A 57,671-nucleotide genomic window follows, 5' to 3' on the forward strand; every position below is an offset into this window, starting at 1 on the left:
AGCATTGGTTGTATTGGTATCAATATCCGCTAATGCAATCGCCACCGTACTTCCATCGGAATCAGTGATAATTAAATTCGTTCCATCTTCAGTTAAGGAAGCATTAGTCGTATTGGTATCGATATCCGCTAATGCAATCGCCACCGTACTTCCATCAGAGTCTGTTAAGATTAAGTTGGTTCCGTCTTCAGTAAGACTTGCATTGGTTGTATTGGTATCTGTTTCTGCTGCGATATCTGCCAGTGCAATCGCCACCGTACTACCATCGGAATCAGTGATGATCAAGTTGGTTCCATCTTCAGTAAGACTTGCATTGGTTGTATTAGTATCTGTTTCTGCTGCGATATCTGCCAGTGCAATGGCTACAGTACTACCATCGGAATCGGTGATGATAAGGTTAGTTCCATCTTCAGTTAAGGAAGCATTGGTTGTGTTGGTGTCAATATCCGCTAGTGCAATCGCCACCGTACTACCATCAGAATCAGTGATAATTAAATTGGTTCCGTCTTCAGTTAAAGAAGCATTGGTCGTATTCGTATCAATATCTGCCAGTGCAATCGCCACCGTACTTCCATCGGAATCAGTAATGATCAAATTCGTTCCATCTTCAGTTAAAGAAGCATTCGTAGTATTCGTATCGATATCTGCCAGTGCGATCGCTACAGTACTTCCATCAGAATCAGTAATGATCAAATTCGTTCCATCTTCAGTAAAAGAAGCATTGGTTGTATTGGTATCAATATCCGCTAATGCAATCGCCACCGTACTTCCATCAGAATCAGTGATGATCAAATTGGTTCCGTCTTCAGTTAAAGAAGCATTCGTAGTATTCGTATCAATATCTGCCAGTGCAATCGCCACCGTACTACCATCGGAATCAGTAATGATCAGGTTGGTTCCGTCTTCAGTTAAAGAAGCATTGGTTGTATTGGTATCAATATCCGCTAATGCAATCGTCACCGTACTTCCATCAGAATCAGTGATAATTAAATTCGTTCCATCTTCAGTTAAGGAAGCATTGGTCGTATTCGTATCGATATCTGCCAGTGCAATCGCCACCGTACTACCATCAGAGTCTGTTAAGATTAAGTTGGTTCCATCTTCAGTAAGACTTGCATTGGTTGTATTGGTATCAATATCCGCCAGTGCAATCGCCACCGTACTACCATCAGAGTCTGTTAAGATTAAGTTGGTTCCATCTTCAGTAAGACTTGCATTGGTTGTATTGGTATCAATATCCGCTAGTGCAATCGCCACCGTACTACCATCGGAATCAGTGATGATCAAATTCGTTCCGTCTTCAGTTAAGGAAGCATTGGTTGTATTGGTATCAATATCCGCTAATGCAATCGCCACCGTACTTCCATCAGAATCAGTGATGATCAAATTCGTTCCATCTTCGGTAAAGGAAGCATTGGTTGTATTGGTATCAATATCTGCCAGTGCAATCGCCACCGTACTACCATCGGAATCGGTAATGATCAAATTCGTTCCGTCTTCGGTAAAGGAAGCATTGGTAGTATTAGTATCAATATCTGCTAATGCGATAGCCACCGTGCTACCATCGGAATCGGTAATGATCAGGTTCGTTCCATCTTCGGTTAAGGAAGCATTGGTCGTGTTGGTATCGATATCCGCTAATGCGATGGCTACGGTACTTCCATCAGAATCAGTGATGATCAAATTCGTTCCGTCTTCGGTAAAAGAAGCATTGGTTGTGTTGGTATCAATATCCGCTAGTGCAATGGCTACAGTACTACCATCGGAATCAGTGATGATCAAATTCGTTCCGTCTTCAGTTAAAGAAGCATTGGTTGTATTGGTATCAATATCCGCTAATGCAATCGCCACCGTACTTCCATCGGAATCAGTAATGATCAGGTTGGTTCCGTCTTCGGTAAAGGAAGCATTGGTTGTATTGGTATCAATATCCGCTAATGCAATCGCTACCGTGCTACCATCGGAATCAGTAATGATCAGGTTCGTTCCATCTTCGGTAAAAGAAGCATTCGTAGTATTAGTATCAATATCTGCTAATGCAATCGCCACCGTACTTCCATCAGAATCAGTGATGATCAAATTGGTTCCGTCTTCGGTAAAGGAAGCGTTGGTTGTATTGGTATCAATATCCGCCAGTGCAATCGCCACCGTACTTCCATCGGAATCAGTGATGATCAAATTCGTTCCATCTTCAGTTAAGGAAGCATTGGTCGTATTCGTATCGATATCTGCCAGTGCAATCGCCACCGTACTTCCATCGGAATCAGTGATAATTAAATTCGTTCCATCTTCAGTTAAGGAAGCATTGGTTGTATTCGTATCGATATCTGCTAATGCAATCGCCACCGTACTTCCATCAGAATCAGTGATGATCAAATTCGTTCCATCTTCAGTTAAAGAAGCATTGGTCGTATTGGTATCAATATCCGCTAATGCAATCGCCACCGTACTTCCATCGGAATCAGTGATAATTAAATTCGTTCCATCTTCGGTAAAAGAAGCATTGGTTGTATTGGTATCGATATCCGCTAGTGCAATCGCCACCGTACTACCATCGGAATCAGTGATAATTAAATTTGTTCCGTCTTCAGTTAAAGAAGCATTGGTTGTATTGGTATCAATATCCGCTAATGCGATGGCTACGGTACTTCCATCGGAATCAGTAATGATCAAATTCGTTCCATCTTCAGTTAAGGAAGCATTCGTAGTATTGGTATCAATATCTGCCAGTGCAATCGCCACCGTACTACCATCAGAATCGGTGATAATCAAATTCGTTCCGTCTTCGGTAAAGCTTACATTATTAGTACCTGGCCTTGTAGCTAAAGCTTCGAGAGCTTCTTGTACAGTATTTTCGTTTACGGAATCTCCATTTAAGTCAAAAGATGGATTTAAAGTTACCTCACTTGCATTTTGATCATCGGTACCAACAAAGTTAATCGGTGTCCCATTACCGTTATCAAAAGTGAAAGTACCATTACCAAGATCGGTTAATTGGGCTTTATTAATGGTTACTGGAGTTCCTTCTTCATTAGTATAGGTAAAAGTACCATCATTATTATCTACAATAAAAGTAATCGTTTCCGTAAAACTTACAGAACATAAGGACTGCCATACGGAACCATCGTATTGAAATACACAACCTTGGTCAGTATTATAAACCATAGCTCCTGAGAGAGGAGTTATAAGATTCATTTGACTATTAGTCACTCTTGTTAAAACAAAAACCTTATCAGCACTTTCTAATTCAAGTAAAGATGAAGGGTCGATTGTATTTGGGGCGTCTCCTACTTTTACTTGTGAAAGTAACGTACTGGTATGCAATAAAAGTAGTAGAATTAGGGTAATTCTTACGTTCATAGTATTGGGTATTTCTTTACGATAAATAGGCTTTTAAATTATAATAATGACGATGACATTTATATATTTTAAAGTAGTTCTTTAAAATCGTTTTGCTAACAATATTAGTTATAACTACTTAAATAATTAAAAATTTATTAACAAAAATACATTTTTTTTCGGACTAACAGCAATTTTTATCGATAAAATACGTTTTAGCCTTTATATATATTACGGTAAAACCGTAAAATTAACAACTTGCTCGTTACTTTTTATATTTTTAATTTAAAATTTTATTTTTCTGATTAAATCTTATACATTTACCCCATAAAAGCGGGAGTAGCTCAGTTGGTAGAGCGTCAGCCTTCCAAGCTGAATGTCGCCGGTTCGAACCCGGTCTCCCGCTCTAAACCCTGTCATAAAATAACAAGGTTTTTGATTTCCTACTTTATATTCACGAATTTAGATTTATTGTTATGAGCATTATTGTATGATGTTAACTATTATACTTACGTAAAAGAATTTGATACGGTTTCCTATTTTTTTTGTAAATATATCCCAGGTAGAGAATAATTGGGATTAAACAGTGATAATGCATTTGGAACTAAGAGAGTTTGTGATATGTTCTTATATAAAGATTCGCTTATCTTAATTTATTATATTCACAACAAAATAGATGTTTTTGTTGGCTAAATATTTTGGTATTAATCATAAAGAAATTTTACAAAAAACAAATCCCCAAAAGATATTATTTTCTATTATACTGATTAGTATTAGTATAATTGTTTTTAGTCGGATTTTTATGGGTTCAGAGTTTTTAACCTAAAATGATAATTGGTATATATACAAAAATAAAAATGTAATTAATTTTTCGTGGGATTCAATTAAAAATGTGTATTTATCTCCCTTAGCTGGGCAATATTTTCCTTAAGGTGAAGTCTATAATTATTTATTATTTTACATATTTGGTAATCACGCCACAACATTCTGGATAGTAGCATTATTAGTTCATCTTCTCAATATTTTTTACTGTTCAATATTTTGAAAAGTATTTTCAAAGATAAATTATAGGTCAGTATGGTAACCTTTTTTTTGCTATTCACCCGATGCAAGTTAAAACAATTGGTTGGCTGTCATTTATATTTCGAAATGCAGTTTTTTATTTGCTATTTTTTCTTTTAATATAGTATCGATGTCACATAAGTATTTGATTGAATGTAGTTAAAGTAAACCCTCAGTATTTTATTGCGATTTAGAAATTACTGATGGAAAAAACAGATAGATCTTGTTGAATATTTTTTCTTAAAAGCAATCAAGTTAACTCCTGATGATGGTAAGAATTTCTATCTACGTTCCTTAACCAAAGTATAAATCAATCGATAGATTGTTGCAGTAATAGACATTGTTAAAGTAAAAGAAAAAGGATATAAAGTAAATACTAATTATTACAATGCACTGATTAGAGATGTTAGAAAAAGAAATAGATAATAACTTTTTATGAATAAGTTCCTTCATTTTCATTCAAACAGGACCTAATTTCTAAAGAGTTCTGATTAAAGACAATTCTTTTCTGGCACTAATATTTTATTATATTTACTGAAAAAACTACCACCTATGCACTTGAAAAATTTTTTGGTTAACTATGAAGAAGTTGTGCAAAACATTAGTTCACAAAAGATTATATTAAGTATTATAGTCGTTACCTTAATTGTTTTCAGTTCAGTTTTTACGGGTTCAGAATTTTTGTCGTATGATGACAATTGGTATATCTATGAAAATGAAAATGTGATCAATTTATCATGGCAATCAATAAAAAACATATTTACTACACTACAAGGGGGGCAATACTCTCCTTTAGGGGAGGTTTACCATGCTGTTATTTATTATTTCTTTGGTGAAAACGCAACGGCTTTCAAGATTTGTGCTTTATTAGTGCATCTTTTGAATATATTTCTGTTATTCAAAGTTTTTGGCAAACTTTTTCAAGATAAGTTATTTCTTGTAATTGTTGTCTTATTTTTTGCTATACACCCTATGCAGGTGGAAACTATTGGTTGGATATCCGTTATTTTTAGAAATGCGGTATTGTTAATGTTTTTAGGATATTTCTTCTATTTAAAATATTTAGAAAGTAATTTTGAAAAACATCGATTAATCCCAGTTTTTGTATGCTATATTCTGGCTTTGTTGACAAAGGAACAAGCTATTTTATTTCCTATTGGATTGTTTCTAATAAATTTAATAAAGTTTGATTCGATTTGGAACAAGAGATTTATAGTAGAAATGACTCTTTGCATTGTCATAATACTTATTTTCGGATTGATAACAGTAGAAATTACCAAAACAGGAGGTCCAAGTATCATTGATAGAAATGTTTCATTTTATCAAAAGATAGCACTTTTGTCAAAAACTTTTTTATTGTATTGCTATAACTTTTTATTTCCATTCGAATTATCATACTCTTACCCTTATCCAGATAATCAATCGAATATTTCTATTTTCAATGTGTTGTTAGCTTTTGGGCTTATACTTTTAGGATGTTTTATTTCTTTTAAAGATAAAATATTTAGGTTCGGGTTTTTGTGGAGCTTGGGATTTTTAAGTCTAGCCTTAGCTTTTGCATTTTTTCATTTAAGGGATTCACATATGGCAGATCGATACGCTTATGTTGCTATAATCGGTTTTTCTGTTATATTTTATCAATCCCTTTCTTATTTAAAGGAAAAGATAAGGATTGTGAATAAGTCTTGGTTTATTATTTTGTCTTTGTTTTTTATAGTTTCATTTTCGATAGTGTCATTTAACAGAGTTAATGTTTTTAGAAACAATAAAAACTTATGGAGTCAAGCTTTGGAAGTAAATCCTATGAATCCTTTTGCGTATAATAGTCTGGGTTATTACTATAGAAATCAAGGTAAGTTGGATACGGCAAAAATTCTGTACAAAAAATCTATAAAACTAAGCCCAAATTATTTTTTGGCCCATAATAATATTACGAAGTTGTATTATGAACAAAAACAATACGATAGTGCTTTCTATCACGTTTCTAGAGCAATTTCATTACACCCGGGTTACGAACATGCTTATGAAAATCGAGCTTACTTGTATTTTGTAACCAATCAGAAAGAGAAATATTTGAAAGATTTAAATAAGCTTTTAGAATTTTCTCCTGATAATGAGAGGTATTTGATTTCACGAGCCAAGTTTTATTTTAAAGAAAACAAATATCAAAAAGCATTAGAAGATGCTCTTAAAACTATAAATTCTAATCAAACTAATGATAGTTATATTTTTTATATAGTTGGGCACAGTTATTTAACGTTGAAAAATTATAGAGAGGCTGAAAAATACCTTTCCAAAGCTATTAGTATTGATGATAAAAAATCTAAATATTATTTTTCCAGATCTGTTGCAAGAGTAAGTATCAATAATTGGAAACTTGCTTTAAAAGATGCCTTGCAAGCTAAAAAACTTGGATATAAAGTAAATCAGGGATATCTAGCCATGTTGGCCAGAGAAGTCAAAAAAAGAAATAACTAAGATTCATTTTAATGAGTATTTCAAAACTGTCCATAGTAGTACCTTGTTTTAATGAAGAAAGTAACATTCAAGAGCTTTTTAAGGAGTTGATTGATGTAATTAATGTGTTAACTTTCTCTAGTGAAGTTATTTTTGTAGATGATGGTAGTAAGGATAATACATTTAGTGAAATAGAAAAAATATCGCTTGAAAATAAGTTTGTATCAGGAATATCGCTTTCTCGAAATTTCGGACATCAAATTGCACTGCTTGCAGGTTTAGAAAAATCAACTGGCGATGTGGTAATTACAATGGATGGAGACCTGCAGCATCCTCCAAATATAATTCCAGAGTTAATTAAAAAATACGAGGATGGATATGATATTGTAAATACCAGAAGAATTGATCCTGAGTCTATCTCATTTTTCAAAAAGAAAACATCAACATTATTTTATACAATTATCAATAAACTATCTGATATTAAAGTAGAACCATTTAGCGCTGATTTTAGATTGATGAGTAGAGAAACTGTAAACGCTTTTCTAAGTATAAAAGAGCATGATCGTTTTACCAGAGGACTTGTGAGTTGGATTGGATTTAATCAGGGCGTTGTTGAATATAAAGCGAATTCCAGATTTTCAGGAAAATCTTCGTATACCTTTAAAAAAATGATCAAACTGGCGATAAATGGGATCACAACCATGTCTTCGAAACCTTTAAGAATATCATTGTATTTAGGTTTGATTTTTTTTATTACCGGCATTATCTATGCAGCATTTATACTTTATAATTATTTCACCGGAGTTAACGTTGAAGGATGGACTTCTATACTTATAACAATTCTGGTCTTGGGGGGTATACAGTTATTGATTTTATCAATAATAGGCGAATATGTATCCCGAATATTTAATGAAACCAAATCAAGGCCTTTGTATTTAATAAAGAAAAAAACGGGTACCAATAATTAACCTTTCGTAAACATACTTAACGTAGCAAACGATAATTTTTTACCAATATAATTTCTAAAAAATAACGAATCTATTTTAAACACTAATTTGACTAAGCCTTTTCCTCCAATATTTAAAAATGGAAAAGCATCTGGGTTATAAAATAAAATGTATGAAAGTAATCCAGGATACATTTGATCTGCTAATGTGTATCCATTATTAAGAAATAAATCATTCAACTCTTTTAATCGAAAAGCTTTTTCAGTTTCTTCATCAAATAGTGTATTCTTATTATAGATACGCTCTCTAATTTTTCTGAAAATGATATTATTGTGTGTAGGCTCTAATACTATAAAAACTCCATTTGAAGCCAGATTGTTTTTTAAACGTTGTACTACTGTTTCACACATAGAAGGTACGTGATGCAGACCACCGATGATGATGATGATATCAAATTTTTTATCACTTTCGAAAGTTGAAATGTCTTGAACGTATACATTTAGGTCTTTATTCGCTGCCTTGACTTTTTCAATTAAGACTGAGCTATAATCAAATCCTTCATAAGATCCTAGAACACCTATGTTGCTTTCAAGAATTGATTTTCCTTCAGAATAGCCACACATGGGTTCTAATACAGAAAGATCCTTATTTTTTAATTGATCTTTATTTTTAAAGAAGAAACTCCACATTAATTCTTTCAGATACAAATGATTTGTAGATTTTCTTGCATTGTAATATTTTTCGGAGATATTTTCAAAATGTTCTCGCTGTTGTTCTATAAGATTACTCATGCAATTAATTTTATTAATAAAAAACCTTCAATTTCGGTTGTTAGTTTTGCAAGTTATTGAAAATAATGATTTAATCAGTTTTCTTATTGCGCAAGATATTTTTTAATATTTAGAAAATCGAAAACCCAGTAAGCGTAGTCAACCGCTCCAAAGCATACATTCCTAATTCAGAATTGCCTTTAGGGTTTAACGGGGGACTCCAAACCGTTACGGCATATTGCTCGGGGTGTATCGCTGCAATACCGCCGCCAACACCACTTTTTCCAGGTAAGCCTACTCTAAAGCTAAACTCGCCTGCTTCATCATAAAAACCACAAGTTTGCATCACGGCATTAATGCGTTTTGTTTTTTGAGAAGAAATAATTTGTTGTCCGTTAGATAGTTTTTTACCACCATTGGCATATATCATAAATGCCGTTGCTAGTTCTTTACATGACATTTCTATCGCACATTGGTAGATATAAAAATCTAAGACTTCTTCAATCTCATTTTTGATGTTACCAAACGATTTCATAAGATTTAACAAAGCTGCATTTCGAAAACTACATTCTTTTTCAGAATTAAAAACTTCTTGATTAATAGCTATACTAGTATTTCCGGTAATATCATGAATGAACTCCAAAAAACTCTTTTTGGGATTTTTTAGAGTCGAAATTAAAACATCCGAAATAACCAAAGCTCCCGCATTAATAAAAGGATTTCTGGGGATGCCATTTTCATATTCTAACTGTATTAAAGAATTGAAAGCGTTTCCTGAAGGTTCAACATCTACACGTTTAAAAAGCTCATCATTTAATAAAGACATTGCGAGTGTTAAACCAAATACCTTTGAGATACTTTGAATAGAAAATCGTTCATCATTATCCCCAAAGCTATAATGTCCAGAATTGATGCAATATAAATGCATTCCCAATTTTTTAGGAGATATTTTTGCCAATTCAGGAATATATGTAGCTACTTTACCCGCATAAGGTGTAGTGGCCAGGTCTGATTGAATTGTATTTAGTATCTGTTGATATTTCAAAATGAGATTTTAATGTAAGTTGGATAATGAGTTTCCCGAGTTCATTTCGTAGGGAGTCTTGTTTTGCTCAAAAATTCTAGCCGATAAACCGCCTTCTAAAACAATGTCTTCATTTATAATTCTTAACCAACTGCCTTCCCTTAGCCCGACCACTGGTTGGGGGTTCAGGTTATGGAATTCTTTGATTCTGGTTTCTCTGGTTTCACCTTTATGCTTAGAATTGGGATCTGGATCAAGGTAATGTGCATTGATGTTAAAAGGAAATACTCCCAATGTTCTAAAATTTGGTGGATAAACAATTGGCATATCATTGGTAGTTTGCATCGTGAGACCACAAATATTACTCCCGGCACTGGTTCCCAAATAAGGCGTTCCAGAAAGTATTTTTTCTTTTAATGGTTCTATAACTCCTTTACGATATAACTGATCTACCAGTAGAAATGTATTGCCACCTCCGGTATATATACCTTTAGCATTTTTCACGGCTTCAAGGGGATCTTCAAACATATGAATACCCATTATTCTTTTGTTTATCTTTTTAAAGATATTATTGACACCAATAGTATATTCATCATGTGAAATTCCGCCAGGACGGGCATAAGGAATAAAAAGAATTTCATTAATCCCTTCAAACAACTCATTTAGAGCTTCTTGTAAATATTCCAAAGGACCACTTCCATGAAGGGTCGAAGTACTGGCTATAATACAGTTTCTCATTAATTTTTTTTATAAAGGTAGTTTAACGTTTTCTTATATCTCAAATCTTTACGGAAAATAAAAAAATATGGTATCTTCAAAAAATAAATTAATAATATTTGATATGAAAATATGGCTTTCTACCCTTTTAATCTGCTGTACCCTTACTATTTCTAATGCACAAATTACGTCTAGAGTTATGATTGATGGAAAAGTGAGTGCACCCATTGGAGATGATGTCGAAGGAGTTGTCGTTTATAATCGAAGTACGGACAAAGGAACAATTACCAACAAGGATGGGATGTTTAGATTGAGCGTTGGAATTAATGACAGGATTGAAGTCGTGGCTATGCAATACCAACATTTTATCATTTTGGTAGACAAAGGAATAGTAGATAGCAAAAAACTAAATATCTTTCTCAACGAATCTGTTAATCAACTTGAAGAAGTAGTAGTGACACCCTATGACCTAAATGGTAATGTTACTGTTGATGTAAAAAAAATTGGCTATAGTGAGAGTGGTATAGGAGAAGTTTCTAAGCAGACTTCAGTTCGGGTTAATGATACAGATTATGATTTTAGACCAGATGAGTTATCTACAGTAGAGAATACGGTGTTCCTAGAGGATAGAATGATCAATGGATTAAATTTTGTCAATCTCTTTAAATTAGTTTTTAAAGATAAAGAGGAAGCCAAAAAGAAAAATCATGCGTCCGATATCGATGTAAGAATGCGTAAAATGTATAATGATGATTTTTTTAAAAATTATTTAGCTTTAGAAATTCATCAAATAAACGACTTCATTTTTTTTGCAGAGGATAATGGATTGAACAATAAATATTTCGAATCAGGAAAAGAGTTAGACCTTCTTCAGTTTTTGGTCCTTCAAAGTAAACTATATAAGCAACAACAGTAGTTTGTAAAGCATATAATTGTAATATCATATAGGTTGTATCGTCTTTCTAAAAAGATCTTTAGACTATGTCGTCGTAGATGATCGTAGAAGAACCTTTATGAATAAACTACTATCTTTAGTTTTTTTAATTATTTCTATCCCTGCTCTTGGTCAATCTCAAATGTTAAGAGGAAGAATTCTAGGTGATTCGTTACAAGGTTATGCCATAAATATCGTAAATTATACTAAAGAGATAGGTACGACAAATGACGAAAAAGGTGTTTTTAAAATTCCAGCAGCTATAGGTGACTCCATTGTATTTTCGTCTGTTCAATACGAAACATCCTCGGTTGTTATTGATCAAAGTCATCTTGAAAATAAAAATGTTACGATTATTTTGAAGCCAATAGTTCAACAATTAGAAAAAGTAAGGATTAGCAACGTCGAACTTTCGGGATATTTGAATAAAGATACACACGCCATAGAAATACAACCTTTTGTAGATAATCAAATATTAGGACTTCCTTTTAGTGATAAGCCACAACCTACTTTGGCAGAAAGAAGATTATACACAGCAAAATCAGGTATTATTGAGAGACCAATTAATTATCTGAACGGAAAAATAAAGAAATTAAAGCGTATCAAAGAAATTGAAGACTTTAAAAGTATAGTGAACAAAGGAGAAATTATACTAAATACTTCTTTCTTTATCGACTCTATAGGAGTACCAGAAAATTTAATATCAGATTTTATGTACTACTGTGCAGAAGATGATTCTTTTGAAAGTTTGCTACATGAACAGCAAAGACTTCTTTTGCTTGAATTTTTTCAAATAAAATCGAAGTTATACAAACAACACAAAGAGTTGGATTAATAGCATCATAAATTCGAGATACCTTAACATTTAAGTTTGGCATAATTTTTTAATTCAAAAGTTTAAAATTAATTACATTTAGCGTTTTACCAATTTCAATAATGAAGAAAGTCATATTTTTTTTACTGATAACCTTTACTTTAAGTTCTTTTACGGCACATAAGTTTTATGTGAGCGTCACTCAAATAGAGTATAATAAAGAACAAGAATCCTTGCAAATTATTACCAGAGTTTTTATTGATGATATAGAGAATGTACTGAAAGAAAGGTATAATGATGCTATACTATTGGATGTTAAAGGAGATGATCTAAAAATAAACGAATATTTTAAAAAGTATTTCACTCAAAAATTGAAAATCAAGGTAAATGATAAGGAAGTATCTTTTACGTTTTTAGGTAAAGAATATGAAGATGACCTTGTGGTGTGTTATTTAGAAATTGAGAACATCCCATCTCTAGAAACCATAGAAATCACTAATGAGATCCTAATGGATCTTTTCGAAGAACAACAAAATATTGTTCACGTAAAAAAAGAAAATCAACGGAAAAGTCTTATTCTGGAAAAGGGGAAGAGCGAAGGGCTGTTAAATTTTAGTAAATAAATCATTAAAATTTTAAAAAACAGTTATTTTGCACTTTCATATATATAACACATATCTCAAAATGAAAAAATTATTGTTCGTTCTTACAATGGGTTCTTTATTGGCTAGTTCAATAACGTATGCACAGAGTCAAGAAAAAACCAGGGAATTAGGTCATACCAATCAAAATAAATTTAAGCAGATGTACGAGGAGTTCGCTACTCCAAATATGTACAGAACTGCCTCGGGAGCTCCAGGTTCTGCATATTATCAGCAACAAGCAGATTATGTAATGGATATCGAACTTGATGATAAAAATAAAAAGCTTTCAGGTAAAGAAACCATTACTTATACCAACAATTCTCCCGATAATTTGGAGTTTCTTTGGGTACAATTAGATCAGAATATGCGTGCCAAGGATTCCAAAACTCCACTTATTCAAGGTGGCGGGATTGACCTTGCAAGTTCTCCAAAAGGTTTTCTAACAAAATATCTCGCCGAACCATTTGATGGTGGATTTAATATTACATCGGTTAAAGATGTTAACGGAAAATCATTAGAATATACAATTAACAGAACAATGATGAGAATCGAGATGCCAAAGGATTTAGAGCCTGGAGGTAAATTTGTATTTTCAATTGATTGGTGGTATAATATTAATGATCATGTAAACGGTAGAGGTCGATCTGGATATGAAGAGTTTGAAGATGGAAATAGAGCCTACGTGATTGCACAATTTTATCCACGTATGGCGGTATATAATGATGTAGAAGGCTGGCAAAATCATCAATTTTGGGGACGTGGAGAGTTTGCATTGCCCTTTGGTAATTTTGAAGTAAATATTACCGTTCCTGCAGATCATATTTTGGATGGAACAGGTGTATTGGTAAATAGAAAAGAAGTGTTTACCAAAGAAATGATGAGCCGCTATGAACAGGCGAAAAAATCATATGATGAACCTGTAGTTATTGTTACTCAGGATGAAGCAGTAGCCAAAGAGAATTCATTTTCAAAAAAGAAAAAGACCTGGAAATTAAAAGCAGAAAATGTGCGTGACTTTGGGTTTGCCACTTCTAGAAGATTTATTTGGGATATGATGGCTGTTAAGATAGGTGGAAAAGACATTATGGCGGTGTCGATGTATCCCAAAGAAGGAAATCCTTTATGGGAAGATTGGTCTACAAAAGTAGTAGCAAGTACCTTAAAGTCGTATAGTCGTATGACTTTTGATTATCCGTATCACAAGGCAATTTCTGTACATGCGAAGAATCAAGGAATGGAATACCCTATGATTTGCTGGAATTATGGAAGACCAAATCCTGATGGAACTTATAGTGACCGCGTAAAATACGGAATGATGAGTGTAATTATCCATGAGGTAGGACATAACTTCTTCCCAATGATCGTAAATAGTGATGAACGCCAGTGGACATGGATGGATGAAGGTTTAAACACTTTTGTGCAGTACGTGGCTGAACAAGATTTCGGGGAATGGTATCCAGCGGCACTAGGTAAAGATAAAGCATATCCGTCTAGACGAGGACCTGCAAAAAAGATTGTTCCTTACATGAGCGGAAACCAAGATCGTCTTTCGCCAATTATGACGCAGTCAAATAATATACATCAGTTTGGCCCAAATGCCTATGCTAAACCGGCTACAGGGTTAAATATTCTTAGAGAAACCGTAATGGGTAGAGATCTTTTTGATTATTCATTTAGAACCTATTCGCAACGTTGGATGTTTAAGCATCCAACTCCCGAAGATTTTTTTAGAACAATGGAAGATGCTTCTGCCGTAGATCTGGATTGGTTTTGGAGAGGTTGGTTCTATACAACCGATTATACAGATATAGGAGTAAGTGAAGTAAAGAAATTTGTGGTTTCTAAAATTCCTACCTTAGAATCACAAAAATTTGCGGCTAACGACAGAAGACTAAGATTTGCAAATCCGTCAGATCTTGTTGTTATGGTAGAAGAAGGAAGTGATGATTACAACAGGATTAAAGCCAATGATGGATTAATAGAAGAGGCGAGTAATCTAAAAGAATATTTGATGGATAATTTTTCTGAAGAAGAACGCGAAAGGATTAAGAATCCTAAATTCTTTTACGAAATTACTTTTGAAAAACCTGGAGGATTAGTCATGCCTTTAATCGTTGAGTATACATATGAAGATGGGAGTTCAGAAACAATAACGTATCCTGCAGAGGTTTGGCGTAAGAATGATGATAAGGTAAAAAAAGCTTTGGCATCAGAGAAAGCAATAACCAAAATTGTTGTAGATCCTAATGAAGAAACTGCAGATATCGATACATCAAACAACAGCTGGCCAAAGAGAAAGAAGTTAGGAAAGTTCGAACAATTTAAAAATAAAGTTAAAGGTCAGTAAAGTAACCAAATAGAAATAAAATTTTCATAAATATGCCATCCTGATACACAGGGATGGCTTTTCTTTTTAAGATATTCTATATATTTGTAGAGTTATGAGTATACTGCCTTTATTTATTAGCGGAACAGAAATAGCTTTTATCGTTTTTATACTGGTAATGGTTTTTGGTGCAGATAAAATTCCCGAGATAGCAAGAGGTCTGGGTAAGGGTATGCGCATAGTAAAGGATGCTACCAACGATATAAAAACCGAGATTACCAAGAGTGCAGAAAAGCACGGCTTGGATACTGATGTTACTTCTTCAATTACGTCAGACATTAAAAAGGAAATAGACCAGGTCAAAGATGATATCGATGATGTTACCGGGCCAATAAAACGTAAATTCTAGATCTTTGTTTTATTCTTATTAGGATTTTTGATATTTCTGCTTTTGTTTTTTAGATATTTCTTAAAAAATCACCATTTTTTTATAATTTTTTTAAGCGAGTTTGTTTTCCGAACAAACTTCAATGTTTATAAGGGTTTTGGGGAAATTTCAACCTTTAATCTAGTGCTATGCGAGCATAACATCTGGCTTTTTATTATCATTCTTTCAATAAATATTTGAAATATTTAAGATATATTTAATATATTAGCTATGAAACTAACTAAATGATAATTATTCTTATCTTTTAAAGAATTCGTCATTTGGAATTTTTACACACAAACTCATAAATCTTATTCTTAAAATGAAAAAAATTATTCTCTTCGTTTTTGGGTTACTTTTCGTACTTTCTTGTGAACAAGAAAACCCCAATGAAATCAATGATCAGACTCCAGAATCTTTTAATTCCCAGAAATTACTTTCTGTGGAAGAAGTCAATGCTTATATAGCAAAACAGCTCAAAACAAATGGTGATATAGCATGGTTAGATGCTCCGGCCGTAGTTTTATGGAGCGCTGCAATACATGGTGGTAAAATTTTAAGTGTTGGCTACGGAAACAAAGGAGAAAGCTTTTCTACAGCTCAGCGATCTCCAAGATTGACAAAAGCTAAAAATATGATATTTGATATAGTTCAAAAAGAAGAGCAAGCGAATAAGTCAAATATAGTAGTGAGTGATGACGATATTCTTAATGTTGTAGATATTCAGATCACTAAACTTGAAACGGTTATTGAATTACAGGCAGCCGATCAGATCAGATATATAGATCCAATTGGATACAACCTTTACTTAGAGGAAGCTAATATTCAGGAAAAGTCTGGCCTGGGATGTGATGAAAGTGGCGAAAATGTAAATAGTAATGATTATCGAGTGATTTCTCCCAATTCCTGGTTACCGTGGAATTTTGATATTCATAAAATACCTCAGGCATGGGGTTATAGTACTGGTTCAGGTATCACAGTGGGTCTTATTGATAGTGGTATATCAGCTAGTCAAAATCTATTAGGAAGTGGTTTTAATGATGGTGACTCGAATCAGCGAACTGTTGAGCGATATGGAACCTATATAGATTCACCCTGGTGGTGGTCTAATAATACAGATGGTCCTAATGATAAATGTGGTCATGGTACTTCTATGGCATCAGCAATAGCATCTCCTCGTAATAATGACTTTATGCCTGTAGGAGTTGCTTATAATTGTAATCTGGTGGCGTATCGTGGTACATCTGACGTAGTATTGAATGATTATCATGAACGTAAAGGAGTGAGCAATGCATTAAAAGCTTTAGGTAATAGAAATGACGTAAAGATTATTTCTATGTCTATAGGATATCCGTGGTCAATTGGTAATGTAAAAGATGCCGTAAAATATGCATACGGGAAAGGAAAATTGATTGTTGCTGCCGGAGGAACATCGACTACTTTTACCAATTGGTATGGAGTTATTTTTCCTGCTAGTATGAGTGAAACTGTAGCAGTGACCGGAATCAAGGATAATGGTTATAATCGTTGTAATATTTGCCATGATGGTAATAAAATCGATTTTACGATTGTAATGCAGCGGGCTGGAGATTCTAGTAGAAATGTTCCTGTTATTGGTTTTAATACAGGGGTTAGGGATTATGTTAGTGGATCGTCTGTAGCTACTGCAATGACTGCAGGAATCGCAGCTCTGGTGTGGGGGAGTAATCCTAATATGTCAAGAGATCAGGTGTTGGACAAGTTAAGAAGATCAGGACAGTTTTATCCTAATCGTAACAGTAAGTTCGGCTATGGCAATATTGATGCGCTCAAAGCAGTTCAATAAGTCAATATTTTGTAATTGAAATACAAAAAGGGAGCTTCTAAAGTTCCCTTTTTTAGGTTTATCTAACTCTGCTAATTGTCAATCCATCTCGTATGGGGAGCAATACCGTTTCAATTCTTGCATCTTCAACCAAAAGTTTGTTATATTCTAAAAGTGCTCTTGTAGAAGTATCCTCTTCATCAATTTTTTCGATCACTTTTCCACTCCACAGTACATTATCAGATAAAATAACACCACCTGCATTCATTTTGTTGATAATTAGTTCAAAATAGGTAGGGTAATTGGGTTTGTCGGCATCTATAAAGACCAAATCAAACCTCATATCAAGGTCAGGGATAATTTTTGTTGCATCACCAGTATATTGATAGATTTGTTTTCCATAGGGAGAAAGATCAAAATACTTTCGCTGAAAATCAACTAATTCTTCATTAATATCGATGGTACATAACTTACCATCTTTTTGCATACCTTCTGCAAGACATAATGCAGAATACCCGGTATACGTGCCAATTTCTAAGATATTCTTTGGATGAATAAGTTTGGATAACATGCTTAGAACTCTCCCTTGATAAGGGCCACTCAGCATTCGGGGCTGTAAGATTTTTTGATAAGTTTCTCGAGTTAGTTTTTGTAATAACTCTGGTTCTTTTTGAGTGTGATCTATTACATAATTATCTAAATTTTCAGGCAGGAATTGCATTTCTTTTTAAACACAAAGTTAAAGTTTTTCTTTTATTTGATGCTTCTTAAGAAAAAGGTCATCTCATTTGATGACCTTTAACATTGGAAAGTATTCTGCTATACAGGATCGTTCGGACCTAAACAAAAACAACCTTTACATGTTGTTCCTGGAGGACAATCACTATCTTTATGACATTCAATAACAGGAGGTCCACCTGCATTAATCGATTGTTGCTGATCTTTTTTTAGAATTCTTACTCCATTGAGTTCTGAAATTTTGTGTAACATATTTAATAATATTTAAATTATTTTTACCTGAACATTTTTAGACACTCAGGTTTTGTGTCTTAAATTTTTGGCAGGTTTTAATTATACATAAGTTAGTATATCTAAGTTTTATTTATTGAAACGTTACGTTAAAAAATCGTAATGAATTTTTTACAATATAAAAGTATCAAGTAGCTGGGTTTATTTTTTCTACCCAATTCTAATACGTATTTTTGAATCAAAACATTGAGAATGCAATTTGAAAATACCATAGAATTTGCTCAAAGACTGGATCAAGAAGATCAGTTAAGAAGGTATCGTGATCAATTTCTTTTTCCAAAAGTAAATGGAAAGCAAGTCATCTATTTTACCGGAAACTCTTTAGGGCTTCAGCCTAAAAACGCAAAGCAATATGTTGACGAAGTAATGCGGGACTGGTCTGAGCTAGCTGTCGAAGGGCATTTCTATGCAGAGAAACCCTGGTGGGATTATCATGAACGTTTGGCACAACCTCTTAGTAAAATTGTAGGAGCAAAACCTGAAGAAATTACTGTAATGAATACATTAACAGTAAATCTTCATTTATTGATGGTTTCTTTTTATCGACCAACCGGGAATCGATATAAAATCATTTGCGAAGAGAAAGCTTTTCCCAGTGATCAATATATGCTTCAAAGTCAAGTAAAATTCCACGGATATAACCCTAAGGATGTTATAGTGGAAATTAAAAAACGTGAAGGAGAACACAATTTCAGAATCGAAGATATTCTTAACACGATTCAGGAGATAGGAGATGAATGTGCGTTAGTATTAATTGGAGGGGTGAATTACTATACCGGTCAGGTATTCGACATGAAGACTATTACCAAAGCTGGCCATGATATTGGTGCTTTTGTAGGGTGGGATCTTGCACATGCTGCGGGTAACATAAAGCTAGATTTACATGATTGGAATGTGGATTTTGCAGCCTGGTGTAGTTATAAATATATGAATAGCGGTCCTGGGAATGCTTCAGGATGTTTCATTCATGAACGGTTTCATAACAAACAAGATATTCCCAGATTTGAAGGATGGTGGGGTACCAGTAAAGAAACTCGCTTTCTTATGAAACCCGAATTCGAACCTATGCCCAATGCGGATGCATGGCAGTTAAGTAATGCCCCAATATTAGCCATGGCGCCATATCTAGCTTCTTTACAGTTATTTGAAGAAGTAGGTATGGATGCATTAGTACAGAAAAGAGATCTAATTGTTTCCTATCTCGAATTTGTTTTAAAAGAAATCGACAAAGAAGTAGAAAGTAGCTTTGAAATTATTACCCCCTCAAATCCCAAAGAAAGAGGTACCCAACTTTCTGTATTTTTACACGGCGAAGGGAAAAAACTTTTTGAGTACTTGATGAAAAATGGGGTAATTACAGATTGGAGAGAACCTAATGTGATTCGTTTGGCTCCAGCTCCGTTCTACTGCTCTTTTGAAGACATGTACAATTTTGGTCAAATTCTAAAAGAAGGAATTCTCAAAAAAACCAGTCAATTGTCTAATTAGTCGTTGATAATTGATTATATGTTGAAGGGGATACCCCAGCATACTTTTTAAATTGTCTTGAAAAATAGGAGGGATCGTTGAAACCACTTAGATACATCACTTCTGTAATAGAGATTTCGTTATTGTCGAAACATTCCTGGGCTTTTTTTATTCTAAATTCATTTAGAAAATCAATAAAATTTCTATTCGTTGCAGTTTTGAACACTCTACAAAAAGAATTTGGGGTTAATCCAAGTATTTTTGCCAAGTTCTCAGAACGTACTTCTTTAGCATAATGATCATTCACATATTGGTATACTTTTGAAATTCTTTCAAATGAATGTTTATTAATATCCAAAGATAATGGAGCTTTACGTATAGTTCTTTGATTTTTAGAGAAAGAAAGCTGATGTAAGATGTCTATAAAGTTTAATAATTTCTCTGTATCGTTTTGTTTATTAAATTTCAAAAACTGAGACCGAAGTTTTTTATGACTTTCAGAAGAAAATATAATTGCGTTGCATGACCTTTTTATAAACGCTGTTAGGGTATCAAATTCTGGAAAATGAGCCAACTTTTCCGTAACAAAACTTTCAGGAAATTGAATGACCACTTCTACGTTATTTTTAAATTCTTTATTTCCAAACGGCATATGTGGTATGTTGGGACCTAAAAAAACTAATAAACCATTGTCGTAATTTTCATGATGAGAATCTATTTGAATACTTCCCGAACCACTCTTTATAAAAACTAGTTCATATTCGGGATGAAGATGCCAGCTTACAATATTGCAATGAGATTTGTTGGTATAACTCTCAATCTTTAAAGATTTAGACTGTTCTAGATAGATTTGTTCGTATGAAATCTGCATATAACAAAATTACCATTTAATTTTTTATTTATCATTTTTAATGAATAATTTGCCTTAAAATTTGAATATTTTGTTCTAATAACCAGAAGATTATGTTTTTACTTTTGAGGTTTATATTAAATGTTATAATTCATTAGAATGAATTCCTTACAATTGATCCTAACAAGACTTCGTTATTTTGGACCGGCTTGGGTGTTTGCTTCATTAAATATCATAGTAGGGACATGGGTACTTTATATTCCAGGAGTAAAAGAAAGGTTAGCTATCGACGATGCCCAGTTAGGGGTTGCTTTATTTTGTTTTGCATTGGGTACTTTAGTGATGATTCCGTTATCCTCGATTCTTATCAAAAAAATTGGAGTAGGAAGGGTTACCCTTTTTTCGATTATTACTTTTTCTATTTTATTTTTTGCACCGATAATTGCACCTAGCTATGAATTACTATGTATGTCTCTATTTATTGCCGGATTATTGGGGTGTTCGACCGATATTGCCATGAACGCACTAGTATCAGATATTGAACAGGAAGATGAAGTACATTTTATGTCTGCATCTCATGGTTTCTTTAGCCTTGGTGGAGTTATTGGTGCTGGTATTGGAAGTTTTCTTATTGTTTATATCGAGGTTCCGGTATTTCATATGGTGTATGTATCGATTTTTGTGATTATTACAAATTTACTATTTGCCAAAGCTTATTTTTCTGTTAAAGGAAAACGAGAGGAAGAAAAAGGGGAAAAGAAACTAAATTTTATAAAGTTATTAAGACCACTGTTTGGTCTTACCGTTATCGCTTTTTTAATTATGGGAAGCGAAGGTGCTATCGAGCATTGGAGTAAATTATATCTTCAGGATATAGTGGCTGTGACATCAGAAAAGGTTTCTGGGTTTGGTTTTGTAGCCTTTTCTGCCACGATGACGATAGGAAGGTTTCTGGGAGATGAAATTAGCAAGCGATTCGGATCACTCCCTATTATCATTGGTGGTTGCATGATTAGTAGTATAGGTTTTTTAGCAGTGTTGGTATCCCAAATAGCAATAACTATTACAGGCTTTGGATTAGTAGGCTTAGGTTTTTCGGTAATCATCCCAGAACTTTTCAGATTAGCGGGCAAAGCCAAAGGAATTTCTTCAGCCGAGGGAATTTCATTTGTGGCTGGTTTTGGGTATTTAGGTTTTTTGTTAAGTCCACCTGTTTTAGGATTTCTATCCAAGATAGAGAGCTTACGGCTAAGTTTTATTCTTTTATTATTAGGAACAATTTTAGCCATGACTATTACTTTTTTTCTCAAAAAGCGAAGAGAATAGGTAATCAGTCCATTATCCTTTTCGGAAACAATAATTTCCTAAAGATCATCTAACCCGTTATGCATTTTGGAGTGCACATCAAAAAAGCGTCAATTCGAGTGGTTTTTCATAGAAATCGAACTGACGAATTTTAACCTAAAAAAATAAAATCCACAACGGGTTAATCTAGGATATTCATTTCGTGATGACTTGTATGTTAGTAAAATGAAGTGTCCAATCTCCCTCGTTACGTTTATGAGTTTTGGCTATCTTGATTCCATTAAAATTTTCGTAATCTTCCCATGATGTAGTTAAAGATGGTTCTTCTGCATTTTTCTGCCGATACACCCATTCTATGATGATAAAATCTCCTTCAAAATAGAAATCATAAGCATCACCTGGAGTATAGCCTCCTTCATTATTATAAATAATAGTTAATTTTTGCATCTCCTTTCCGCTTATTGGTGCAACAGATTTTACATAGTGTTTAGAAGCGAAACTTTTTATGTCCCAAACCAGGTTGAAAGGGGCTAATAACCAATATTTATCATTTACAAAACCCTGATCAACTCTTAGAGAAAGACTATCAAGTTTAGTTCTGTCATAAGTGATAGTATCTTTCTCGTTAATCATAGTGACTATATTTTCTTTAGGTTTCCAATTCCAGGAACGCTCGAAGTGAGTAGTATCTTTATCTACATTAAATGTAAACTTTATTTCCTTTACCTTATCCCAGTTTTTTATCCCATTTGCATAGGCTATAGCTTCTGCTGTAGTGGTTATTTTTTCCCTGGTTTTAGAAATGTTTTTAGGATCTCTTACTTCTACTTCATCTTCGTATTGATTTTGTTTTTTGGTTTCTTTTTTGCAAGCAAAGCACACCAAAGAGATAGCTGCAACAAGGATTAAATTTTTCATTTTAGGTTAGTTTTTAGCTAAAGTATAAAAAGAAGGATTTTACTAATATAGATTAACATGGTTTTAGGTTTTAGTTGTCATTATTTCTGAAATTTTGTCGGTTTCTTTGTAACATTAATTAGATGGTATTGATTTTGAAATAACCATTTACACTATTAATTTTAAAATAATTATGTTATGAATGAACCAGTTAAGTTAAGATTAGTAGAGGTGAAGAATGGGAAATATAAATTAGAGTATCCTAACCTTTCAGTTCCTATTGAAATCAACGAACACCTTTTTCAAAAGTTTTTGTCAAGTAGTGAATTCATGATCGTAGGAGATAGTCATAAGTTTCCTGTCCTTCGATCTTCATTTAATTCGGTTGCGAAACACCATATGAGTGCATAAAAAAAGCTTCCATAAGTGGAAGCTTTTTAAGTACATATAAGGAATAAGGATTATTCTACAATAAGTGTATACTGCGGTGTTTTATTCAAAGGGCAAAAGTACGTATACGTTCCTTTTTGCAAGGTTACTGTATTAGAGCTTTCTGTTTTTCCTTCTGCAACTATTTTAGTTACGTAAGCCGCTTTAATGTGATTTTTGGCATCAGCAGCATCTTTTCCTTCAGGAACTAATACAAAACCTACATCTACACCGGCATTGTTGTTGGTAATATTAAAGATGTAGCTACCTTCAGATAATTTTACTTCTTTTTGGGTAAACTCGCCTTTAGTTTGTTCTAAAGAGACAGTTTTTACCTCTTGAGCCTGAGCACTAAAAGTGATTGCTAAAATAAAAGTGAATAATGTGATTAACTTTTTCATGATATTGATATTTATATAATAGTTTAATTTTTTTAGAAAGATTACAGAAAATGGAAAGACGTCTTTACTTCGTCCATGGTTACTTATAAAAGGGTATTCATCTTTTTTGGTAACACTTATGCCGATACGGTTTCTAGTGATGGTGCAACTGGAAAGTCAATAGGGATTTTTGTAACGTTATTTATGTAGTTTGAAATCGTTTTATCTCCTATCAATGCGATCGTATCAATTAAATTACCTTTGGTATATCCTACAGTAAAGAAATTTTTGACCACGTTTTGATCTGCTTTACCTCTGTTTTCTGTTACGTTTTTTGCTAATTTTGCCAGGGCATCTAATTTGGTATTAAATGAAGCATTTCCTGATCTTAATTCTAAAATTTGTTCCTCTGTAAATCCATTCATTTTACCTATAGCTGTATGAGCAGATAAACAATAAAGACAGTCATTAACTTGACTAACGGCTAAATTCACAACTTCTTTCTCTTTTACAGAAAGTGATGTTTTTGCATTTGCAAAGTTTAAGTAGTTTTCTAATGCTGTATCACTATGTGCATAGCTTGCATATAAATTGGGTACAAATCCTAGGGCTTTATTTAAATTGTCAAAAATGGCTTGATTGTTTGCGCTTACTTCTTCTCTTGTTGGTACATTAAATGTGCTCATAATTTTAATTTCTTATTGTCCTGCATTTATGTGAGAACATGTTAATACTGGTTTTGATCTTATTGAATTATTTATTTTAAATTTCCTGGTGTAAAGATCCGACAGAAACTAAGGTGGTAAAATGATTATTTTTCCCGAATACTTGTCAAAATTTCCCGATCCTTTATTTTACCTCTTTATCAGAGGTTTTTGGCATCACAATAAAAATCATGAATACTTTTTTGTTCACAATGTTTTTTGGGATTCATCGAGTTTACAATTCGTCTTTTTCCATGACTAAAAATTTCGATTAAATTGAAAATTGATTTGTTCTGTATTGTCATCTTATAATTGTTTTAAATCTTGTCTTGAATTCGTTTAAAGACCTATTCGTAATAGTTATAATTGTACAGTACAAAGATGCAGCAGAAATCAAGGTGAAGAAATGACGGTTTTTCCCGAGGACTTGTCAAAATTTCCCGAATAAAGGAGACTGTTTAAAAGAATTAGAACGTAGTTACTCCTAATTCTAATTTCTAAGTAATTTGCTTGTCAGTATTTAAATTTAAAAGATACCTTAGCTTTACAAGAAATAGGAGACCTTTTAATCCTTTTAGATTAAAGTTAAGGTATGGTTAGAGAGTGGATGTATATGCGGTTAGAAGAATTTGATTTCTTTACGTTCCATCCAAAGAATAATTGCACTAAATACAAAAGTAGAAACTGCAGTAATGAAGAGCACGCCGCTATCATTATTAATTTCGATACCTAATTTGGTCAAATGCATCATTATGGCTCCACCGATAATTCCTAAGGCAAGCATGGCTCCTATCCAGCTAGTTTTTGGTATCAAGAGCAAAATTCCTGCAATAAGCTCTGTGATTCCAGTGGCAATTCTCCCATAGGGTTCTAGGCCAACTTTGGTAAAGATGTACACGCTATCAGGATGTGCAGTAAACTTAAATCGAAGGGTTTGGATTAATATGATTGCGACGAGAATACGAAGTAATAGGGGTAATTTTTTTTTCATATTGACATTTGCTTGTGTTTGCGTTTATTAGTTTCTAAAAATCAATAGAGAGCACACTGGGTAATGAATCTATTTTTCCGTTAAATGTATTTTTTCGTGAAGTAATATATAACTCTTCGAGATTATTATCTTTCCTGAACTGATTAATTAATTCTGGAAGTTTTTCATTTAAATAATTTTCAAAAGCTTTTACACTAGTGCTCCGATTTGCGCCTTTACGTATGGTTTTTAAATATCCTGCTTTGGGTACCTCGAGGTTACTTATTTCAGAAAGAAATAGTAAGTAACTGTTATTTTCTTTAGCTTTTCTAATCTCTATTCTAAAATTAATACCATCTGCAGAAATCAAACTGTCATTAAAACTACTAAAATTATTAGTGTAAACGACTTCTTCGCCTTTGTGGTTAAGATATACGGTTTCTAATTGATCCTCGTAAATGATCTGTGCAGTACCTATTGAAACTGTAAAAAATATAATAATTAATATAATCAATTTAATTTTGTTGATCCTAACTTTCATACCCATATAATTTCTTTTGATCCCATAGTTGTAGGGATATGATTTAATGATTCGGTTCATTTTATAACACAAAATTGAGGCAGAAATAAATACAAAAACATAACGTATATTTCCTTACTGTTGTCAATATTTCACTTCGAGTTCTGGTTTCAACCGTTTCTTGAACTCTGATGGAGAAAGAGACGTATGTTTTTTAAATAATCTGCTAAGATGCGATGCATCATCAAAACCTATCTCGTAGGCAATCTCTTTAGCAGTCTTATTTGTATATATAAGTAGGCGTTTGGCTTCCAAAATTATCCTATCATGAATAATCTTTAATGGACTTTTATCAAATTTAGCAAAATTATTTGACAGCGTCTTTGGTGACTTAAACAATTTTTCAGCATAAAATCCAACAGAGTGTTCTTTTCTAAAATTGAACTCAACCAAAGCATTAAATTCTCTAAATATATCTACTTGATCTTCAATCTTATCAAAGTTATCTTGTTGTATAATAAGACGAGTAGTGGTAATAATAAATCTCGCCATCAGCATACGAAGCATTTCGGCTTGTATAGTGTCTACAGTATCCAATTCCTCTAAGAATATCTGATGAAACAGATCTAGTTTGTTTCTGTTTTTTTCATCCAGTTCTATAATTGGGATCATACTGTTGCCATAAAAAAGTACGCCCATGCAACTTACTTGTTTATCGTGATCTTTTATACAATAAAATTCTCGATTAAATTGATAAACAATAAGATGGTTGCCACCTATAAACTTGAAATACTGATTAGGGGTAAGGACTATAATTTTATTCTTTTGTGCAGTTACAAGAATACCATCTACTTCTATATTGACTTCAGATTCTTTCACCCAAATAAATGTATACAATCCTATTACTTGCGAGGTCGTATATGATTGTAATAGCTCTTGATCGCCAATTTTTAGTAATGCAGCTGTAGAAAATTCTTTAAATTCCTTAATCATAATGCATTAGTCGTTCCTGTAAGCGCTTTATTACAATAGTAGCTTAGGATCTCTCTTTTTTCTTCCAGTTCTTTTTATGTATACTGTAAATATTGAATACACCATCTAAATTTTTTTTCAAATCATTTCTGGCACTATTCAACGGCAGTACCTTTAGTATCCATTTCTGAGAACTCGTCAACATTTTCTTCTTTAAACAGATCCATCCAAACATTAAAATCATTAGACTCTAACAACCAAAATTTCAATCTTTGAGTCTCTTGGTTGGTGATCAGATATTTCATGAAAACACTTTAATGTATAATAACTTATAAAATAAATTTATGAACAGCATCATAAATATAAATAATAGATAATCCAAGTTAGTATGATTTTTGATCCATTTTTTTGAAAAACTAACTTAAAATATTGAAAATCATGACCAGCACAGAAAGACACATTAAACTTATTGAAGGTAATTTTTCTCCGTTCGAGGCCGCGGATGTTCTATTTTCATTGATAGCCAACAAAATAAAATTTCATAATCTTCAAATGTTACAAACAAAAAAAGGAGTTGACCCCGATAATTTACATTCTGCAAAACGAATCTCAGAACTAAAACATGAAAAAAATGTAATACGGGATATGATCCTAAAAGCTCGGGATGAGGGATACGAATTAGAGATTTACGGGTCGGTAGAGATCAAAATGAAAAAAACACGGTAGACTACATGTAAAATAGGGCTAGAATATCATCGTTCCGGAAGCAGACAGCAATTTTTTAAACTCAAGTGACCATAAACCAAATTAAAATAGGCAACGGGAGAGTATACTATAGTTGAATAGAAATTTACTTTTTTTTGGATTGATGTTTCGTTTTTTTTAAATAAACTAGAAAAGACAAAATCAATAGCGAGGAAGCTAATCCAAATCCCACCACGCCAATATTAAGTCCAAATATGGTTTTTTCACTTCCGTCAAGATATTTCATAGAGCCCCCGTAAAGATCCTGTAAAGAAAAGGCAATCAAAAAACTTCCGGTAATAATTAGACTTAGAATTGTGCTTAATAGTACATTTTTTTTCTTCCAAATCAACCACAAACACAAAACCCCAATAGTGGTATTAGTGAGCAATTGCCACACCTCGTGAATTTTTACATGTGGTGTCCAATCAGGATTAAAAACATGCGTGTCATTAATCTCTAGAAAAGGCACTACTATGGCATAAAGGACTACACTAAAAGTAACCGCTGTTTTTTGCAGTACAAATTTATGTTTCATAATGATTTAGTATCCTTTTTCCTTCATTTTTTGTTCGAATTGTTGTCCGATTTTTTGCCCCCATGCCTGACCAACCTGCATGGATTCTTGCATGATTAAGGGTGTATTTTTGGCAAATTTTTGTCCTACTGGTGTTTCATAAAAACTAATAAGCTTTTCTAGATCATCTTTGGTCATATATTTTTTATAAATAGGGGCTAACATGATCACTAGATCATCTAATGAAGTTTGTAAAAAATCCTGTTCGAATTCGTCCCAAACAGACGCATCAACATTGGTATATTGTTTCTTATACATGTCAAACATTCCTTTTATGGCAGTGCTATAAGATTCTTCAGTACCTGATACCTCGAACATTGTTTTTAATACACTATCATATTCGGCATCTTCTTGTGCAAAAGATGTAGAGATGAATATTAAAAAGGCAAAAAGGAGTAAAAATGTTTTTTTCATCATGTTGTGTTCGTTTATATTTTAGTGATATACAAAACTACAGTTTTTATATTCAATGAGTTTTGATGACAAAGAAGCTCATGAAAAATTAACAAAATCTGTTAGGATAGCATGACAAATATCATTGTTATTCTCCTGTTTTTTAACGTTTTTCATATAAAAATCAATTCATGTGGTTTGTAGTATTCTTTATCTTATTTCTGGTGCTGATTCTTTATCTATTGTTGATTCCGATTATTGTAAATATTAATACTAATCAAAATCAATATGAAATACGGTTACATAATATAGTAAAGGCAACTATTGAAGAACACGAAGAAGAACTATTAAGAATAAAATTTAAAATTTTCTTTTTTTCTTTTTACTTCTATCCGCTTAAAAAAATACGAAACGATAAAAAGAGCAAAAGCGCAAAGGAATCTACTACCAAAAGCAGAAGAAAATTTAGCATCAGCAAAATGATGTCGATGTTAAAATCTTTCAAAGTAAGAAAAGTATTGATCGATATGGATACAGGAGACAATGTTCTCAATGCAAAACTGTATCCATTTTTCGGATTTCTAAATTATTATTTGGGAACATTCAATATCAATTTTGAAGGAAGAAATCAATTGGTACTGCAGATACAGAATAGGCCAATTCATATTATTAAATCATTTATAAACAAGTAAAACGCACAATCATGGAATTACATTTTGAAGAATTATTAGGACAAATCACTGATTTTATAAAAAGTGAAGCAAAAACAGAGACCGTTGTTGGAGAACAATTCGACTTGGGAGAATTTAAATGTGTACCGGTTATTAGAGTGGGTATGGGATTTGGTTCTGGAGGAGGAGAAGGTTCAGAATCAAAAGCTCGAAAAGGACAAGGTGGTGGAGCCGGTGCCGGTGTTGGAATTGAACCTATAGGGTTTTTGGTGGCCAAAGGAGATGAGATATCATTTCTCGCCGCCGGAAAAACACGTGGATTAGCTGCTCTATTTGAAAAAGTACCAGATATGATCGAAACTTTTGCCAAAACCCGAGCTAAAGAAGAAGAGACTGTTTAAAATATGTCCTGCAAAGCTAATTAAAGGCTTTGCAGGACATATTTCTATGTATTCTGGTTTGGATATAGCATTGTACATTCATTAGCGAATCGACTAAGATTTTCAATAGTGAGTTTTTATTGTATTGTTTCTATATGTTTCATTTCATGATCTATGAGCCACTGTTTTCTTTCGATACCACCACCATAACCTTTTAGATTTCCATTTTTACCAATAACACGATGGCAGGGTATAACAATTGCAATTCTGTTAAAGCCATTAGCTTTGGCCACTGCTCTAATCGCTTTCGGGTTATGAATGTTATTGGCCTGTTGTTGATAGGTAGAAGTTTTTCCATACGGGATTTTCAATAAACTCTGCCAAACCAAATTTTGAAAATCTGTACCAGGAGTATGCAATGAGACCTCAAAGATTTGTCGTTTACCGTTAAAGTATTCAGTAACTTCTTTTTTAATCTGCCTGATATGCTCATTTTCGCCAGTAATGATTTTGGCGTTTAACAATTTTTGAAGGTCTTTAAACTCGGTCTCTAACATTCTTCTATCTACAAATTCTAGAAGGCAAATACCTTGATTGGTTGCACATGCAAACATAGGGCCAAGAGGAGTGGTGAAGCGGTTGATTAAAATAATCGTCTTCTCAATACTTTTTAGCGGAGATTTACCCATAAGTTTCTTGTACGTATACCCAAATCCACTTAAGGATTCGTATCCCGTATCAAATGCCGCAACGGTTGCGTTCTTACCCTGTTTTAGTTCTTGAAAAGCATTATTTATACGATACATTCTTTGGTATGCATGAAAAGTTATTTCATAGTTCTTTTTAAACCATCTTCGTACTATTTCGGGACTAATTTTATTTTCCCGAAGGCGATAGTCTGAAATCTTCTCTTTTGGATTTGCTTTTACCATGTTGATTGCGGCTTCAACTTGTTTGGGTGCCTCATTGGCATTTTCAGTGGGTTTACATATTTTACACGGCCTATATCCGTTGTCTAACGCTTCCTTGAAAGTCGTATAAAATTCTACATTTTCTTTTTTGGGTTTTCTTGCACGACATGTTGCAATGCAAAAAACCGAGGTTGTTTTTACACCAACATAAAAGATACCGACAAAGCTTTTTTCTCTGCTCAGGAGCGCTTGGTAATACGTATCTATTTTTTTCTTTTCGGTAATCAACATATCAAAAAATAGGAGTAAAAGATTTTTGTTTCAAGATAGTGTTTATTGTCATTTCAACACCATTGTATATATAATCAAATAAAAAATTTCCCATACTAATACGTTTTACGCCTAAGCTAGTCAAAACCTCAAAATCTGGTAGATCCGGCATGCACATCACATTAATAGGTAAATGAGTGTCTTGCACTACATTTTTTATATCATTTTCTTGTGTAATACCAGGAATAAAAATACCATCTGCTCCAGCATTTTCATAGCATTTACTTCTTTTTTTTGTTTCTGAAAGGGGACTGGCCTGATTTAATAAAAATGAGTCAGTTCTGACATTTAGAAATATATTGATGTTCTCTTTTGTGCATTGATTTTTTATTTCGGAAATTATTTTTGAAAACTGCCCTGCAGGAAGTAATGTTCGTTTTTTGCCAATGATACTGTCTTCAAGATTTATTCCTACTACTCCCAAGCTTATCAATCTTTTGATATTACTCATAATTTCTGAAGGATTATCGCCGTATCCTGATTCTAAGTCCACCGATAAAGGAATAGAGGTGTTATTTTTAATGCGTTTCACTATATATTCTAGTTCAGAAAAATCCATTTCTTCTCCATCTCGATATCCAAGCATAGCGGCAATAGCAGCACTTGATGTACCAATGGCTTTGAAGTTTAGTTGTTCTGCAATTTTTGCACTAGTTACATCCCAAACATTGCAGATAAGCAATGGACTGACCTGTTGATGTAGATTTTTAAAGTTCATCATTTGTAGTTTTTACGCAAAGTACAGGAGATGAAATTTGGGATGCAACCGAAAAATAGACAAGTATTTTTTATTTGTCCAATAGATGATTTTTTAAAAGTTTTTTAAGTAATTCTGTCCATCCATTTTCGAAGTTTTTGATATCAAAGTCAGTGTTATCTTGTGGGAATGTTGCGATTCCACTGTGGGTTAGCTTTACACGTGTTTTGTTTCCTTCTTTATAAAGATCAAACGTGACCAGAGAATAACCCTCAAGATTTTCATATTCCCAACTATATTGTAATCTTTTATGAGGAACCACTTCGGTGATTTTGCATAGATGTAAATAATCATCCCCTTTTACTCCCTGCCCTGTAAATTGAAATTCAAATCCTACTTCGGCTCTAAACTCAGAGAGATCGAAGTACCATTTTTTCATTTCGTCCTTATCAGTTAATGCTTTCCATACTTTTTCTATAGAAGCATCATAGATTTCTTCAACAACTACTGTTTTCATCTTATTTTGTATTTTTTGTCGCTTGTGACATTTTATTTCCTGGTAGGTTTTAAGGTGTTTTTGGGCTGTTTTCTACCACCTGTTTAAGGGCTTGTAACTTTTTAGTCCAAAAGATGCTAAATTGCTCGGTCCATTGGTGCACTTCATTAAGCTTTTCGAGTTTTGCTTCACAGATTCTTTCTCGTCCTTCTTGGCGTATAGAAACAAGATTACATTGCTCAAGAATTTTTATATGCAATGAAACGGCTTGTCTGGTTATCTCAAAGTTTTCTGAAATAGTATTAAGATTCATACTTTGAGTCGCTAATAAGCCAATTATTTTCCTCCTGGTTGGATCTGCAATGGCTTGAAATACGTCTCTTTTTATTTCCATTCTAATTTTATGCAAGTATTTGCTTGCAAATATAAGCGCAAGTATTCACTTGCGCAAATTTTTAAGTAACATTAAATTTATGCAAGTGGCTAATTATTCTTTTATGTACCATTTAATTGCGAAAGATCCCTGACCATGACCAAGTATTTTACCTGTAATCATATTTCGCATCATAGTGTCTGATTTTCCGTTACTAGCAGCAATAAGGGACCACTCAAGATTTTCTTTAAGCTTCATGGTTTGCGTATCAAAATTAGGCGTTTGTCCAATGATTGGATCTATCTGGGCAAAGACAATCGTATCACTTAAAATAGTAAGGAATTTGGCATCGGTAAAGTGTTCGACTTTTTTGGTGGGCTCATCTTTTCTTTGTGATGACCAATAAATACGTATTTTTTTTCCTGATTTCACCGCTTTAATCAGATTGTCGATATTACCTTCAATTATTTTTCCATTTTTATCGTTATGATAGATAAGTTTCCAAGTATCATTAGTTTGCCCCATTGAGTTTAATGATAAGAACATTGATAAGATAAAGAATGAAACCTTTTTCATGATTGTATTTTAATAACTCAAATTGTCCTTTTAATACTGAATAAAAGATTTATGCTCATAGCACCACGCCCACCGCTCGTTGGGTTCTGCAGATATTACCACTCTATGTTCGTTATGTATTTGATAATGCTGACTTGCATGCTTATTTAGTGACGAATCACAACAGAGTGTAACTCCGCATTCCTGACAGGTACGTAGATGCACCCATGAATCGCCAGTTTTGATACATTCTACACATTCATAACTATCACCTTTCTTGACATTGTTTGTGTCAAAACCTTCAAGATGCTCGCATATTTTGGTTCTCATTTTCATAATTAGATATTGTAACTTTAATGATCAAATCTTTTAAATGAGATCCTGAATCAACACTTCAGCAAGCTCAGGATGACAAGTTTATCATGAACATTAACAAAGGTTATAATTCCAGTTAAATTTCAGCCAAATATTCATGAACGAACTTAATGGCCATAGCGCCTTCACCAACGGCAGAAGCAACTCTATTCATTGCGCCTGCGCGTACATCTCCCGACGCAAATATACCCGGACTACAGGTTTCAAGTAAAAAGGGTTCCCGATTTTTTTTCCAAATCTTTTTGAAGTTCTCATATCGAGTAAGGTCTCTACCGGTTTCAATAAATCCTCTTTCATTTTTTATGATATCCAATTCAATCCAATCGGTATAAGGACGTGCACCGATAAAAATGAATAGCGCGTCTGCTGGTACTTTTTTTGTTTCCAAGGTTTCACGATTAGTAAGCTCTAATTCGGTAAGCCGTTCATCTTTTCCAGATGCTTTGGTTATATTAGTATGTCCAAGTAAAATTATATTATCTATAGCATCAATTTGATCGATGAGATAACTCGACATACTACTCCTTAGATCTTTTTTACGAACAACTATGTACACGTTTTTGGCAAATTTAGAAAGATATACTGCAGATTGACCTGCAGAATTGCCTCCACCAACAATATAGACTTCTTTATCTGTACAAGCCTGTGCCTCTGTCATAGAGGAACCGTAATAAATTCCTGCCCCGGTAAAGTTCTCTATACCTTCAGCTTCAAGTTTTCTGTAGTTCACACCGGTCGTGATCACCACGCTTTTGGTACTTATACATTCTCCGTTGCTAAGAATAATACTTTTATAACCATCTTTTTCTGAGATAGAAGTAACTTCCTGCGGCGATAGAAATTCTATCCCAAATCGTTTAGCTTGCGTGATAGCTCTGTGGGTTAATTCCTGGCCACTTAAACCATTAGGAAAACCAAGGTAATTTTCTATCCTCGAGCTTGTTCCCGCCTGTCCACCAGGAGCGTGTTTCTCGATGAGTAACGTTTTTAATCCTTCAGAACCGCCATATACAGCAGCAGCAAGTCCAGAAGGTCCTGCACCAATGATCACTACGTCATATAAATTGTCTTTAGGGTGTGCATTTAATCCTAAGGCTGATGCCAGTTCTATGATATCTGGATTTTTAAAACAGCTACCATCTTGCAGTGATACGACAGGCATATCTTTTGGGGTGAGATGATAGAGTTGAATGAGTTCTTGAGCCTTTTCACTTGTTTCTGCATCTAACCACTGAAAAGGAAATAGATTGGCAGACAAAAAATCTTTGATATCATGTGATTTTGGCGAAAACTGATATCCAACTACCTTGATGCCATCAAATTCTGGCCGAAAATCTAATTGCCAGGCATCTAGTAAATCGTTAAGTGTTGGATATAGTTTTTCTTCAGGAGGATTCCAGGGTTTAGTAAGATAATAGTCCAATTGCACATCGTTAATCGCCTTAATTGCTGCATCGGTATCAGAATATGCTGTTAACAATACTTTTTTAGCTTCTGGGTAGTGTTTTTTGGCTTCCGAAAGAAATTCTACACCTAACATTTCTGGCATGCGTTGATCTACCAAAAACAGCGCAATTACTTCATTTTTCTTTTTCAAATCAACCAAAGCTTCCAATGCATCATTGGCAGAAACGGTGCTCATGATCCGATATTCCTTGCGATATTCAGATTTTAAATCTCTGGTAACAGCACGCAGTACCTGAGGATCATCATCTAGCGTAAATATGATGGGTTTTTTCATTTTTTTTGAGTGAGTTTACATGATAACCTTAAAAATCAAAATTATTGGGATCTGGTCCAATGCGTTCATTTTTATCTAAGGAGTCAATGTGTTTCATATCTTCTTCAGATAATTCAAAATCAAATAGATCTGCATTCGATTTAATGCGTTCTTTTTTTACTGATTTAGGGATGGTAATCACTCCTTTTTGGAGATCCCACCTGAGCACAATTTGGGCGACTGTTTTCTTATACTTCTTTGCCAAATTATCTAAAATTGGCAGTTCGAAGATTTTTCCCTGCATCATAGGAGACCATGCTTCATATTGGATTTTGTGTTGGTGACAAAAGTCGATTAAATTCTGCTGAACTAAATAAGGATGAAATTCCATTTGATTTACCATAGGTACCATTTCAGTTTGCTCCATTAGATCTTCCAAGTGATGTTGCATAAAATTACTTACACCAATAGCACGAATTCTTTTATCTTTATATAATTTCTCTAAAGCTTTCCATGTATCAACATACTTACCAGCTACCGGCCAATGGATTAAATAAAGATCCAGGTATTCTAGTTGTAAACGCTTTAGACTATCATCAAATGCTTGTAAGGTATTTTCATACCCCTGATCATCATTCCATACTTTACTTACCACAAAAATATCTTCTCTGGGTATTGCACTGCTATCTATTGCCTTGCCTACGCCTTCTTCATTTCTATAAATACTTGCGGTATCGATATGTCTGTATCCTGTTTCTAATGCCCAATGGATAGCATTGATCACCTCTTGATCATTATCTGCTTGATACACGCCTAAGCCTAGGTAAGGCATATGAACACCATTATGCAGCTGAAATGTTCCTTTTATATCTGAAATTTTTCTCATTATGGTTAATTTAAGATATCGGAAGACATACCGTAAAAGTGGTCTCTTCTTTTGTAGATGTTACTTTTATATCTCCGTTATGTTGGTTAATTATTCGTTGTACGACTTCAAGTCCCATTCCAGTACCTTTTCCAATACTCTTGGTTGTGAAAAAGGGATCAAAGATTTTTCCTAAGTTTTCTTCACTAATTCCTTTTCCATTATCAGTAATGTTAATTTTTATAGAATTTTTGTCTTTACTGGTCCTAATTTTTAAGGTTCCAGATTGGTCCATTGCATCTATGGCATTATCCATTAAGTTGGTCCATACCTGATTAATCTCACTAACAAATATTTTTGGTTTAGGAAGATTTTCTTGAAAATTCTTCTCTACAATGATATTCTTCTTCTTTAATTTATGATTAAGCATGGTAAGCGTGCTTTTGATCCCCAGATGAACATCTGTAGCTACTTTTTCGGGAGCACGATCCATATGCGTATAACTTTTAATAGATTGTACCAGACTGGAAATCCTGTCTGATGCTTCTTCAATTTCGTCTACTATTTTTTCGGTAGTCAGTACATTTTCTATCCACTCAATAGCATGAGGAAAGTTATGATCTCCTGTAGCGTTATGAATTTCTTCCATAGCCGGAATACCCATACAGAAATCTAATAATGTTTCAGTAAGTTCAAAAGCATTTTCAACTCCATGATTCTCTAGCCATTCTTCCAGTTCATCCTCTTTTTCATTTCGTTCAGTAAGTTTCATGTTATTTTCCGGGCGGTTGGTAATCTTCTCGAAAAGAACATCATTTATGGTATTCACTTCTTCTTCAGAAGCTTTAATTGAGATGATCCTTTTAAATTTCTCAGGGACATTGCCGAGATGTTTTTTCAACGCCTTAGAACTTCGTAGCATTGCCGAAGCAGGATTATTCAGCTCATGAGCCAACCCTGCAGATAATTTTCCTAAAGCCATCATTTTTTCTGACTGCACATTGTTTTTTGTAAATTCTCGTACTCTTGAGGTCATGTTATGCACCAGGCTTTCGGTAAGTTCATAATGATTGCTAATCATTTCCCGAAAAAAAGATTTGTCCAAAAATAACACTTGGGCATTCTCAACAACTTCTCCATATCCCATCGCAGAGCTCATTCTTGAGAACGGAAGCAACCCGGAGATTCCATTCTTTTTAATTTGGCCAATCACTTTATAATTACCATTTTGTTCGAATTTTATATCAATTTTACCTTGCAGGATAATGGACAGTTGATCAATGGTATCTCCCTTCTTAAAAATAAACTCTCCTTGTTTATAAGTTTGAATTTCTGATTTATCGATCAGCCATTGCAATTGTTGACTAGGGACATTGCTAAAATCTGGTATTTCTTGAAGAATGTGCGCAGTGAGTTTCATCTGTTTAAAAATAGGTAATAAAAATCCACCTTGCAATACGTATAAATGCTACAAGTCTTAAGATTTTTATAAAATTGAAAGAATATTGAATAATTATGGCTTGTTCAAAAGAGATTTTGTTTCCTGTTCTGGTTTTGCATACTGAAAGCGATCTATCAAAGTGGGTAAAGCATAGCCGTCTAGCCCAATACAAGATACAGTTTTGGCTTTGTCAAGTTGTACCCAACCATCATCATGCATGATACTTTTATCAAGGTGTATATTTTCTATCGCTCCAATAATTAAAATAGTATCATTCTCTTTAATTAAATATTCGTTTACATATTTACACCCCAGTTGTATAGGACTATTTTGCACATAGGGTGCATAGAAGTCATTTAGATATTCTTCTTCAAGTTCAGTTTTATCAAATTCAGAAATGTGTTCATCATACCTGGAAGCAGTATGATGTGCGTCTTTAATCATAGATTGATGAACTTGATTTACTGTAAAAAAACCTGTGTCTTTAAGGTTTTTGTAGGTATTTCTTGGTACTGTTGTTGGTCTCAAAACAAAACCCAACATAGGTGGATTGCTACCTATATGAATTATAGAGTTAAAAATAGCTACATTAGTACTACCATTTTTACTTTTGGTAGCCAACAAATTACAGGATTTATAACCGGTACAACTATTAATAAGATTGGCCCTATATCTTGAAGGCATTTTATTAAGATCATCTAAGGTAAAGTAATTCATATATATCTTATATTTAGCATTCAATCTAAAGTGATAATATTTCAAAACTAATCAATCTGTGTAAAATGTCTGAAGAATTCAAGGAATATTTTGAAACCAATAAACAAACATGGAACGAAAAAGTAGGCGTTCATGCTGCAAGCGATTTTTATGATTTGAATGCCTTTAAAAAAGGTAAATCATCATTGAATAAGTATGAACTAGAAGCTTTGGGAGATGTCTCTGGTAAATCATTATTACATCTACAGTGCCATTTTGGTCAGGATACGTTAAGTTGGAGTAGGATGGGAGCTCAATGTACTGGGGTTGATCTTTCTGAAAAAGGAATCAGATTAGCAAAACAGTTAAATTCTGAATTGGGATTGGATGCTAATTTTGTAAGTTGTAATGTGTTGGATACTTCTTTCTATGTTAAAGATCTATTTGATATTGTATTTACAAGCTACGGGGTGATCGGTTGGTTACCAGATCTTAAACCGTGGGGTAATATGATCGCCGAGCGATTAAAACCGGGAGGAGTTTTCTATATGGTAGAGTTTCATCCTATTGTTTGGATGTTTGATTATCTTGAAAAAGAACCTATGATGAAATATGGGTACTATCAAAAAGACGTGATTTATGAAGAATATCAAGGAACTTATGCAGATCAAAACGCTAAAATGATTAGCAAAGAATTTGGTTGGAACCATGGATTAGGGGAGGTGGTATCCTCATTATCAGCGGCAGGACTTACTATTGAGTATTTAAAAGAGTACGATCAATCTCCTTATGAAATATTTCCTGGATTAATCGAAAAAGAAAAAGGAATGTTCGAAACCAGAGACAAATTGTATCCATTACTCTTTGCGATAAAAGCTAAACTTTAGTAGGGAGTAAGTAGTAGGTAGTAGGTTTTTGCTAATTTCGGAATCCACTAATCGCAATTTACCGTTTTGGTCAACCATCAGCTAACAACTATCAACTATTCAAGATAATTCGGCAATATTTGTTATTTTTACCGAAGGTTTTAGTGGTTGCTTATGCTCTTTAGTAAAAAAGAGCTTACCTGTTAGATACATTAAAGCTCGAGTCTTCTCATGATTCTACGTTTCAATCTGGCGGGTCTTGAATACAAATACCCTATGCAAACAAAAAATATTGCTATCGTAGGAAGCGGCCTGGTTGGTTCGCTCTTAGCTCTTTACCTTAGAAAGCGTAATTATAGCGTGACCGTTTTTGATAGAAGACCAGATATAAGAACAATCGAATTCAGTGGTCGTTCTATCAATCTTGCTATGTCTGTAAGAGGATGGAAAACTCTTGATAACATAGGAATTGGAGATGAAGTGAGAAAACTGGCAATCCCAATGCATAAAAGAACTATGCATGTAACTGGTGAGCCGGTTTATCATCAATACTATGGAAAAGATGGGGAAGCTATTTTTTCGATCCCTAGAGGAATATTAAATAAAAAAATGATTACGCTGGCTGAAAATGCTGGAGTAGTTTTCAGATTTAATGAGAAAGTTTGGGATATCGACTTACCTGAAGCTAAAATCTATACTGGCGAGACAGAAAAAAGTGAATGGAAAGAGTATCAATATGATATGATTTTTGGATGTGATGGCGCCTTTTCCAGAGTGCGACATAAAATGCAAAGAAGAAGCAGGTTCAACTATTCACAAAAATTTCTGAATACTGGGTACAAAGAGTTAGGAATTCCACCTAATCCAGATGGAAGTCATAAGCTAGACAAGAACTCACTTCACATTTGGCCAAGAGGTAAGTTTATGCTAATCGCATTGCCTAACCTTGATGGTAGTTTTACTTGCACATTATTTATGCCTCATGAAGGGGAAAATTCATTTGAAACATTGACAAATGATGATCAAGTAAGAAAATTTTGGAAACAACATTTTTCTGATACTATTGCCATCATGCCTACATTGTTGAATGACTTCAAAAATAACCCTACAAGTGCTTTGGTTACCATAAAGTGTTATCCCTGGACCTACTGGAATAAAGTGGCTCTGGTAGGAGATTCGGCCCACGCTATTGTACCTTTTTATGGACAAGGAATGAATGCAGGATTTGAAGATATTTCTGTCCTTGATGAAATTATAGAGAAGTTAGGAGATGATAATTGGGAAGCTATTTTCGAAACGTATCAAAAGGCTCGAAAACCTAATGCCGATGCCATTGCCGAACTATCCTATCGTAACTTCATAGAAATGAGTAGTAAAACTGCTGATCCAGAATTTTTACTACGAAAAAAGATAGAAAAAAGATTTGCTGAAAAATATCCTAATAAATGGATGCCTCTGTATTCAAGAGTTACTTTTAGCCATCGCCCTTATGCTGAAGCCTTAGAAACAGGAGAGTATCAAGCTGCCATAATGGATCAAGTTATGGAAATGGATAACATAGAATCTATTTGGGATAGTGATGAGGTTGAACAGTATATATTTGAACTATTGAATGCAAAAAAATATAACTTTCAGAATTAATCATCTCAACGATATCCATAAAAAAGAAATGGGCAAAATTGTATTTTAATTGGTTTTACCCATTTCCTAGTTAAATTTTAGAATTATTTATTTCCGCTTAGTTTACTATACAGGGCATCCTGCATTGCTAACACAAGTATAGAAACACCAATCGTAATCATTTCCGCATCGAGCAGCGCAATGGGCTCTAATTGAAGTACATGGATTCCCACCGCCATGAATAAGGCTGGTCTCATTGCGTTTTAACTTGCGATAATTTGACTGTTTAAGTTTTTCAAAATTTTTCATGATTTTAGGTTTTAAAAGTTATATTTTATAGAGCAATTGTTTAAAATTGTACTATAAAAATTTAAAAAGGTATGAACAAAAGTGCATACTTTTGATTCTAAAATTTAAGTATTTTTAAAAGGCTACTAATATTCTAATGTGTTAATTAACCTTATTTTAGGAAATTTTATGTTAAGGTTATTAGAAATAATAGTTTGTAGTTTAGGAGTGGTATTGTTATGATTTTGCGTAAATTCTATTTATATTTTTTTTAACCAAGAATACGTTTTAACCACTTAAATTTGGTTTTGCTATAAGGAGGGTACTTCAAATTTGGTTCTATCCAAAAGGGTTTCTGAAGGACACTTTTATAGTGTGAAAAAGTTTCAAAACCATATTTCCCGTGATAATTTCCTATGCCACTGTCGCCAACGCCACCAAAAGGAAGAGTTTGCTCTGTAAAATGCATAACAGCATCATTAACAGCGCCACCACCAAAAGAAATTTCAGTTAATATCTTCTTTTTTATAGTGCTATTTTTTGTAAATACATAACAAGAAAGGGGTTTAGACAATTGTCTGACTTTTTGAATTGCTTCTTCAATAGTATCAAAGGAAAGTATCGGTAAAATAGGACCAAAGATTTCATCTTCCATAACTTTATCTGAAAAATCTACGTTCTTCATCACCGTCGGAGGAATCACTCTCTCTTCTTTATTGCCTTTACCTCCTAAATAGATTTTATCTTGTTCGATCATGCCGATAAGCCGCTCAAAATTTTTATCATTAATGATTTGAGTATAATTGTCATTATCGACGTGATACTCTGATTGATCGATGTATTTTTTTACCGCAGTTAAGAACTTATCTTTTATACCAGATTGAACCATAACATAATCTGGAGCAATACAAGTCTGGCCAGCGTTCAAAAACTTAGCCCAAACCAATCGTTTCGCTGTCATATCGACATTTACATCTTTGGTAATAATGGCTGGGCTTTTTCCTCCCAATTCGAGTGTCACCGGTGTCAAATGCTTAGCTGCTGCTTGATAGATAATTTTTCCTACAGGAACGCTTCCTGTAAAGAATATTTTATCAAATTTTACATCCAGTAGGTCTGTAGTTTCTTGTACTCCTCCTTCAACGACCTTAAAAAAATTAGGATCAAAATTCTCATTAATAAGTTGGGCCATAGTAGCGGAAGTACGAGAAGGAACCTCGCTTGGCTTAAGTATAACCGTACAACCTGCAGCAATAGCCGCAACTGCAGGACAAAGCGAAAGCTGATATGGATAGTTCCACGCTCCTATAACCAAAACCGTTCCATAGGGTTCTGGTATAATATAGCTTTTTCCAGGTAGATTCGCTAAACCAATAGAGGCTCTCTTTTGTCTAGCCCATTTTTTTACCTTTTTGATTGCCAGATCAATTTCATGATAAATTATAGATAACTCTGTGGTATAGGTCTCAAATTCAGACTTTTTAAAATCCTTATAAATAGACTCATAAAGCTGATTTTCGTTCTTTTTTAGAATATCCTTGAGACGTTTTAATTCTTTAATTCTGAACGAAATGTTTTTTGTAGTATGAGTATTAAAAAACGCACGTTGCTGATTTATTATCTCTTGATAATTCATAATGGAAGGAATGATCTATACGTTAAAATCTAAAAGAACTAAGTTAAGCTTTTTGTTTTTTAACTTCAAGCTCCCGTTGCATTTGTTTTACCGTCAGCGTACTACCGTCATGGCTCCACCCAGGAGGACCAAAAATATACATGAATTTATGATACCAGTTTTTGGATCTTTTAGTATCATTCCAGATGTCTTTATACTCGTGGGTAAGAATTACCCAGGGATTATAAGAGTTAGGTGCATGCGTTACACCATATTGTACTTCTATATCTTCATCAAGTTCTTTCCAGGTACCAAACATTTTGTCAAATATATTGAGAAATCCTCCATGGTTTTTATCCATATATTCTACATTTTTTGCATGATGTACTTGATGCATCGTATGCGTATTAAAAACCTTTTCGATGAACCCCATTTTTGGGATGTAAACAGAATGTAACTGGAATTGCCATAAAGCTTCTATTCCCAAACAGACTACAACCATCTCAGGCGGAAAACCTATAGCAGGTAACCACATATAAAATAACGGTTTGTATAAAATAGTAAACCATCCATTTCTAACAGCTGTACCCAAATTAAAATTGTCTGAAGAGTGATGAACAATATGTGCAGCCCATAAGGCTCTTACCATATGATTTTGTCTGTGAAACCAGTAATACGTAAAGTCATCTAACAATTGGCAGAGTAACCAAACGTACCATGCATATCCAAAAGATTCCCATCCAAAAATGTTAGTACGAATGCCATTAATTTCAGGGTTAAATATATCATAAACATAATTGAAAATGACAATAGCAGAGATCGTTTTGATTAAGGGGGCTAATAATGCAGATCCAACACCCATAAACAAACTGGCACCTAGATCTTTCCATTCATATAAATTCTTGTTTTTGTGATCATGAGCTTTGCTGTAAGTAAGTTCTAACAGAATTAAGCCTAAAAAACAAGGTACTCCATAAACTAAGGGGTTAGTAAAATCCATTCTTTTTCCGTTCAATTTTTATAGGGGCAGAATATAGTAAGATTTTTTAGTAAATCTTTAACTATGTAATTCTAATTCGCATGAACGCTATTTTTTTAACGATTGTCTAATGAAAAAAGTATGTTTTGAAAAGATAAAACTTCTTAGGGACCTTATTTCATACTTCCCCCAAGAGCAACAAATGCATCCAGAACATTTTGTAATGCCTTTTTTTCTGTTTTGCTCACGGTTTTGGTATATACATCATCTTCTCCAACAAATTTGATTTTGGCTGTTTTACTTGATGCAATTTTTTCAGTTAGTTGAATGTCGCGACTTTTAATAACTCGATCCAACCATTCTCTCTTTCCTCCAGATATTTTTTTGGCTTTAAATTCTCCAGGAGTATCTTCTTCTATCTCAAAAATTTCTCCATCTACACTTATTTCTATTCTTTGTAAATGAAGCCATTTCTTTTTAGAATAATAATTGATGGATAATCCTATCCAGGGCTTTTTTTCTTTCTTACCAATATAAGTTTGTATATAGCTTTTATTATTCAATGTAGAGGAAGATGGATCGGTATACCAGGTAACGTCATCATTAATGTCGTATTTCACTTTCATTTTGGTAATAGCCTCTTCATTATTTTCAGAATTTTCATCGGTATTTTCTTCGTCAACGTTATCATCCAAAGGGGCTTTGTCTTGTCTACTGGTTCTCGCGGTTTCTAATATTTTGTTTTCGACTTTTTTAAGTAGCCTTTTACCTTGCTTAGCCTCATTAGAATTAGCATATTTTGCAACTAAAGTTTGAAGGCGCTCCCTGCTTTTTGTATACTCTGCAGCATCGTAATCTGAAGTCGCTTTTTCAAGTATTTGGGTAGGCGTAAGTTCGCATTCAGCTAGTTCTTTTTTTAGGTCTTCATTCTCTTTCTTTACCTTTTCGAAGTCGGCTTGCGGGACACCACAACCAATAGTAAATATTAAGAATAAAACATAGGAGGTTAGTCTAACATTTTTCATAAGTAGGTAATTTATAGGACTGTTTTAGATGTTAAATTTTGAACCTCAATATACTAAAAAAGTGTTAACAGTCATAATTTTACGTGTAAACCGTAAAAATTACCTTCAGATAATGTGTTATTTTTTAAATAATTCAGACATGTCTTTAAAGGATTTGAATTCGAGAGCATTTCCGCAGGGGTCGTAGAAAAACATAGTGCCTTGTTCACCCACTTGCCCTTTAAACCTTATGTAAGGTTTAATAACAAATTCAATTTTTTTTTCTATTAGCATATCGGCTAAGTTTTGCCAGTTTTCCCATTGAAGAATAATTCCAAAGTGGGGTACGGGAACATCTTTTCCATCAACAGGATTTGTATAATTATCTTCTGAATCCAATTTTTCTTTATAATGAATAACAAGTTGATGGCCAAAAAAATTAAAATCCACCCAATGATCACTACTTCGACCTTCTTCCAGTTCTAAAATTTTGTTATAGAAGTTTCTGGCTTTTTTTAAGTCATCTACCGGGATAGCTAAATGAAAAGGAGATAGAGTACTACTCATAATTTAAGATTTACAAACAATATGTAAAGTACTTATTTCAGAAAAAGGAATAAAAGATATGCTTAGAAAATTATGAATTAATTAACAGCAAGTTTTATTTTAACGTTCTCTTCGTTTTTTACTTCTTGGTCTGGTTGACTCTTTTCTACTCGTTTTTCGCTGCTTTGGTGTCGGGGTTTGGATGATTGAAGCTTCTTCTGTTTTGCTCGAATCTTCAACATCAGAATTAATAACTTTCAGTTCATTCTCGGTTAAATACCGCCATTTACCAACTGGAACATCCAGGGAGACGTTCATGATCCTAATTCTTTTTAAAGTAACCACCTCATACCCTAAATATTCGCACATTCTACGAATCTGACGATTAAGCCCTTGTGTAAGTACAATTCTAAAGGTATACTTGCTAAGTTGCTCAACTTCGCATTTTCTTGTAACCGTATCTAATATAGGAATGCCATTACTCATTCGTTTTATAAACTGAGAATTAATAAGTTTATTAACAGTAACTATATATTCTTTTTCGTGATTATTTCGAGCTCGAAGGATTTTGTTGACGATATCCCCGTCGCTCGTCAAAAAAATGAGTCCTTCACTAGGTTTATCTAATCTCCCGATAGGAAAAATACGCTTAGGATAATTTATGTAATCTACAATGTTATCTTTTTCATTTTGTGCAGTGGTGCAAACAATACCTACAGGTTTATTAAAAGCAAGATAAACATGTTTTTCTTTGGGTTGATGAATTAATTCGCCATCTACCCGTACAACATCATCGACGGCAACTTTGATCCCCATTTCTGGTACTTTGCCATTGATAGTTACGCGGCCTTGATCGATTAATCTATCAGCTTCTCGGCGCGAACAATATCCAACTTCGCTTAGGTATTTATTAAGTCTTGTGAGTTTAGAATTTTCCACATGCAAAGGTGGCTATAATAATTAAGCTTTCAAAAAATCAATAATCATATTGTCTACCTCTTCAAAAAATAATGAATGTCCGTAATTTTCTGTAGTAATAAATTGTACATTACTCCAGTTTTTTCCAATGGCTTTGGCTTCTCTGTATGGGGCAATATCATCATGTTTATCATGAATTAACAGGCCATTATTTGTAATTTTTTTTGCAAAATCTGAAACGGAGAATTCTTCAAAATAGAAATTGTGCTTATCCTTGAAATGTTGATTTAAAGCCTTCATAAATTTGGGTGAAAGTTTTAGGACGCGTTGATATCCTTTCATAATTCGAGACAATTCTGAAGGAGGTGCCAATACTACCATTTTCTGTACTTCTGGATTGGGATAACTATACTGATGAAATATGGTAGTCATACCTCCAACTGAATGACCTACCAAATGATTAGGTCTATATAGCTCTATTATTTTTTGGAGACACTCTGTATATAAAGGGACGTTGAGAATTTTTCCCGAAGAATTTCCGTGAGCAGGAGCGTCAAAAGCAATAATGTTGTACCCTTTTTTGTGTAATTTTAAAATAAGTGTCTTCCACCGGTGTGTATTGCTTTCCCAACCATGAACCATTAATATGGTTTCTCCCATACTGGGCCAGCGATAGGTTTGGATTTTGGTTTCGCCAATCAAGATCCTTTCATCTTCTGCATCTTCTAGAAAACCTTCTTGTTCAGGTAAAATTCTTCCTTTTCTTGGCGTACAAAAAAGAACATACGCTTTGCGAACTGCTTTTTTGGGATAAAAGATGAACAGAAATTGGAAGTATTTTCCAATTAAGACAGGTAAATATTTTTCTAGTTTTTCTTTCATTCGTCTTCTCTGTGTACAGCTTCCATAGAAAATGCAGGAAGACAAATGGCAAGATACTCACATTCTTGGTCAAATGGATTAGAATATTGAATTCTTGTGTTTTTTTCAATTTTAATAGATTGTCCTGCCTCTAATACAATAGTTTCATTCTCAATGACAAATTGTTTTTTACCTTTGATGACATAGGTGTATTCATCAAATTCTGGAGTTTGAAAGGGTTCGCTCCATCCGGGAGGGGCTATCATATGAGCAATACTAATATTAGAATTTCCGTCTGTTGCTTTTCCAAAATGTTCCTCAATTAATTTTCCGTCTGTCGTGGGAACTATAAATGGAGTTTTTTGAATGCTATATTTTTTACTCATAATTTTTTAATTCACATCCCAATGTATCCAAAAATGCTTAATATTTGCAGAATCAGGAATATCTGAGACTTCAATTTTGGTATCAGTATTAGATTGAAACTTCTTTGGCAATTCTTTCTTGTCAATAGTAAAATATGCTTGGATACTATCAATAAAAATTACTGCCGTACTTAATGTATTATTAATCTTTGATATTGTATAATGATCTTTGATGTCTTTAAAAGTACTACTTGACGATAGTCCAGAATTGGTTTTGTATCTGGGGTCAATAATTTGTATGTTTTGTATGGTAGATGTCGGATCAGATTCCTTTGTAACCTCCAAAACAAGAAGTTTAGCACCCCCTTTTTCAAATATTTCTATTTCATTAGTATTTCTTAAAGACTGATCTCCAATCTTAATTTTTACTATAGAATCCTTGGCAAAGATAGAATCTAGTTGATGTACTCTAATTTCGTTAGTTAAAAGTCCTATTCTATGATGCGAAATGTCGAAAGGATTTGGTTTTTCTTCATTTTGACAATTAAAAAGTAATGTTGATAGAATAAGAATCTGAAAAAATCTGTTTGTCATGGCTTACTTTAAATAAATAATTTATTATTAAACGTAAATTATCTAATCTGCATATAATCAAAATTTTTAAATTGTCAGATAGAATTCGAAAACGAGGATTATTTTATCTTTTTAATCTGTATTTTTGATTCTAGCTCAAACTCATTTCAATAACTTATTTAAGACCCCCAAGGCGCCTCTAATAAAAGTTGCACTGGTCAATACTTTAATGACCGCTTTTTCTGTGGTGCTTGTTCTTCTACTTCTAGAGCGAGAACTCGATGAGGTTTTATTCAACTTCTCTCTTTCTTTTTTTGCAGCCGCTTTAGCTTCTTCAGCTTCAGCTTTTTCAATTTTTTCAGCTAGAAGTTCGTATGCGCTTTCTCTATCGATTTCTTCATTATACTTAGAAATAAGGTTTGACTTTTTAAGTAACTTTTTAAGTTCCTCTGGACTCAATATATCCATTCTACTCATAGGAGCTCTTAGCATGGTGGCTGCCAGAGGGGTAGGGCGACCTTTTTCATCAAGAGCAGATATTAATGCTTCTCCTATTCCTAACGAAGTCAGTATTTCCTTGGTATCATAATATTCTGAAATCGGATAGTTTTCTGCTGTCAATTTTATAGCTTTTCGATCTTTGGCTGTAAATGCTCTTAGGGCATGTTGTACTTTAAGCCCTAATTGACCTAAAACTCCATCGGGTACATCGGTTGGATTTTGAGTTACAAAATACAGTCCTACGCCTTTTGATCGAATTAGTTTTACAATACTTTCTATCTGATCCATCAGGGCATTAGAAGCTTGCTTAAAAATTAGATGAGCTTCATCCAGAAAAATAACTAATTCTGGCCTTTCGCTATCACCTTGTTCAGGAAAAGTACTATAAATTTCCGCCAAGAGACTTAACATAAATGTTGAGAACAGTTTTGGCCTATCCTGGATATCGGTTAATCTAATAATATTGATCATACCCCTACCACTTTCGTCTATCCGACATAAATCCTGAACGTCAAAAGATTTTTCTCCAAAAAACAGATCTGCTCCTTGTTGTTCTAGTTCAACAATTTTACGTAAAATTGATCCTGTAGAAGCAGTAGAAATACGGCCGTAATCTTTTTCGAGCTCTTTTTTACCTTCTTGCGTTGAGAATTGTAGCACTTTTTTTAGATCTTTTAAATCTAACAACGGTAATTTATTATCGTCACAATATTTAAAGATAATAGAGATAATGCCTGCTTGTGTTTCAGTAACATCTAAAATACGAGACAACAGTACAGGTCCAAACTCACTTACTGTCGCTCTAAGTCTGATCCCATCTTGCTCTGAAAGAGAAAGTATTTCAACTGGGAAAGCCTTTGCTGTAAATGGAATTCCAATTTTTTCATGTCTTTCATCAATTTTTGGATGCCCTGGACTTGCAGCAGCAATTCCACTTAAATCTCCCTTTATATCCATTAATAGCACAGGAATCCCTTTTTCACTTAAATTTTCAGCAATTACCTGTAAGGTTTTGGTTTTACCAGTACCAGTTGCACCTGCAATAAGTCCGTGTCGGTTTAACGTTTTTAAGGGTACTTTTACATGGGCATTAGTCACGGTCTCACCATTATACATGGCAGCTCCCATAGTTATAAAATCACCCTTGGTTTTATAGCCCTCATTTATATGATCCAAAAATGCCTGTTGGTCACTCATAGTAGATTTATTTTTGATAAAAATAGGAATCTTAACTTTTCTATTGAAATTATAAGCTATTTTTAATGTGAAGTAGAAGTATAATCGCAATTTTTGGAAAGTTTTATCTATGAAAAGAATAGTATTTATAATATGCATTAACGTAATATTATTGGGCTGTAATACCGAACATGCAAACGTTGTCTTTCACAAGACTCATGAACCTAAGAAATCTGAAGCTCCTTTTTCTGATGTAGTCCAGGTTAATCATCTGTTTTTTCTTTCTGGTCAGGTAGGAATGGATCATGCAACACGCAAATTGGTTGAAGGCGGGATCAAGGCCGAAACCCAACAAACTTTAGAAAATATTAAAGCTGTCTTAGAACATCATGGTATGAAAATGAATGATGTTGTAAAGTGTACGGTGATTCTATCCGATATCAAGGATTTTACTGTGTTTAATGACGTTTATAAAACGTATTTTCCACAAAAACCTGCTCGTACCACCTTTGCCGCAAAAGATTTGGCAGTAGGGGCCAAAATAGAAATCGAATGTGTAGCCGTAAAGAAATGATTTCAGATTGCAGAATCGTAACCAATATTTGTTAGATATTTCTTTTATGTTGTGTACCTTTGCGGCCTTATGCAAGAGAGTACACAAGAATTAGTGAATACTGGTAAAATGCTTCCTTTAATGGAAGAGTTTTATACTATTCAGGGAGAAGGATATCATAAAGGAACTGCCGCTTATTTTGTGAGGATAGGAGGATGTGATGTTGGTTGTCATTGGTGTGATGTAAAAGAAAGCTGGAATGCCGATTTACACCCTCCAACAGATACCAAAAAAATAGTAGAAAATGCAGTGCGATATAGCGATGTAGTTGTAGTTACAGGAGGGGAACCATTAACATGGGATATGACCTTGCTTACCAAAGAACTTAAAAGCAGAGGGGCTCAAACCCATATAGAGACTTCTGGCGCATACCCGCTAACCGGGGATTGGGATTGGATCTGTTTATCGCCTAAAAAAATAAAGTTGCCAAAAGAGGAAATTTACAATGTAGCTAATGAGTTAAAATGTATTGTCTATAATAAAAGTGACTTTGAATTTGCCGAAGAGCAGGCATCCAAGGTTTCGAAGGACTGTATTCTGTATCTCCAACCAGAATGGAGCGTTCGTGATAAAATAATACCATTAATTGTAGATTATGTGATGAATAACCCTAAGTGGCGCGTGTCTCTTCAGACCCATAAATATTTAAACATTCCGTAAAAATGTTCACAAATTCAGTTTTTGGTTGATTCCAAATAATTGTACAAGTAATAGGTAATAAACATATTACGGTTAAACCGTATTTTAGGGGTATATTCCCCTAAAATATTAGTCAGACGAGAAAGAAAACACCTACTTTTTCATTTTTTTTAATAATTATTTCAGCTTTTTATCTATCGTTTTGCAGTTCGTGTCGAAATGTTAATTCTTATTTGAATATTCATAGTAATATAATTCTTAATAGTTTTTAAATTTGATAAGTAATTAAAAATCAATAAACTATGAAGAATTTTTACTCAATTTTAGGACTAAACTTTAAAACTATATTCAGTTTTATAAGCGATTTACCAAGTGCATCTCGTTACGCAATTCGTAGATAGTGATCATACATATCAATAAATATTAATTTTTGTTATTATCTACATGTTGTAAAGTTTTTTAATTGATAGGTTTTCAATTAAGGCGGCCTGTTTTGTAGGAAAAAGCAACATATTTTTTGTAAGTCTTTACTTGAGTTTTGTATGTTGATCTATATAAAGTGTGATTCGTCAAAAAAAATAAATTTATTATTTAGGGCACTTCATTTTTTGATTTTCATTACCTAAATTTATTACTAATTAACTTTTAATTGTATTCAAAAATGAATAGATTTTTTACAATTTTAGGTCTTGGTTTTAAATCTTTTATTGGATTTATAAAAGACCTGCCTGGTGCTTCTGGAAGTGCGATGCGCAAGTAGTGCATTCACTTAAGCAGATTAAAATGCGAAGAACTTAAAATATTTACTTTTATATATAATAAAAGAGACTGTCCCCAAATGGTATGGTCTCTTTTTTTATAAATTCAAAGTAAACTAGGGAAAATATTGCAGAATTTTAGACTGGTTACTATTGAAAAATATTAATTTTTAAAAAAATTGATTTTTTCAGAATTTAATTTGACATATTCTATTTGTAGATCAGGGGAGAAAACCCCTAAATTGTTGATTTTATTTGTAAGGGGTTTCTTCTTTATTTAGCGACGGAATATCAAATTTGTGTATTACACCGTAATTGAAATAGTATTTATCTAAAATTTTCTTCTGTGAGTGTTAATTTTTTCATCTTCTTAGGGGATGAGTATTACCTTTGTATAACAATTTAAAAATCAAAAAATTATGAAGCTATTTTACGGTATTTTGGTGATTGATATTAAAGCATTAAAATCTTTTTTAAGGCAGTTACCAGCAGCGTGTAGCCACGCTATTCATAGATAAGATTTTTTCTATGGGGCATTTAAGAAATGAACAGAGTTTTATTAGGTAAGACTGGAAGATGTAATGTATAGAATTTGGGGAAATTACCCCATTTTCCTAGTAAAAAATGATTTAGTAAACAAGTGTTAACTAACAGTAAATTAGGTTTTTGTGCAGGTTATCGATAAAATCTCTGATTATGTCTAAAATGTAAATAAAATGTTGAATTCATGTCATTTTGATGTTATATTTGATTAATTATAATTTAAAATAAATATATGGGGCTATTTTACACAAAATTTAGATTAACTTTTAGAATTGTAATGGAATTTCTAAGAGAACTACCAGGAGCGTCAGGGCACGCAATCCATAGGTAAATTAAAGGAATTTTATTATTCTTTGTTTAAGAATAATCGCAAATCATATTATTTTAGGGGCATAAAATAATTGTAAAAAAAGCTTGGTAGTACTACCAAGCTTTTTTTTGTAAGATTTACTGATGTATTTTGATTACATGTAGAAAGGCACTTCTACTCGAGTGGTATCCCATCCCAAAACCATATGATATCCTTTATCGACTTTTTTGAACGCTATAGAGAACACTTCTAGCTCTTCTCCTGATGCTGTTGGCACTTTTATTCTGGCAACATCCTTTGCTTCGTCATATGAGTAAGCTCCCCAGCTATCAAGATCAGAATTTATAATGATGGTCCATTCTTTCTCTCCTGGGATAGTAAACAATGAATAAGTTCCTGCTTTAATGGTTTTATCTCCCATTTTTACGTCTTGAAAGAATTTGATTTCTGTGGCTTCATCGGCTCCGGTTCTCCATACTTTATCGTACTTTTCCAGACCACCAAATATTTCACGACCTTTTTTTTGCGGACGACTATAAACAACTTTAATTGCAGGCTTAGCATTTCTATCAGCTTTGGCATAAGCAATATCTGTTGGGCTTTTCTGTAATCCGGCAAATTTTTGAGCATTCATAGAAGTTATTGTTCCCAATAACATAAAGGCAATTAGTAAGAGTGATTTTTTCATAATAGTGATTTTTAATTTCTATAACAGACGTAAAGATATATTTGAACTTACAAGCTAAATGTTAATCCACTCTATAAATTCTGTTAAATGTTTTAGATAACAAATCGATAGTTTTTTAAGAAGAATAGATGTTTAAAATTACGATTTTGTTCATTTATGATGCTTTAATATTTCATATTGAAATTGATAAATGCTTTATTGTTTTACTTTTGTAATCATAATCTAATCTTTGAACACTTAATTAATAGAAAAAGAAATGTTATGTGCGGGATTGTGTGTGCTTTCGATTTGAAGCAAGATGCTGAGGTTTTAAGGCCTCAATTACTAGAGATGTCAAAAAAAATTCGTCACAGAGGTCCAGATTGGAGCGGTATTTATTCAGATAAGAAGGCTATACTGGCTCATGAGAGATTGGCTATTGTTGATCCGGTATCGGGGAAACAACCTCTTTTTAGTGAAGATAAAAAATTAGTCTTGGCTGCAAATGGTGAGATATATAATCATAGTGAAATCCGTAAACAATTCGATGGGAAATATAACTTCCAGACAGCATCCGATTGTGAAGTGATTTTGGCATTGTATAGAGAAAAAGGAACGGATTTTTTAGATGAGCTGAACGGCATTTTTGCTTTTGCTCTTTATGATGCTGAAAATGATACATATTTAATTGCAAGAGATCATATGGGAATCATACCCTTATATATGGGATGGGATCAAAATGGGACGTTTTATGTGGCTTCTGAATTGAAAGCTCTAGAAGGTGTTTGTACTAAGATTGAATTATTTCCTCCTGGCCATTATTTGTTTAGTAAAGATGATGAGGCTAAAAAATGGTATCTAAGAGATTGGTCAGAGTATAAAACCGTAAGAGAAAATCAAACTAGTATTGATGAGGTAAGAGAGGCTTTAGAAGCTGCGGTTCATAGACAGCTAATGTCTGATGTTCCTTACGGAGTTTTGTTATCTGGGGGTCTTGACTCATCAGTTACTTCGGCTATCGCAAAAAAATACTCAGAAAAACGGGTTGAATCTGGTGACACAAAAGAAGCCTGGTGGCCCCAATTACATTCGTTTTCTGTTGGGTTAGAAGGATCTCCAGACCTAGAGGCAGCTCAAAAAGTTGCAGATCATATCGGAACGGTTCATCATGAAATTAAATTCACAATCCAAGAAGGTTTAGATGCTATAAAAGATGTTATCTACAATCTTGAGACTTATGATATAACTACGATTAGGGCTTCGACACCAATGTACTTAATGGCTAGAGTGATTAAATCGATGGGAGTTAAGATGGTTCTATCGGGAGAAGGAGCCGATGAAATTTTTGGTGGATATCTATATTTTCATAAAGCACCGAACGCTCAGGAATTCCATGAAGAAACGGTTCGCAAGCTTGATAAGCTGCATATGTATGACTGTTTACGAGCTAATAAATCCTTGGCTGCCTGGGGAATTGAAGGTCGGGTTCCATTTTTGGATAAAGAATTTATGGATGTTGCAATGCGAATTAATCCTCAAGATAAGATGATCAATGGCGAAAGAATGGAGAAATGGGTAATTCGCAAAGCTTTTGAATCATATCTTCCAAAGAGCGTTGCTTGGCGTCAAAAAGAACAATTCTCTGATGGAGTGGGTTATAGCTGGATCGATACCCTAAAAGAAGTAGTGGAAAGAGAAGTTTCTGATGAACAGATGAAAAATGCACGTTTTAGATTTCCTATACAAACTCCTCAAAATAAAGAAGAGTTCTATTACCGTTCCATATTCGAAGGTCATTTTCCTAGTGATGCGGCTGCTTTAAGTGTGCCTCAAGAACCTTCGGTGGCTTGTAGTACAAAAATTGCCCTAGAATGGGATGAAGCATTTAAAAACATGAATGATCCAAGTGGTAGGGCAGTAGCTAATGTTCATGAAGAAGCTTATTAAATTAATATAATGAAATGATATATAATAGTATCAGTTTATTTTTTATTAGCTGAAAGTTGAGTTTAATTGAGATTAAAAACCCTGAGAAATCTTCTCAGGGTTTTGTTCTATAACTAAATTATATGTTTATTTGGAAGGGTTAGTTCCCACACCGTCCAAGGTTAGACCATCTTCTGTTACTTTGTAATTCATAAAGGAACCCTTGATAAGTAACTTGATCTCCAACAGAATAACTTCCATTTCTACTCCATTCTGAAATCCCTTCACAAATATCTTCAATTACCGGGGTGTCACATTCAAGAATACGATTCCACCCAGAAAAATCTCTTTCATATAAGAATCCTTGATAGGTAACTCTATCGCCAACATTATATTGCTGTCCGGAAACCCACTCATCTACACCTTCGCAGGTATCACCACCACCAGTATCGCTTGGATACAATTGGTTAGTCCCGGCAATATCGCCAGCAGATAATGTACTTCTAAAAGGAATACGACTGCCATCTTTTTCTAGCATTACAGGCTGACCATTTTTGCTAAACGTAAAACTACTGTAAATCATGATAGACGCAACATCAAATCTTCCTGGATTCACTGAGTTGTTGTCCACTCTAAATTGGCTAATAGCACCATCTTGAATGTTTTCTGGGAAAATATCGACAAATTGATCTCGGTCACTTCGGTTTTGTTCATGCAAATAGCCTAAAGTATGTCCTATTTCATGAGTCATTACTCCAATGCCAGTTCTCACTCCCATGTTAATTGTACCTCGAGAACCCTGTACTCCTAAGCTAGCAGAAGCACAATTACAATTGCGGCCGCTATTACGAATAGTTACATAAGAACTTTCGTTGGTTCTTTCTTTAAAACGTATATTGGTTTTGTTAATCCATTCATCCATTGCATCAAAAGTGACCTCACGTTGTCTGCTGGATAAACTATTGTCCAAAATATATACAATGGTGTTGTTACTCCATTTTCGTACTCTTGATGCAAGCCCCAATTTTGCATCTATACCTTGGTTTGGTGCGGCCAACGCGTCAAACTGGATCTTTTTGTCTGATAATTGAGCTTCATCAAATAGAATGTCTCCCCATTTGAGTGTTCCGTTTCCTAAATCTTCTACTTGTATCAAATCACCTTTAAAGTATTTGTTTACAAGTTTTGTACTTTCACCGGTTTCTTCTGGAATGTCATCTACGCTTTCGTTAGAACAAGAAGCAAAGAAAATCCCCAAACTTAATGTGGTGGCTTTTACTAAATTAATTAGATTTTGTGTTTTCATTTCGTGTTTAATTTGAGTTTGTTTTAAGTTAAAATTATGGGTTGGTTAACTAGAAAGGCGCAAAGGTTATTGTAATTTTTGAGATTAAAAATATGTTAAAAAGCGTTAATTAATCTTAAGGCTTGAGTATTCGTAAACACTGAGTTAGGAAGCGTATTGATTTGTTATAAAGTCAAGAGCTATAGACAATATTTTTTGAAATTTAAAGTGTAAGTAATTCTTGCATTCAGAAATATTAAAATTTTTATAAAATCCGTTTAAGGTGCTTTTTATCGTTTTTAAGAACGTTTTTCTTTTTTCTGGTACTAATCTTAATTAATTGTTGATAACTCTTTAAATCATCTTTGTTAAAACCTTTTTATCTTTTACTGTTTTTTTATCTTTGTTCGTTAACCAAAATTATCATAAAAATAAAGCTGGTTTATGAGCGAAGAACAAAAGAAAGATAAATACTCTGCCGATAGTATTCAGGCATTAGAGGGAATGGAGCACGTGCGTATGCGTCCATCGATGTATATTGGTGACGTAGGAACTAGAGGTTTACATCATTTAGTATATGAGGTAGTAGATAACTCTATTGATGAAGCACTTGCAGGACACTGTGATACTATTGAAGTAACTATTAATGAAGACAACTCTATTACAACCCGAGATAATGGTCGTGGAATTCCTGTAGAAATTCATAAAAAAGAAGGGGTTTCTGCACTAGAGGTGGTGATGACCAAGATCGGAGCAGGAGGAAAGTTTGATAAAGATTCTTATAAAGTTTCAGGAGGTCTGCATGGGGTTGGTGTCTCCTGTGTAAACGCACTTTCAGATCATCTGCATGCCTACGTCTATAGAGAGGGTAAAGTGTGGGAACAGGAATATGAGAAAGGTAAACCATTATATCCTGTAAAATCGACTGGTGATACAGATTTTAGAGGTACCATGGTCACTTTTAAGCCTGATCCGACTATTTTTCAGCAAACTCTAGAATATAATTACGATACCCTGGCCAGTCGTATGCGTGAGTTGGCGTATCTTAATAAAGGAATTACCATTACGCTCACCGATATGCGTCATAAAGATGATGAGGGTGAATACGTGTCAGAGATCTTTCATTCTGATGAAGGTTTAAAAGAATTTGTTAGATTTTTAGACGCTAGTCGAAACCCTATCATCGGGAATGTGATTGCTATGGAAGGGGAGAAGAACGATATCCCGGTAGAAGTAGCAATGATTTATAACGATTCTTATGCAGAGAACTTACATTCTTATGTTAATAATATCAATACCCACGAAGGAGGAACGCATTTGTCGGGTTTCAGAAGAGGATTGACATCAACGCTGAAGAAATATGCTGATGCCTCAGGAATGTTGGATAAGCTGAAATTCGAGATAGCAGGGGATGATTTTAGAGAAGGCTTGACCGCAATTATTTCTGTAAAAGTTCAAGAACCTCAGTTTGAAGGGCAAACCAAAACTAAGTTAGGGAATAGAGAAGTTACCTCGGCTGTTTCTCAAGCAGTTTCTGAAATGCTAGAGAATTACCTTGAAGAAAACCCAAGCGATGCAAAGATAATAGTCGAAAAAGTTATTCTTG

58 protein-coding genes and 1 tRNA gene (1 of these 59 running past the window's edge) are annotated in these 57,671 nt (G+C 33.7%); 21 read left to right on the top strand and 38 right to left on the bottom strand.

Annotated features, from left to right (window positions below; all coding sequences use genetic code 11):
* Positions 1-3,360, bottom strand: a 3,360-nt coding sequence (locus ACFSJT_RS09030; protein ID WP_378319934.1) for a beta strand repeat-containing protein, incomplete at its 3' end; no start/stop codon positions are given.
* A 312-nt stretch (positions 3,361-3,672) separates the two neighbouring features.
* Here ACFSJT_RS09030 and ACFSJT_RS09035 point away from each other — a divergent pair.
* The 3 genes from ACFSJT_RS09035 (at position 3,673) to ACFSJT_RS09045 (ending at position 7,826) form a co-directional block, all read left to right on the top strand.
* Positions 3,673-3,745: transfer RNA gene (locus ACFSJT_RS09035), tRNA-Gly, on the top strand.
* A 1,208-nt stretch (positions 3,746-4,953) separates the two neighbouring features.
* Positions 4,954-6,879 (top strand): tetratricopeptide repeat protein, encoded by a 1,926-nt coding sequence (locus ACFSJT_RS09040; RefSeq protein ID WP_378319935.1) that lies wholly within the window; start codon positions 4,954-4,956, stop codon positions 6,877-6,879.
* 11 nt (positions 6,880-6,890) lie between these two features.
* Entirely contained in the window at positions 6,891-7,826 is a 936-nt protein-coding gene (locus ACFSJT_RS09045) for a glycosyltransferase family 2 protein (protein ID WP_378319936.1), read from the top strand.
* Here the strand turns inward: ACFSJT_RS09045 and ACFSJT_RS09050 are convergent.
* From ACFSJT_RS09050 to pepE, 3 genes are all read right to left on the bottom strand, one after another.
* Positions 7,823-8,596: a class I SAM-dependent methyltransferase gene (locus tag ACFSJT_RS09050; protein ID WP_378319937.1), complete on the bottom strand. Its 774-nt coding sequence runs from the start codon at positions 8,594-8,596 to the stop codon at positions 7,823-7,825. The genes ACFSJT_RS09045 and ACFSJT_RS09050 overlap by 4 nt on opposite strands.
* Before the next feature lie 109 nt (positions 8,597-8,705).
* Positions 8,706-9,620, bottom strand: a complete 915-nt coding sequence (locus ACFSJT_RS09055; protein ID WP_378319938.1) for a glutaminase — start codon at positions 9,618-9,620, stop codon at positions 8,706-8,708.
* A 9-nt stretch (positions 9,621-9,629) separates the two neighbouring features.
* Positions 9,630-10,337: a dipeptidase PepE gene (gene pepE, locus ACFSJT_RS09060; protein WP_378319939.1), complete on the bottom strand. Its 708-nt coding sequence runs from the start codon at positions 10,335-10,337 to the stop codon at positions 9,630-9,632.
* Between the two features lie 103 nt (positions 10,338-10,440).
* Here pepE and ACFSJT_RS09065 point away from each other — a divergent pair, with 103 nt between their 5' ends.
* The 6 genes from ACFSJT_RS09065 (at position 10,441) to ACFSJT_RS09090 (ending at position 17,286) form a co-directional block, all read left to right on the top strand.
* Positions 10,441-11,232, top strand: coding sequence for a carboxypeptidase-like regulatory domain-containing protein (locus ACFSJT_RS09065; RefSeq protein ID WP_378319940.1), 792 nt, complete (start codon positions 10,441-10,443; stop codon positions 11,230-11,232).
* Between the two features lie 97 nt (positions 11,233-11,329).
* Positions 11,330-12,085 (top strand): peptidase associated/transthyretin-like domain-containing protein, encoded by a 756-nt coding sequence (locus ACFSJT_RS09070; RefSeq protein WP_378319941.1) that lies wholly within the window; start codon positions 11,330-11,332, stop codon positions 12,083-12,085.
* A gap of 101 nt (positions 12,086-12,186) precedes the next feature.
* Positions 12,187-12,687: a DUF6702 family protein gene (locus tag ACFSJT_RS09075; protein ID WP_378319942.1), complete on the top strand. Its 501-nt coding sequence runs from the start codon at positions 12,187-12,189 to the stop codon at positions 12,685-12,687.
* Positions 12,688-12,748: 61 nt separating this feature from the next.
* On the top strand, positions 12,749-15,055 hold the full coding sequence (locus tag ACFSJT_RS09080) for a M1 family metallopeptidase (protein ID WP_378319943.1): 2,307 nt from the start codon (positions 12,749-12,751) through the stop codon (positions 15,053-15,055).
* A 94-nt stretch (positions 15,056-15,149) separates the two neighbouring features.
* On the top strand, positions 15,150-15,443 hold the full coding sequence (locus tag ACFSJT_RS09085; protein ID WP_378319944.1) for a Sec-independent protein translocase subunit TatA/TatB: 294 nt from the start codon (positions 15,150-15,152) through the stop codon (positions 15,441-15,443).
* Between the two features lie 340 nt (positions 15,444-15,783).
* Complete coding sequence (locus ACFSJT_RS09090; RefSeq protein WP_378319945.1) at positions 15,784-17,286, top strand: S8 family peptidase; 1,503 nt, start codon at positions 15,784-15,786, stop codon at positions 17,284-17,286.
* A 58-nt stretch (positions 17,287-17,344) separates the two neighbouring features.
* Here ACFSJT_RS09090 and ACFSJT_RS09095 read toward each other — a convergent pair whose 3' ends face one another.
* The gene (locus tag ACFSJT_RS09095) at positions 17,345-17,986 is read right to left on the bottom strand and encodes an O-methyltransferase (protein ID WP_378319946.1); all 642 of its coding nucleotides are present in this window, start codon (positions 17,984-17,986) and stop codon (positions 17,345-17,347) included.
* 98 nt (positions 17,987-18,084) lie between these two features.
* Positions 18,085-18,255 (bottom strand): hypothetical protein, encoded by a 171-nt coding sequence (locus ACFSJT_RS09100; RefSeq protein ID WP_378319947.1) that lies wholly within the window; start codon positions 18,253-18,255, stop codon positions 18,085-18,087.
* Positions 18,256-18,486: 231 nt separating this feature from the next.
* On the opposite strand from ACFSJT_RS09100, the gene kynU reads away from it, so the two are divergent.
* Positions 18,487-19,782 carry a kynureninase gene (gene kynU / locus ACFSJT_RS09105; protein ID WP_378319948.1) on the top strand — a complete coding sequence of 432 codons (1,296 nt, stop codon included), beginning with the start codon at positions 18,487-18,489 and terminating at the stop codon, positions 19,780-19,782.
* Here kynU and ACFSJT_RS09110 read toward each other — a convergent pair.
* A complete protein-coding gene (locus ACFSJT_RS09110) occupies positions 19,775-20,632 on the bottom strand; it encodes an AraC family transcriptional regulator (protein ID WP_378319949.1) in 858 nt (285 codons plus the stop codon). The genes kynU and ACFSJT_RS09110 overlap by 8 nt on opposite strands.
* A 138-nt stretch (positions 20,633-20,770) precedes the next feature.
* On the opposite strand from ACFSJT_RS09110, the gene ACFSJT_RS09115 reads away from it, so the two are divergent.
* Positions 20,771-21,937 carry an MFS transporter gene (locus ACFSJT_RS09115; RefSeq protein ID WP_378319950.1) on the top strand — a complete coding sequence of 389 codons (1,167 nt, stop codon included), beginning with the start codon at positions 20,771-20,773 and terminating at the stop codon, positions 21,935-21,937.
* 174 nt (positions 21,938-22,111) lie between these two features.
* Here the strand turns inward: ACFSJT_RS09115 and ACFSJT_RS09120 are convergent, their stop codons facing one another.
* Complete coding sequence (locus ACFSJT_RS09120; RefSeq protein WP_378319951.1) at positions 22,112-22,834, bottom strand: hypothetical protein; 723 nt, start codon at positions 22,832-22,834, stop codon at positions 22,112-22,114.
* Between the two features lie 177 nt (positions 22,835-23,011).
* Here ACFSJT_RS09120 and ACFSJT_RS09125 point away from each other — a divergent pair, with 177 nt between their 5' ends.
* Entirely contained in the window at positions 23,012-23,224 is a 213-nt protein-coding gene (locus tag ACFSJT_RS09125) for a hypothetical protein (RefSeq protein WP_378319952.1), read from the top strand.
* A 50-nt stretch (positions 23,225-23,274) separates the two neighbouring features.
* On the opposite strand, the gene ACFSJT_RS09130 is transcribed toward ACFSJT_RS09125, so the two are convergent.
* From ACFSJT_RS09130 to ACFSJT_RS09155, 6 genes are all read right to left on the bottom strand, one after another.
* A complete protein-coding gene (locus ACFSJT_RS09130; RefSeq protein ID WP_378319953.1) occupies positions 23,275-23,643 on the bottom strand; it encodes a cupredoxin domain-containing protein in 369 nt (122 codons plus the stop codon).
* Between the two features lie 116 nt (positions 23,644-23,759).
* Positions 23,760-24,308 (bottom strand): carboxymuconolactone decarboxylase family protein, encoded by a 549-nt coding sequence (locus ACFSJT_RS09135; protein ID WP_378319954.1) that lies wholly within the window; start codon positions 24,306-24,308, stop codon positions 23,760-23,762.
* Between the two features lie 637 nt (positions 24,309-24,945).
* Positions 24,946-25,317, bottom strand: coding sequence for a DoxX family membrane protein (locus ACFSJT_RS09140; RefSeq protein WP_378319955.1), 372 nt, complete (start codon positions 25,315-25,317; stop codon positions 24,946-24,948).
* Positions 25,318-25,351: 34 nt separating this feature from the next.
* Complete coding sequence (locus tag ACFSJT_RS09145) at positions 25,352-25,897, bottom strand: hypothetical protein (protein ID WP_378319956.1); 546 nt, start codon at positions 25,895-25,897, stop codon at positions 25,352-25,354.
* A gap of 63 nt (positions 25,898-25,960) precedes the next feature.
* Positions 25,961-26,809 (bottom strand): helix-turn-helix domain-containing protein, encoded by an 849-nt coding sequence (locus tag ACFSJT_RS09150; protein ID WP_378319957.1) that lies wholly within the window; start codon positions 26,807-26,809, stop codon positions 25,961-25,963.
* Positions 26,810-26,943: 134 nt separating this feature from the next.
* On the bottom strand, positions 26,944-27,093 hold the full coding sequence (locus ACFSJT_RS09155; RefSeq protein ID WP_378319958.1) for a hypothetical protein: 150 nt from the start codon (positions 27,091-27,093) through the stop codon (positions 26,944-26,946).
* A gap of 133 nt (positions 27,094-27,226) precedes the next feature.
* On the opposite strand from ACFSJT_RS09155, the gene ACFSJT_RS09160 reads away from it, so the two are divergent.
* Positions 27,227-27,514 (top strand): hypothetical protein, encoded by a 288-nt coding sequence (locus ACFSJT_RS09160; protein ID WP_378319959.1) that lies wholly within the window; start codon positions 27,227-27,229, stop codon positions 27,512-27,514.
* A 124-nt stretch (positions 27,515-27,638) separates the two neighbouring features.
* On the opposite strand, the gene ACFSJT_RS09165 is transcribed toward ACFSJT_RS09160, so the two are convergent.
* Both ACFSJT_RS09165 and ACFSJT_RS09170 read right to left on the bottom strand, forming a co-directional pair.
* Complete coding sequence (locus ACFSJT_RS09165; RefSeq protein ID WP_378319960.1) at positions 27,639-28,070, bottom strand: hypothetical protein; 432 nt, start codon at positions 28,068-28,070, stop codon at positions 27,639-27,641.
* 6 nt (positions 28,071-28,076) lie between these two features.
* Positions 28,077-28,526, bottom strand: a complete 450-nt coding sequence (locus ACFSJT_RS09170; protein WP_378319961.1) for a DUF2059 domain-containing protein — start codon at positions 28,524-28,526, stop codon at positions 28,077-28,079.
* Between the two features lie 167 nt (positions 28,527-28,693).
* Here ACFSJT_RS09170 and ACFSJT_RS09175 point away from each other — a divergent pair, with 167 nt between their 5' ends.
* Positions 28,694-29,194 (top strand): hypothetical protein, encoded by a 501-nt coding sequence (locus tag ACFSJT_RS09175; RefSeq protein ID WP_378319962.1) that lies wholly within the window; start codon positions 28,694-28,696, stop codon positions 29,192-29,194.
* Positions 29,195-29,205: 11 nt separating this feature from the next.
* Positions 29,206-29,574, top strand: coding sequence for a GerW family sporulation protein (locus tag ACFSJT_RS09180; protein ID WP_378319963.1), 369 nt, complete (start codon positions 29,206-29,208; stop codon positions 29,572-29,574).
* A 116-nt stretch (positions 29,575-29,690) separates the two neighbouring features.
* Here ACFSJT_RS09180 and ACFSJT_RS09185 read toward each other — a convergent pair whose 3' ends face one another.
* The 10 genes from ACFSJT_RS09185 to ACFSJT_RS09230 form a co-directional block, all read right to left on the bottom strand.
* Positions 29,691-30,755 carry a bifunctional transcriptional activator/DNA repair enzyme AdaA gene (locus tag ACFSJT_RS09185; protein ID WP_378319964.1) on the bottom strand — a complete coding sequence of 355 codons (1,065 nt, stop codon included), beginning with the start codon at positions 30,753-30,755 and terminating at the stop codon, positions 29,691-29,693.
* A 1-nt stretch (position 30,756) separates the two neighbouring features.
* Entirely contained in the window at positions 30,757-31,512 is a 756-nt protein-coding gene (locus ACFSJT_RS09190; RefSeq protein WP_378319965.1) for an isocitrate lyase/PEP mutase family protein, read from the bottom strand.
* 70 nt (positions 31,513-31,582) lie between these two features.
* Positions 31,583-32,008: an SRPBCC family protein gene (locus ACFSJT_RS09195; RefSeq protein WP_378319966.1), complete on the bottom strand. Its 426-nt coding sequence runs from the start codon at positions 32,006-32,008 to the stop codon at positions 31,583-31,585.
* Between the two features lie 49 nt (positions 32,009-32,057).
* Positions 32,058-32,381, bottom strand: coding sequence for an ArsR/SmtB family transcription factor (locus tag ACFSJT_RS09200; protein ID WP_378319967.1), 324 nt, complete (start codon positions 32,379-32,381; stop codon positions 32,058-32,060).
* A 93-nt stretch (positions 32,382-32,474) separates the two neighbouring features.
* A complete protein-coding gene (locus ACFSJT_RS09205; RefSeq protein ID WP_378319968.1) occupies positions 32,475-32,936 on the bottom strand; it encodes a hypothetical protein in 462 nt (153 codons plus the stop codon).
* A 30-nt stretch (positions 32,937-32,966) separates the two neighbouring features.
* Positions 32,967-33,245 (bottom strand): ubiquitin carboxyl-terminal hydrolase family protein, encoded by a 279-nt coding sequence (locus ACFSJT_RS09210; protein ID WP_378319969.1) that lies wholly within the window; start codon positions 33,243-33,245, stop codon positions 32,967-32,969.
* A 121-nt stretch (positions 33,246-33,366) separates the two neighbouring features.
* Entirely contained in the window at positions 33,367-35,031 is a 1,665-nt protein-coding gene (locus ACFSJT_RS09215; protein WP_378319970.1) for an FAD-dependent oxidoreductase, read from the bottom strand.
* 28 nt (positions 35,032-35,059) lie between these two features.
* Positions 35,060-35,896, bottom strand: a complete 837-nt coding sequence (locus ACFSJT_RS09220) for an aldo/keto reductase (protein WP_378319971.1) — start codon at positions 35,894-35,896, stop codon at positions 35,060-35,062.
* Positions 35,897-35,906: 10 nt separating this feature from the next.
* A complete protein-coding gene (locus tag ACFSJT_RS09225) occupies positions 35,907-37,295 on the bottom strand; it encodes an ATP-binding protein (RefSeq protein ID WP_378319972.1) in 1,389 nt (462 codons plus the stop codon).
* A gap of 93 nt (positions 37,296-37,388) precedes the next feature.
* Positions 37,389-38,033, bottom strand: coding sequence for a flavin reductase family protein (locus tag ACFSJT_RS09230; protein WP_378319973.1), 645 nt, complete (start codon positions 38,031-38,033; stop codon positions 37,389-37,391).
* A gap of 65 nt (positions 38,034-38,098) precedes the next feature.
* On the opposite strand from ACFSJT_RS09230, the gene ACFSJT_RS09235 reads away from it, so the two are divergent.
* Positions 38,099-38,899 carry a class I SAM-dependent methyltransferase gene (locus tag ACFSJT_RS09235; protein WP_378319974.1) on the top strand — a complete coding sequence of 267 codons (801 nt, stop codon included), beginning with the start codon at positions 38,099-38,101 and terminating at the stop codon, positions 38,897-38,899.
* A 255-nt stretch (positions 38,900-39,154) separates the two neighbouring features.
* Positions 39,155-40,519, top strand: a complete 1,365-nt coding sequence (locus tag ACFSJT_RS09240) for an FAD-dependent oxidoreductase (RefSeq protein ID WP_378319975.1) — start codon at positions 39,155-39,157, stop codon at positions 40,517-40,519.
* 83 nt (positions 40,520-40,602) lie between these two features.
* Here the strand turns inward: ACFSJT_RS09240 and ACFSJT_RS09245 are convergent, their stop codons facing one another.
* From ACFSJT_RS09245 to ACFSJT_RS09290, 10 genes are all read right to left on the bottom strand, one after another.
* A complete protein-coding gene (locus tag ACFSJT_RS09245; RefSeq protein ID WP_378319976.1) occupies positions 40,603-40,755 on the bottom strand; it encodes a hypothetical protein in 153 nt (50 codons plus the stop codon).
* 302 nt (positions 40,756-41,057) lie between these two features.
* A complete protein-coding gene (locus ACFSJT_RS09250) occupies positions 41,058-42,422 on the bottom strand; it encodes an aldehyde dehydrogenase (RefSeq protein WP_378319977.1) in 1,365 nt (454 codons plus the stop codon).
* 43 nt (positions 42,423-42,465) lie between these two features.
* Positions 42,466-43,401, bottom strand: coding sequence for a sterol desaturase family protein (locus ACFSJT_RS09255; protein WP_378319978.1), 936 nt, complete (start codon positions 43,399-43,401; stop codon positions 42,466-42,468).
* Positions 43,402-43,553: 152 nt separating this feature from the next.
* A complete protein-coding gene (locus ACFSJT_RS09260; protein ID WP_378319979.1) occupies positions 43,554-44,405 on the bottom strand; it encodes a hypothetical protein in 852 nt (283 codons plus the stop codon).
* Positions 44,406-44,522: 117 nt separating this feature from the next.
* The gene (locus tag ACFSJT_RS09265; protein ID WP_378319980.1) at positions 44,523-44,951 is read right to left on the bottom strand and encodes a VOC family protein; all 429 of its coding nucleotides are present in this window, start codon (positions 44,949-44,951) and stop codon (positions 44,523-44,525) included.
* A 99-nt stretch (positions 44,952-45,050) separates the two neighbouring features.
* Complete coding sequence (gene rluF / locus ACFSJT_RS09270) at positions 45,051-45,869, bottom strand: 23S rRNA pseudouridine(2604) synthase RluF (RefSeq protein WP_378319981.1); 819 nt, start codon at positions 45,867-45,869, stop codon at positions 45,051-45,053.
* A 21-nt stretch (positions 45,870-45,890) separates the two neighbouring features.
* Positions 45,891-46,730 carry an alpha/beta hydrolase gene (locus ACFSJT_RS09275; protein WP_378319982.1) on the bottom strand — a complete coding sequence of 280 codons (840 nt, stop codon included), beginning with the start codon at positions 46,728-46,730 and terminating at the stop codon, positions 45,891-45,893.
* Entirely contained in the window at positions 46,727-47,095 is a 369-nt protein-coding gene (locus tag ACFSJT_RS09280; RefSeq protein ID WP_378319983.1) for a cupin domain-containing protein, read from the bottom strand. The genes ACFSJT_RS09275 and ACFSJT_RS09280 overlap by 4 nt, the downstream gene beginning before the upstream one ends.
* 6 nt (positions 47,096-47,101) lie before the next feature.
* A complete protein-coding gene (locus tag ACFSJT_RS09285) occupies positions 47,102-47,668 on the bottom strand; it encodes a hypothetical protein (RefSeq protein WP_378319984.1) in 567 nt (188 codons plus the stop codon).
* 141 nt (positions 47,669-47,809) lie between these two features.
* A complete protein-coding gene (locus tag ACFSJT_RS09290) occupies positions 47,810-49,345 on the bottom strand; it encodes a helicase HerA-like domain-containing protein (protein ID WP_378319985.1) in 1,536 nt (511 codons plus the stop codon).
* A gap of 109 nt (positions 49,346-49,454) precedes the next feature.
* Between ACFSJT_RS09290 and ACFSJT_RS09295 the strand changes: the two genes are divergently transcribed.
* Positions 49,455-49,898, top strand: a complete 444-nt coding sequence (locus tag ACFSJT_RS09295; protein WP_378319986.1) for a RidA family protein — start codon at positions 49,455-49,457, stop codon at positions 49,896-49,898.
* Positions 49,899-49,967: 69 nt separating this feature from the next.
* Positions 49,968-50,597: a 7-carboxy-7-deazaguanine synthase QueE gene (locus ACFSJT_RS09300; protein ID WP_378319987.1), complete on the top strand. Its 630-nt coding sequence runs from the start codon at positions 49,968-49,970 to the stop codon at positions 50,595-50,597.
* 1,744 nt (positions 50,598-52,341) lie between these two features.
* Here the strand turns inward: ACFSJT_RS09300 and ACFSJT_RS09305 are convergent.
* On the bottom strand, positions 52,342-52,875 hold the full coding sequence (locus ACFSJT_RS09305) for a DUF2911 domain-containing protein (protein ID WP_378319988.1): 534 nt from the start codon (positions 52,873-52,875) through the stop codon (positions 52,342-52,344).
* Between the two features lie 261 nt (positions 52,876-53,136).
* Between ACFSJT_RS09305 and asnB the strand changes: the two genes are divergently transcribed.
* Entirely contained in the window at positions 53,137-54,801 is a 1,665-nt protein-coding gene (gene asnB, locus ACFSJT_RS09310) for an asparagine synthase B (RefSeq protein ID WP_378319989.1), read from the top strand.
* 139 nt (positions 54,802-54,940) lie between these two features.
* Here asnB and ACFSJT_RS09315 read toward each other — a convergent pair whose 3' ends face one another.
* The gene (locus tag ACFSJT_RS09315; RefSeq protein ID WP_378319990.1) at positions 54,941-56,086 is read right to left on the bottom strand and encodes a M12 family metallopeptidase; all 1,146 of its coding nucleotides are present in this window, start codon (positions 56,084-56,086) and stop codon (positions 54,941-54,943) included.
* A gap of 423 nt (positions 56,087-56,509) precedes the next feature.
* Here ACFSJT_RS09315 and gyrB point away from each other — a divergent pair, with 423 nt between their 5' ends.
* Positions 56,510-57,671: the 5' portion of a DNA topoisomerase (ATP-hydrolyzing) subunit B gene (gyrB, locus tag ACFSJT_RS09320; protein ID WP_378319991.1), read on the top strand. Its footprint extends 779 nt past the window's final position; only the first 1,162 of its 1,941 coding nucleotides appear in the window; its start codon is at positions 56,510-56,512; its stop codon lies off the right edge, out of view.

Origin of the sequence: Aquimarina celericrescens (assembly GCF_042682765.1) — a bacterium.
In the GTDB taxonomy this organism is placed as follows: Bacteria; Bacteroidota; Bacteroidia; order Flavobacteriales; family Flavobacteriaceae; genus Aquimarina; species Aquimarina celericrescens.

What these genes read in the sequence shown, in the direction of transcription:
- ACFSJT_RS09040 (WP_378319935.1), top strand. Translation starts at nt 4,954, where the DNA reads ATGCACTTGAAAAATTTTTTGGTTAACTATGAAGAAGTTGTGCAAAAC.
- ACFSJT_RS09045 (WP_378319936.1), top strand. Translation starts at nt 6,891, where the DNA reads ATGAGTATTTCAAAACTGTCCATAGTAGTACCTTGTTTTAATGAAGAA.
- ACFSJT_RS09050 (WP_378319937.1), bottom strand. Translation starts at nt 8,596, where the DNA reads ATGAGTAATCTTATAGAACAACAGCGAGAACATTTTGAAAATATCTCC.
- pepE (WP_378319939.1), bottom strand. Translation starts at nt 10,337, where the DNA reads ATGAGAAACTGTATTATAGCCAGTACTTCGACCCTTCATGGAAGTGGT.
- ACFSJT_RS09065 (WP_378319940.1), top strand. Translation starts at nt 10,441, where the DNA reads ATGAAAATATGGCTTTCTACCCTTTTAATCTGCTGTACCCTTACTATT.
- ACFSJT_RS09070 (WP_378319941.1), top strand. Translation starts at nt 11,330, where the DNA reads ATGAATAAACTACTATCTTTAGTTTTTTTAATTATTTCTATCCCTGCT.
- ACFSJT_RS09075 (WP_378319942.1), top strand. Translation starts at nt 12,187, where the DNA reads ATGAAGAAAGTCATATTTTTTTTACTGATAACCTTTACTTTAAGTTCT.
- ACFSJT_RS09080 (WP_378319943.1), top strand. Translation starts at nt 12,749, where the DNA reads ATGAAAAAATTATTGTTCGTTCTTACAATGGGTTCTTTATTGGCTAGT.
- ACFSJT_RS09085 (WP_378319944.1), top strand. Translation starts at nt 15,150, where the DNA reads ATGAGTATACTGCCTTTATTTATTAGCGGAACAGAAATAGCTTTTATC.
- ACFSJT_RS09090 (WP_378319945.1), top strand. Translation starts at nt 15,784, where the DNA reads ATGAAAAAAATTATTCTCTTCGTTTTTGGGTTACTTTTCGTACTTTCT.
- ACFSJT_RS09095 (WP_378319946.1), bottom strand. Translation starts at nt 17,986, where the DNA reads ATGCAATTCCTGCCTGAAAATTTAGATAATTATGTAATAGATCACACT.
- ACFSJT_RS09100 (WP_378319947.1), bottom strand. Translation starts at nt 18,255, where the DNA reads ATGTTACACAAAATTTCAGAACTCAATGGAGTAAGAATTCTAAAAAAA.
- kynU (WP_378319948.1), top strand. Translation starts at nt 18,487, where the DNA reads ATGCAATTTGAAAATACCATAGAATTTGCTCAAAGACTGGATCAAGAA.
- ACFSJT_RS09110 (WP_378319949.1), bottom strand. Translation starts at nt 20,632, where the DNA reads ATGCAGATTTCATACGAACAAATCTATCTAGAACAGTCTAAATCTTTA.
- ACFSJT_RS09115 (WP_378319950.1), top strand. Translation starts at nt 20,771, where the DNA reads ATGAATTCCTTACAATTGATCCTAACAAGACTTCGTTATTTTGGACCG.
- ACFSJT_RS09120 (WP_378319951.1), bottom strand. Translation starts at nt 22,834, where the DNA reads ATGAAAAATTTAATCCTTGTTGCAGCTATCTCTTTGGTGTGCTTTGCT.
- ACFSJT_RS09125 (WP_378319952.1), top strand. Translation starts at nt 23,012, where the DNA reads ATGAATGAACCAGTTAAGTTAAGATTAGTAGAGGTGAAGAATGGGAAA.
- ACFSJT_RS09130 (WP_378319953.1), bottom strand. Translation starts at nt 23,643, where the DNA reads ATGAAAAAGTTAATCACATTATTCACTTTTATTTTAGCAATCACTTTT.
- ACFSJT_RS09135 (WP_378319954.1), bottom strand. Translation starts at nt 24,308, where the DNA reads ATGAGCACATTTAATGTACCAACAAGAGAAGAAGTAAGCGCAAACAAT.
- ACFSJT_RS09140 (WP_378319955.1), bottom strand. Translation starts at nt 25,317, where the DNA reads ATGAAAAAAAAATTACCCCTATTACTTCGTATTCTCGTCGCAATCATA.
- ACFSJT_RS09145 (WP_378319956.1), bottom strand. Translation starts at nt 25,897, where the DNA reads ATGAACCGAATCATTAAATCATATCCCTACAACTATGGGATCAAAAGA.
- ACFSJT_RS09150 (WP_378319957.1), bottom strand. Translation starts at nt 26,809, where the DNA reads ATGATTAAGGAATTTAAAGAATTTTCTACAGCTGCATTACTAAAAATT.
- ACFSJT_RS09155 (WP_378319958.1), bottom strand. Translation starts at nt 27,093, where the DNA reads ATGAAATATCTGATCACCAACCAAGAGACTCAAAGATTGAAATTTTGG.
- ACFSJT_RS09160 (WP_378319959.1), top strand. Translation starts at nt 27,227, where the DNA reads ATGACCAGCACAGAAAGACACATTAAACTTATTGAAGGTAATTTTTCT.
- ACFSJT_RS09165 (WP_378319960.1), bottom strand. Translation starts at nt 28,070, where the DNA reads ATGAAACATAAATTTGTACTGCAAAAAACAGCGGTTACTTTTAGTGTA.
- ACFSJT_RS09170 (WP_378319961.1), bottom strand. Translation starts at nt 28,526, where the DNA reads ATGATGAAAAAAACATTTTTACTCCTTTTTGCCTTTTTAATATTCATC.
- ACFSJT_RS09175 (WP_378319962.1), top strand. Translation starts at nt 28,694, where the DNA reads ATGTGGTTTGTAGTATTCTTTATCTTATTTCTGGTGCTGATTCTTTAT.
- ACFSJT_RS09180 (WP_378319963.1), top strand. Translation starts at nt 29,206, where the DNA reads ATGGAATTACATTTTGAAGAATTATTAGGACAAATCACTGATTTTATA.
- ACFSJT_RS09185 (WP_378319964.1), bottom strand. Translation starts at nt 30,755, where the DNA reads ATGTTGATTACCGAAAAGAAAAAAATAGATACGTATTACCAAGCGCTC.
- ACFSJT_RS09190 (WP_378319965.1), bottom strand. Translation starts at nt 31,512, where the DNA reads ATGAACTTTAAAAATCTACATCAACAGGTCAGTCCATTGCTTATCTGC.
- ACFSJT_RS09195 (WP_378319966.1), bottom strand. Translation starts at nt 32,008, where the DNA reads ATGAAAACAGTAGTTGTTGAAGAAATCTATGATGCTTCTATAGAAAAA.
- ACFSJT_RS09200 (WP_378319967.1), bottom strand. Translation starts at nt 32,381, where the DNA reads ATGGAAATAAAAAGAGACGTATTTCAAGCCATTGCAGATCCAACCAGG.
- ACFSJT_RS09205 (WP_378319968.1), bottom strand. Translation starts at nt 32,936, where the DNA reads ATGAAAAAGGTTTCATTCTTTATCTTATCAATGTTCTTATCATTAAAC.
- ACFSJT_RS09210 (WP_378319969.1), bottom strand. Translation starts at nt 33,245, where the DNA reads ATGAGAACCAAAATATGCGAGCATCTTGAAGGTTTTGACACAAACAAT.
- ACFSJT_RS09215 (WP_378319970.1), bottom strand. Translation starts at nt 35,031, where the DNA reads ATGAAAAAACCCATCATATTTACGCTAGATGATGATCCTCAGGTACTG.
- ACFSJT_RS09220 (WP_378319971.1), bottom strand. Translation starts at nt 35,896, where the DNA reads ATGAGAAAAATTTCAGATATAAAAGGAACATTTCAGCTGCATAATGGT.
- ACFSJT_RS09225 (WP_378319972.1), bottom strand. Translation starts at nt 37,295, where the DNA reads ATGAAACTCACTGCGCACATTCTTCAAGAAATACCAGATTTTAGCAAT.
- ACFSJT_RS09230 (WP_378319973.1), bottom strand. Translation starts at nt 38,033, where the DNA reads ATGAATTACTTTACCTTAGATGATCTTAATAAAATGCCTTCAAGATAT.
- ACFSJT_RS09235 (WP_378319974.1), top strand. Translation starts at nt 38,099, where the DNA reads ATGTCTGAAGAATTCAAGGAATATTTTGAAACCAATAAACAAACATGG.
- ACFSJT_RS09240 (WP_378319975.1), top strand. Translation starts at nt 39,155, where the DNA reads ATGCAAACAAAAAATATTGCTATCGTAGGAAGCGGCCTGGTTGGTTCG.
- ACFSJT_RS09245 (WP_378319976.1), bottom strand. Translation starts at nt 40,755, where the DNA reads ATGAGACCAGCCTTATTCATGGCGGTGGGAATCCATGTACTTCAATTA.
- ACFSJT_RS09250 (WP_378319977.1), bottom strand. Translation starts at nt 42,422, where the DNA reads ATGAATTATCAAGAGATAATAAATCAGCAACGTGCGTTTTTTAATACT.
- ACFSJT_RS09255 (WP_378319978.1), bottom strand. Translation starts at nt 43,401, where the DNA reads ATGGATTTTACTAACCCCTTAGTTTATGGAGTACCTTGTTTTTTAGGC.
- ACFSJT_RS09260 (WP_378319979.1), bottom strand. Translation starts at nt 44,405, where the DNA reads ATGAAAAATGTTAGACTAACCTCCTATGTTTTATTCTTAATATTTACT.
- ACFSJT_RS09265 (WP_378319980.1), bottom strand. Translation starts at nt 44,951, where the DNA reads ATGAGTAGTACTCTATCTCCTTTTCATTTAGCTATCCCGGTAGATGAC.
- ACFSJT_RS09275 (WP_378319982.1), bottom strand. Translation starts at nt 46,730, where the DNA reads ATGAAAGAAAAACTAGAAAAATATTTACCTGTCTTAATTGGAAAATAC.
- ACFSJT_RS09280 (WP_378319983.1), bottom strand. Translation starts at nt 47,095, where the DNA reads ATGAGTAAAAAATATAGCATTCAAAAAACTCCATTTATAGTTCCCACG.
- ACFSJT_RS09285 (WP_378319984.1), bottom strand. Translation starts at nt 47,668, where the DNA reads ATGACAAACAGATTTTTTCAGATTCTTATTCTATCAACATTACTTTTT.
- ACFSJT_RS09290 (WP_378319985.1), bottom strand. Translation starts at nt 49,345, where the DNA reads ATGAGTGACCAACAGGCATTTTTGGATCATATAAATGAGGGCTATAAA.
- ACFSJT_RS09295 (WP_378319986.1), top strand. Translation starts at nt 49,455, where the DNA reads ATGAAAAGAATAGTATTTATAATATGCATTAACGTAATATTATTGGGC.
- ACFSJT_RS09300 (WP_378319987.1), top strand. Translation starts at nt 49,968, where the DNA reads ATGCAAGAGAGTACACAAGAATTAGTGAATACTGGTAAAATGCTTCCT.
- ACFSJT_RS09305 (WP_378319988.1), bottom strand. Translation starts at nt 52,875, where the DNA reads ATGAAAAAATCACTCTTACTAATTGCCTTTATGTTATTGGGAACAATA.
- asnB (WP_378319989.1), top strand. Translation starts at nt 53,137, where the DNA reads ATGTGCGGGATTGTGTGTGCTTTCGATTTGAAGCAAGATGCTGAGGTT.
- ACFSJT_RS09315 (WP_378319990.1), bottom strand. Translation starts at nt 56,086, where the DNA reads ATGAAAACACAAAATCTAATTAATTTAGTAAAAGCCACCACATTAAGT.